The sequence below is a fragment of the Pseudomonas sp. NPDC089422 genome, assembly GCF_044749405.1.
GTDB lineage: Bacteria > Pseudomonadota > Gammaproteobacteria > Pseudomonadales > Pseudomonadaceae > Aquipseudomonas.
The window spans coordinates 508616-562625 of the sequence record NZ_JBIVHW010000001.1; the positions used below are offsets into that span (position 1 = coordinate 508616).

57 protein-coding genes (2 of these 57 cut by a window edge) are annotated in these 54010 nt (G+C 63.6%); 31 read left to right on the forward strand and 26 right to left on the reverse strand.

Annotated elements, in window-relative coordinates:
• The 3 genes from pbpG to ACIPZ8_RS02325 all read right to left on the reverse strand — a co-directional run.
• Positions 1-623 carry the 5' portion of a D-alanyl-D-alanine endopeptidase gene (gene pbpG / locus ACIPZ8_RS02315; protein ID WP_400719384.1) on the reverse strand. It extends 304 nt beyond the left edge of the window, so only the first 623 of its 927 coding nucleotides appear in the window; it begins with the start codon at positions 621-623; the stop codon falls past the left edge of the window.
• A 242-nt stretch (positions 624-865) separates the two neighbouring features.
• Positions 866-1048: a hypothetical protein gene (locus ACIPZ8_RS02320; RefSeq protein WP_152956113.1), complete on the reverse strand. Its 183-nt coding sequence runs from the start codon at positions 1046-1048 to the stop codon at positions 866-868.
• Between the two features lie 94 nt (positions 1049-1142).
• Entirely contained in the window at positions 1143-1484 is a 342-nt protein-coding gene (locus ACIPZ8_RS02325; protein WP_400719385.1) for a hypothetical protein, read from the reverse strand.
• Positions 1485-1645: 161 nt separating this feature from the next.
• On the opposite strand from ACIPZ8_RS02325, the gene ACIPZ8_RS02330 reads away from it, so the two are divergent.
• Positions 1646-2479 carry a shikimate 5-dehydrogenase gene (locus tag ACIPZ8_RS02330; protein ID WP_400719386.1) on the forward strand — a complete coding sequence of 278 codons (834 nt, stop codon included), beginning with the start codon at positions 1646-1648 and terminating at the stop codon, positions 2477-2479.
• A gap of 9 nt (positions 2480-2488) precedes the next feature.
• Here ACIPZ8_RS02330 and ACIPZ8_RS02335 read toward each other — a convergent pair whose 3' ends face one another.
• The 3 genes from ACIPZ8_RS02335 to ACIPZ8_RS02345 form a co-directional block, all read right to left on the reverse strand.
• Entirely contained in the window at positions 2489-2731 is a 243-nt protein-coding gene (locus tag ACIPZ8_RS02335) for a hypothetical protein (RefSeq protein WP_400719387.1), read from the reverse strand.
• A gap of 96 nt (positions 2732-2827) precedes the next feature.
• Positions 2828-3355, reverse strand: a complete 528-nt coding sequence (gene gloA / locus ACIPZ8_RS02340; RefSeq protein ID WP_054883228.1) for a lactoylglutathione lyase — start codon at positions 3353-3355, stop codon at positions 2828-2830.
• Positions 3356-3583: 228 nt separating this feature from the next.
• Positions 3584-3943, reverse strand: coding sequence for a histone-like nucleoid-structuring protein, MvaT/MvaU family (locus ACIPZ8_RS02345; RefSeq protein ID WP_400719388.1), 360 nt, complete (start codon positions 3941-3943; stop codon positions 3584-3586).
• Positions 3944-4301: 358 nt separating this feature from the next.
• On the opposite strand from ACIPZ8_RS02345, the gene ACIPZ8_RS02350 reads away from it, so the two are divergent.
• Both ACIPZ8_RS02350 and cobF read left to right on the forward strand, forming a co-directional pair.
• Positions 4302-5591, forward strand: a complete 1290-nt coding sequence (locus tag ACIPZ8_RS02350) for an OprD family porin (protein ID WP_400719389.1) — start codon at positions 4302-4304, stop codon at positions 5589-5591.
• 21 nt (positions 5592-5612) lie between these two features.
• Positions 5613-6362 carry a precorrin-6A synthase (deacetylating) gene (gene cobF / locus ACIPZ8_RS02355; protein WP_400719390.1) on the forward strand — a complete coding sequence of 250 codons (750 nt, stop codon included), beginning with the start codon at positions 5613-5615 and terminating at the stop codon, positions 6360-6362.
• 119 nt (positions 6363-6481) lie between these two features.
• Here the strand turns inward: cobF and ACIPZ8_RS02360 are convergent, their stop codons facing one another.
• Positions 6482-6832, reverse strand: a complete 351-nt coding sequence (locus ACIPZ8_RS02360) for a response regulator (RefSeq protein ID WP_400719391.1) — start codon at positions 6830-6832, stop codon at positions 6482-6484.
• Positions 6833-7085: 253 nt separating this feature from the next.
• Between ACIPZ8_RS02360 and ACIPZ8_RS02365 the strand changes: the two genes are divergently transcribed.
• The 5 genes from ACIPZ8_RS02365 to ACIPZ8_RS02385 are packed head-to-tail and all read left to right on the forward strand — an operon-like array spanning position 7086 to position 13585.
• Positions 7086-10553 carry a response regulator gene (locus ACIPZ8_RS02365; RefSeq protein WP_400719392.1) on the forward strand — a complete coding sequence of 1156 codons (3468 nt, stop codon included), beginning with the start codon at positions 7086-7088 and terminating at the stop codon, positions 10551-10553.
• Entirely contained in the window at positions 10550-11371 is an 822-nt protein-coding gene (locus ACIPZ8_RS02370) for a CheR family methyltransferase (RefSeq protein WP_400719393.1), read from the forward strand. Before ACIPZ8_RS02365 ends, ACIPZ8_RS02370 begins: the two co-directional genes overlap by 4 nt.
• Positions 11368-11943, forward strand: coding sequence for a chemotaxis protein CheB (locus ACIPZ8_RS02375; protein ID WP_400719394.1), 576 nt, complete (start codon positions 11368-11370; stop codon positions 11941-11943). The genes ACIPZ8_RS02370 and ACIPZ8_RS02375 overlap by 4 nt, the downstream gene beginning before the upstream one ends.
• Complete coding sequence (locus ACIPZ8_RS02380; protein WP_400719395.1) at positions 11937-13163, forward strand: ATP-binding protein; 1227 nt, start codon at positions 11937-11939, stop codon at positions 13161-13163. The genes ACIPZ8_RS02375 and ACIPZ8_RS02380 overlap by 7 nt, the downstream gene beginning before the upstream one ends.
• Positions 13164-13207: 44 nt before the next feature.
• Positions 13208-13585 (forward strand): response regulator, encoded by a 378-nt coding sequence (locus tag ACIPZ8_RS02385; protein WP_023629509.1) that lies wholly within the window; start codon positions 13208-13210, stop codon positions 13583-13585.
• A gap of 48 nt (positions 13586-13633) precedes the next feature.
• Here ACIPZ8_RS02385 and ACIPZ8_RS02390 read toward each other — a convergent pair whose 3' ends face one another.
• The 3 genes from ACIPZ8_RS02390 to ACIPZ8_RS02400 are packed head-to-tail and all read right to left on the reverse strand — an operon-like array spanning position 13634 to position 16273.
• On the reverse strand, positions 13634-14215 hold the full coding sequence (locus tag ACIPZ8_RS02390; RefSeq protein ID WP_400719396.1) for a TetR/AcrR family transcriptional regulator: 582 nt from the start codon (positions 14213-14215) through the stop codon (positions 13634-13636).
• Between the two features lie 12 nt (positions 14216-14227).
• The gene (locus ACIPZ8_RS02395; RefSeq protein ID WP_400719397.1) at positions 14228-15076 is read right to left on the reverse strand and encodes a 3-hydroxybutyryl-CoA dehydrogenase; all 849 of its coding nucleotides are present in this window, start codon (positions 15074-15076) and stop codon (positions 14228-14230) included.
• A gap of 12 nt (positions 15077-15088) precedes the next feature.
• Entirely contained in the window at positions 15089-16273 is a 1185-nt protein-coding gene (locus ACIPZ8_RS02400; protein WP_103447928.1) for an acetyl-CoA C-acyltransferase family protein, read from the reverse strand.
• A gap of 168 nt (positions 16274-16441) precedes the next feature.
• On the opposite strand from ACIPZ8_RS02400, the gene ACIPZ8_RS02405 reads away from it, so the two are divergent.
• Positions 16442-17488 (forward strand): AraC family transcriptional regulator ligand-binding domain-containing protein, encoded by a 1047-nt coding sequence (locus tag ACIPZ8_RS02405; protein WP_400719398.1) that lies wholly within the window; start codon positions 16442-16444, stop codon positions 17486-17488.
• Here ACIPZ8_RS02405 and ACIPZ8_RS02410 read toward each other — a convergent pair.
• From ACIPZ8_RS02410 to ACIPZ8_RS02430, 5 genes are all read right to left on the reverse strand, one after another.
• Complete coding sequence (locus ACIPZ8_RS02410; protein ID WP_400719739.1) at positions 17457-18908, reverse strand: catalase; 1452 nt, start codon at positions 18906-18908, stop codon at positions 17457-17459. The genes ACIPZ8_RS02405 and ACIPZ8_RS02410 overlap by 32 nt on opposite strands.
• Positions 18909-19115: 207 nt before the next feature.
• Positions 19116-19658 (reverse strand): WYL domain-containing protein, encoded by a 543-nt coding sequence (locus ACIPZ8_RS02415; RefSeq protein WP_400719741.1) that lies wholly within the window; start codon positions 19656-19658, stop codon positions 19116-19118.
• A 108-nt stretch (positions 19659-19766) separates the two neighbouring features.
• Positions 19767-20204 (reverse strand): PaaI family thioesterase, encoded by a 438-nt coding sequence (locus ACIPZ8_RS02420; RefSeq protein WP_400719399.1) that lies wholly within the window; start codon positions 20202-20204, stop codon positions 19767-19769.
• 18 nt (positions 20205-20222) lie between these two features.
• A complete protein-coding gene (locus ACIPZ8_RS02425; protein ID WP_400719400.1) occupies positions 20223-20660 on the reverse strand; it encodes a hypothetical protein in 438 nt (145 codons plus the stop codon).
• Positions 20661-20797: 137 nt separating this feature from the next.
• Positions 20798-21706 (reverse strand): LysR family transcriptional regulator, encoded by a 909-nt coding sequence (locus ACIPZ8_RS02430; RefSeq protein WP_400719401.1) that lies wholly within the window; start codon positions 21704-21706, stop codon positions 20798-20800.
• 178 nt (positions 21707-21884) lie between these two features.
• Here ACIPZ8_RS02430 and ACIPZ8_RS02435 point away from each other — a divergent pair, with 178 nt between their 5' ends.
• Genes ACIPZ8_RS02435 through ACIPZ8_RS02445 form a run of 3 tightly spaced genes read left to right on the forward strand, consistent with a single transcriptional unit; the run spans position 21885 to position 25483 of the window.
• A complete protein-coding gene (locus tag ACIPZ8_RS02435) occupies positions 21885-23189 on the forward strand; it encodes an MFS transporter (protein ID WP_400719402.1) in 1305 nt (434 codons plus the stop codon).
• Positions 23190-23219: 30 nt separating this feature from the next.
• Positions 23220-24461 (forward strand): Zn-dependent hydrolase, encoded by a 1242-nt coding sequence (locus ACIPZ8_RS02440; protein ID WP_400719403.1) that lies wholly within the window; start codon positions 23220-23222, stop codon positions 24459-24461.
• Positions 24461-25483 carry a histone deacetylase family protein gene (locus ACIPZ8_RS02445; RefSeq protein WP_400719404.1) on the forward strand — a complete coding sequence of 341 codons (1023 nt, stop codon included), beginning with the start codon at positions 24461-24463 and terminating at the stop codon, positions 25481-25483. The genes ACIPZ8_RS02440 and ACIPZ8_RS02445 overlap by 1 nt, the downstream gene beginning before the upstream one ends.
• Before the next feature lie 92 nt (positions 25484-25575).
• Here ACIPZ8_RS02445 and ACIPZ8_RS02450 read toward each other — a convergent pair whose 3' ends face one another.
• Positions 25576-26346: an RHS repeat-associated core domain-containing protein gene (locus ACIPZ8_RS02450; protein WP_400719405.1), complete on the reverse strand. Its 771-nt coding sequence runs from the start codon at positions 26344-26346 to the stop codon at positions 25576-25578.
• Positions 26347-26874: 528 nt separating this feature from the next.
• On the opposite strand from ACIPZ8_RS02450, the gene ACIPZ8_RS02455 reads away from it, so the two are divergent.
• Positions 26875-27078, forward strand: a complete 204-nt coding sequence (locus ACIPZ8_RS02455) for a hypothetical protein (protein ID WP_400719406.1) — start codon at positions 26875-26877, stop codon at positions 27076-27078.
• 334 nt (positions 27079-27412) lie between these two features.
• Here the strand turns inward: ACIPZ8_RS02455 and ACIPZ8_RS02460 are convergent, their stop codons facing one another.
• On the reverse strand, positions 27413-28837 hold the full coding sequence (locus tag ACIPZ8_RS02460; protein ID WP_400719407.1) for a PLP-dependent aminotransferase family protein: 1425 nt from the start codon (positions 28835-28837) through the stop codon (positions 27413-27415).
• Between the two features lie 325 nt (positions 28838-29162).
• Between ACIPZ8_RS02460 and ACIPZ8_RS02465 the strand changes: the two genes are divergently transcribed.
• A complete protein-coding gene (locus tag ACIPZ8_RS02465) occupies positions 29163-30572 on the forward strand; it encodes an amino acid permease (protein WP_400719408.1) in 1410 nt (469 codons plus the stop codon).
• 3 nt (positions 30573-30575) lie between these two features.
• On the opposite strand, the gene ACIPZ8_RS02470 is transcribed toward ACIPZ8_RS02465, so the two are convergent.
• The gene (locus ACIPZ8_RS02470) at positions 30576-30755 is read right to left on the reverse strand and encodes a hypothetical protein (RefSeq protein WP_400719742.1); all 180 of its coding nucleotides are present in this window, start codon (positions 30753-30755) and stop codon (positions 30576-30578) included.
• A 97-nt stretch (positions 30756-30852) separates the two neighbouring features.
• Here ACIPZ8_RS02470 and tam point away from each other — a divergent pair, with 97 nt between their 5' ends.
• Positions 30853-31629, forward strand: coding sequence for a trans-aconitate 2-methyltransferase (tam, locus tag ACIPZ8_RS02475; protein WP_400719409.1), 777 nt, complete (start codon positions 30853-30855; stop codon positions 31627-31629).
• Here tam and ACIPZ8_RS02480 read toward each other — a convergent pair.
• Together ACIPZ8_RS02480 and ACIPZ8_RS02485 are read right to left on the reverse strand one after the other, a co-directional pair.
• Positions 31626-31991: a DUF2784 domain-containing protein gene (locus tag ACIPZ8_RS02480; RefSeq protein ID WP_400719410.1), complete on the reverse strand. Its 366-nt coding sequence runs from the start codon at positions 31989-31991 to the stop codon at positions 31626-31628. The genes tam and ACIPZ8_RS02480 overlap by 4 nt on opposite strands.
• Positions 31992-32086: 95 nt before the next feature.
• Positions 32087-32956, reverse strand: a complete 870-nt coding sequence (locus ACIPZ8_RS02485) for a LysR substrate-binding domain-containing protein (RefSeq protein ID WP_400719411.1) — start codon at positions 32954-32956, stop codon at positions 32087-32089.
• A 243-nt stretch (positions 32957-33199) separates the two neighbouring features.
• On the opposite strand from ACIPZ8_RS02485, the gene ACIPZ8_RS02490 reads away from it, so the two are divergent.
• From ACIPZ8_RS02490 to ACIPZ8_RS02505, 4 genes are all read left to right on the forward strand, one after another.
• Positions 33200-34516: an MFS transporter gene (locus ACIPZ8_RS02490; protein WP_400719412.1), complete on the forward strand. Its 1317-nt coding sequence runs from the start codon at positions 33200-33202 to the stop codon at positions 34514-34516.
• Between the two features lie 114 nt (positions 34517-34630).
• Positions 34631-35341, forward strand: coding sequence for a YebC/PmpR family DNA-binding transcriptional regulator (locus tag ACIPZ8_RS02495; RefSeq protein WP_325977279.1), 711 nt, complete (start codon positions 34631-34633; stop codon positions 35339-35341).
• Positions 35342-35459: 118 nt separating this feature from the next.
• On the forward strand, positions 35460-36404 hold the full coding sequence (locus ACIPZ8_RS02500; protein WP_400719413.1) for a LysR family transcriptional regulator: 945 nt from the start codon (positions 35460-35462) through the stop codon (positions 36402-36404).
• A gap of 81 nt (positions 36405-36485) precedes the next feature.
• Positions 36486-37898, forward strand: coding sequence for a DOPA decarboxylase (locus ACIPZ8_RS02505; RefSeq protein ID WP_400719414.1), 1413 nt, complete (start codon positions 36486-36488; stop codon positions 37896-37898).
• A 35-nt stretch (positions 37899-37933) separates the two neighbouring features.
• Here ACIPZ8_RS02505 and ACIPZ8_RS02510 read toward each other — a convergent pair whose 3' ends face one another.
• Positions 37934-39307 carry an MFS transporter gene (locus ACIPZ8_RS02510; RefSeq protein WP_294334673.1) on the reverse strand — a complete coding sequence of 458 codons (1374 nt, stop codon included), beginning with the start codon at positions 39305-39307 and terminating at the stop codon, positions 37934-37936.
• 479 nt (positions 39308-39786) lie between these two features.
• On the opposite strand from ACIPZ8_RS02510, the gene quiC reads away from it, so the two are divergent.
• The 6 genes from quiC (at position 39787) to ACIPZ8_RS02540 (ending at position 44225) form a co-directional block, all read left to right on the forward strand.
• A complete protein-coding gene (quiC, locus tag ACIPZ8_RS02515; RefSeq protein WP_400719415.1) occupies positions 39787-41694 on the forward strand; it encodes a 3-dehydroshikimate dehydratase QuiC in 1908 nt (635 codons plus the stop codon).
• A gap of 282 nt (positions 41695-41976) precedes the next feature.
• Positions 41977-42210, forward strand: coding sequence for a dihydrofolate reductase family protein (locus tag ACIPZ8_RS02520; protein ID WP_400719744.1), 234 nt, complete (start codon positions 41977-41979; stop codon positions 42208-42210).
• A gap of 3 nt (positions 42211-42213) precedes the next feature.
• The gene (locus ACIPZ8_RS02525; protein WP_400719416.1) at positions 42214-42756 is read left to right on the forward strand and encodes a chalcone isomerase family protein; all 543 of its coding nucleotides are present in this window, start codon (positions 42214-42216) and stop codon (positions 42754-42756) included.
• A gap of 3 nt (positions 42757-42759) precedes the next feature.
• Positions 42760-43293, forward strand: coding sequence for a DUF3833 domain-containing protein (locus ACIPZ8_RS02530; protein WP_400719417.1), 534 nt, complete (start codon positions 42760-42762; stop codon positions 43291-43293).
• Complete coding sequence (locus ACIPZ8_RS02535; protein WP_400719418.1) at positions 43290-43454, forward strand: DUF2256 domain-containing protein; 165 nt, start codon at positions 43290-43292, stop codon at positions 43452-43454. Before ACIPZ8_RS02530 ends, ACIPZ8_RS02535 begins: the two co-directional genes overlap by 4 nt.
• A gap of 99 nt (positions 43455-43553) precedes the next feature.
• Positions 43554-44225, forward strand: a complete 672-nt coding sequence (locus tag ACIPZ8_RS02540) for a TetR/AcrR family transcriptional regulator (protein WP_400719419.1) — start codon at positions 43554-43556, stop codon at positions 44223-44225.
• A gap of 6 nt (positions 44226-44231) precedes the next feature.
• Here ACIPZ8_RS02540 and ACIPZ8_RS02545 read toward each other — a convergent pair whose 3' ends face one another.
• Positions 44232-45239 (reverse strand): GlxA family transcriptional regulator, encoded by a 1008-nt coding sequence (locus ACIPZ8_RS02545; protein WP_400719420.1) that lies wholly within the window; start codon positions 45237-45239, stop codon positions 44232-44234.
• 139 nt (positions 45240-45378) lie between these two features.
• On the opposite strand from ACIPZ8_RS02545, the gene ACIPZ8_RS02550 reads away from it, so the two are divergent.
• The gene (locus tag ACIPZ8_RS02550) at positions 45379-45909 is read left to right on the forward strand and encodes an FAD/FMN-containing dehydrogenase (RefSeq protein WP_400719421.1); all 531 of its coding nucleotides are present in this window, start codon (positions 45379-45381) and stop codon (positions 45907-45909) included.
• Here the strand turns inward: ACIPZ8_RS02550 and ACIPZ8_RS02555 are convergent.
• Complete coding sequence (locus tag ACIPZ8_RS02555; protein ID WP_400719422.1) at positions 45897-46715, reverse strand: HDOD domain-containing protein; 819 nt, start codon at positions 46713-46715, stop codon at positions 45897-45899. The genes ACIPZ8_RS02550 and ACIPZ8_RS02555 overlap by 13 nt on opposite strands.
• A gap of 145 nt (positions 46716-46860) precedes the next feature.
• On the opposite strand from ACIPZ8_RS02555, the gene ACIPZ8_RS02560 reads away from it, so the two are divergent.
• A complete protein-coding gene (locus ACIPZ8_RS02560) occupies positions 46861-47073 on the forward strand; it encodes a PLDc N-terminal domain-containing protein (RefSeq protein WP_400719423.1) in 213 nt (70 codons plus the stop codon).
• A 42-nt stretch (positions 47074-47115) separates the two neighbouring features.
• Here ACIPZ8_RS02560 and ACIPZ8_RS02565 read toward each other — a convergent pair whose 3' ends face one another.
• Positions 47116-47442 (reverse strand): hypothetical protein, encoded by a 327-nt coding sequence (locus tag ACIPZ8_RS02565; RefSeq protein WP_400719424.1) that lies wholly within the window; start codon positions 47440-47442, stop codon positions 47116-47118.
• Positions 47443-47644: 202 nt separating this feature from the next.
• On the opposite strand from ACIPZ8_RS02565, the gene ACIPZ8_RS02570 reads away from it, so the two are divergent.
• The 3 genes from ACIPZ8_RS02570 (at position 47645) to ACIPZ8_RS02580 (ending at position 50834) form a co-directional block, all read left to right on the forward strand.
• On the forward strand, positions 47645-48052 hold the full coding sequence (locus ACIPZ8_RS02570) for a RidA family protein (RefSeq protein ID WP_400719425.1): 408 nt from the start codon (positions 47645-47647) through the stop codon (positions 48050-48052).
• Between the two features lie 57 nt (positions 48053-48109).
• The gene (locus ACIPZ8_RS02575) at positions 48110-48604 is read left to right on the forward strand and encodes a GNAT family N-acetyltransferase (RefSeq protein ID WP_400719426.1); all 495 of its coding nucleotides are present in this window, start codon (positions 48110-48112) and stop codon (positions 48602-48604) included.
• A gap of 139 nt (positions 48605-48743) precedes the next feature.
• Positions 48744-50834 carry an EAL domain-containing protein gene (locus ACIPZ8_RS02580; RefSeq protein WP_400719427.1) on the forward strand — a complete coding sequence of 697 codons (2091 nt, stop codon included), beginning with the start codon at positions 48744-48746 and terminating at the stop codon, positions 50832-50834.
• A 41-nt stretch (positions 50835-50875) separates the two neighbouring features.
• Here the strand turns inward: ACIPZ8_RS02580 and ACIPZ8_RS02585 are convergent, their stop codons facing one another.
• Positions 50876-51700 (reverse strand): aldo/keto reductase, encoded by an 825-nt coding sequence (locus ACIPZ8_RS02585; protein ID WP_400719428.1) that lies wholly within the window; start codon positions 51698-51700, stop codon positions 50876-50878.
• 224 nt (positions 51701-51924) lie between these two features.
• Between ACIPZ8_RS02585 and ACIPZ8_RS02590 the strand changes: the two genes are divergently transcribed.
• Entirely contained in the window at positions 51925-52803 is an 879-nt protein-coding gene (locus ACIPZ8_RS02590) for a DMT family transporter (RefSeq protein ID WP_294334652.1), read from the forward strand.
• Positions 52804-52844: 41 nt separating this feature from the next.
• On the opposite strand, the gene ACIPZ8_RS02595 is transcribed toward ACIPZ8_RS02590, so the two are convergent.
• On the reverse strand, positions 52845-54010 hold the 3' portion of the coding sequence (locus ACIPZ8_RS02595; RefSeq protein WP_400719429.1) for an aldehyde dehydrogenase family protein. It continues 286 nt past the right edge of the window; the window shows 1166 of its 1452 coding nt (coding positions 287-1452); its start codon lies off the right edge, out of view — the gene reads right to left on this strand; it ends in the stop codon at positions 52845-52847.

Consider the following 54010-nt stretch of genomic DNA (forward strand, 5'->3'; position numbering starts at 1 on the left):
CGGAAGGCCACGGTCTTCTCGCGGGTGGTCGACAGCTCGCTCAGCATCGGGTACTTGCGCGATGCCATCAGCAACTTGGCGAGGTCGTGCGCGGTAGAGACGTTCTGCGTCGACAGGCCGGTCGGCTCGACATAGCGGGTGTGCGCCATGCCCAGGCTGCGGGCCTTGGCGTTCATCGCCTTGATGAAGGCCGGGTAGCCGCCTGGATAATGGTTGGCCAGGGTGGTGGCGGCGCGGTTTTCCGATGACATCAGGGTGATCAGCAGGGTTTCCCGGCGGTTCAGCTCGCTCCCCAGGCGCACGCGCGAATACACGCCTTTCATGTCCGGGTTGTTGGCGATGGTCATGGTGAGCATCTCATCCATGGGCAGCTTGGCATCCAGCACGACCATCGCCGTCATCAGTTTGGTCACCGAGGCAATGGGCACCACACGGTCGGCGTGGCTCGAATACAGTTCCTGATTGGTGTTCAGGTCGATCAGCAGGGCGCTGCCAGACGCCAGGTGCAGCTTGGACGGGTCGCGTTGGACCTGGGCCGGGGGTTGTGCAGCAGCGGTCGACGGAAGGGTCGCAGTACCTGTGAGCAACAGCAGCAGGCTGAGGATGGACAGGGATGTTTTCACGTTGAGGCTCACTAAAAGTTGGTATGTCGTTGGCTGTGCAAGGGTTTTCCCCCAAAAAACCGGTGCATTGTGGAGTATGGCCGAAGTGCTGTCGATTGCTCGTTAAGCCACCCACACGAAATGAAAAAAGCTTCATGCTGTATCGGTTTTCCTGGCTCCGTTCGTCGGTTCGCCCAGGCAAAAAAAGACCCGCCATCGGGCGGGTCAGAAGAGGCGTAGGGAGCAACGCACAACAAATTCGGTCAAGCGATCAGGCAATCGGCCTGCAGTTGTTCAGCCAGGGCCTGGGCCGAGGCGCGGGTAGCCAACGGGCCGCTGACGGCCTCGCCATTGCTCACCAGGTACCAGCAGGCCAGCAGGCCTTGCTCGCGCAGGGTGACGGGGACGGCAGTGCCGACGACTGACATGATCTGAATAGTGGCCATGGGGACCTCCTGTGAAACATGGCCCTACCTTACGCAGCAGCCGACAACGTTTGAAATCAACACGCTCAATAGTGCTCATCAGTTTTATCAACGGTCACCAGCGTGGCGGGCCGTAATACACCGGAGGCGGGCCGTAGTAGGGGCGGTAGGCCGGTGGCGGCGGTGCCGGCACGTAGTACGGCTGGTAGTACACCGGTTGGGGCGGGGCCTGCACATAGACGGGCGGTGGCCCATAGTAGGCGGGCTGGCGTTCCACGTAGACCGTGCGGTCGTGGCCGCCATACACCGTCGCCCCGACCACGGCCCCGACCACGGCGGCGCCGAGCAGTGGGCCGGGACCATACCAGCCATGGCCACCGCCGCCATGGGCAGAGGCCTGCCCGCTGACGGCCAGGGCACCGACCAGCAGGGCGATTCCGGGGAGATGACGGTTCATGAGACTTCCTCGCAAGGTAACCCCGCGCTTGGGGCCTTACTACTATGACTCCGGTCTCTGTAAGCCGAGCACAGGGAAACGGTAAAGGTTGTGTAAGGGACGACCAGTGGTTGGGTCTGGTACGCTGCACAAACGTTTCAGTTATGAAAAAGGAGCAGGTTATGGCGACAACTCCCAGCAGAGACACCGTGCTGTGCATTTCCTTGGCCGGGCGGCCTGGCACCTTCGGCGTGCGTTTTCATAATCACCTCTACCAGCAGCTCGGGCTGGACTACTACTACAAGGCCATGACCACCGACGACCTGCCGGCAGCTGTCGCCGGCATACGCGCGCTGGGCATTCGCGGTTGTGGCGTGTCGATGCCGTACAAGGAAGCCTGCATGGCGCTGGTCGATGAAATCGATCCGTCGGCGGCGGCGATCGAGTCGGTCAATACCCTGGTCAACCATGCTGGCCATCTGAAGGCCTACAACACCGATTATCTTGCCGTGCGGCAACTGCTCGCGGAGCACCAGGTCGACCCTGCCACCGCGTTTGCCTTGCGCGGCAGTGGCGGCATGGCCAAGGCTGTGGCCAGTGCCCTGCGCGATGCAGGGTTCGGCGAAGGCATCATCGTCGCCCGCAACGAGCAGGCCGGGCGGCAGTTGGCGGATGTCTGCGGGTATCGCTGGGTGGCCGAGCTGGGCGACCTGTGCCCGCCGATGCTGGTGAACGTGACCCCCATTGGCATGGCTGGCGGGCCGGAGGCCGATGAGCTGGCCTTCAGCGAGAATGCCATTGCGGCGGCCGAGCGGGTGTTCGACGTGGTGGCGATGCCGGCACGCACGCCGTTGATCCAGCGGGCCGAGGCGCTGGGCAAGCCGGTGATCACCGGGCTGGAGGTGATCGCACTGCAGGCTTTGGAGCAGTTTGTGCTTTACACTGGGGTGCGACCAACCCGTGAGCAGGTTGAAGCGGCGGTAGCGTATGCCCGCGCCGCTCCTGCAACAAAATGAACGTACTGGTCAGAAGGCTTTGTACCCCTTGTCCAGCTGCTCATCCACCAATGCCCGGCCATGGGCCAGCGACACATGCTGTGCATTCTCAAGGTCCGAGAAGAATTTCATCGGCATCGACATGCGCTTGCTGGTGTGCCCCTGTGGATCGGTGATCAGGCATCCGGCGGCATAGGGCAGGGGGGAGTCGGGGTGGGGCATCACGCTGGCGGTGATGGTGTGGTCGCGGTATTCACAGTGAAGAGATTGCATCGTCCTTACCTCGCTGTGGCATGTGAAGCAGTTACCTTCATATACCACAGCAAGGGGCCAGGAGTTCCCGGCCCGACGAGCGCGAGCTGACGGCGATCAGCCCTTCAGTTCGGTGGGCTGGATCACTTCCACCCAGTAACCGTCCGGGTCCTTGACGAAGGCCAGGTGGTTCATGCGGCCATCTTGCAGGCGCTTCTGGAACGGGACGTCGAGGGCTTCGAAACGGGCGCAGGCCTCGCGCACGTCCGGCACCGAAATGCAGATGTGGCCAAAGCCGCGCGGGTCGGTGTTGCCGTTGTGGTAGGCGAATTCCGGGTCGTTTTCGGTGCCGTGGTTGTGGGTCAGTTCCAGCACGCCCGGGATCGACTTCATCCACTGGTGGCGCGCGGTGTCGTCGGCAGGGATCTGCGCCGGGTCGACCAGGGCCAGGAAGTACAGGCTGAAGGCAGCTTCGGGGAAGTCACGCTTGTCGACCAGGCGGAAGCCCAGCACACGGGTGTAGAAGTCCAGCGATTTCTCGATGTCCTTGACCCGCAGCATGGTGTGGTTGAAGACGAACTGGGCGGTGGCAGCGTCTGGCTGCGCGGTGACGCCAGGCAGGGTTTGCAGATCGTGCAGGCTCATGGGTACTCCAGAGACGGGGCTGGCAACCAGGTGCCAGCGAAACAGACAGGGGGCCATGATACGGCAGTGAAGCGTTTGCGCAAATGAAAGCGCCCTGCTCGGGAGGAGCAGGGCGCCGGAATTAGAGGCCCGCATGTGCGGGCGCGTGATGGGGTCGCTAGTCCTTTAGCTGTCTCGATACTGCTGCAGCCGTTGTGAAAAAAATGTGAAGTGGGTGTTGACGTTTCATCAGCGAACCCAGCTCTCCACGGTAGCGGCCCCATACTGTTCTTTCCACGCCTTGAGGCCGCGGTGGTTGCCGCCTTTGGTCTCGATCAGCTCGCCGGTATGCGGGTTTTCGTAGACTTTCACCACGCGCGGGCGGCGCTGCTGTTTCGGTGCACTGGCAACGCCACGGGTAACCGCCTTCGGGTCGAGGATGGCGATGATATCGCGCAGACTTTTGTCATAGCTTTTCATCAGGCCGACTAGTTTCTGCTCGAATTCGATTTCGCGTTTGAGGCCGGCATCCTTTTTCAGCGCCTCCAGTTGCGCCATCTGTTCCTGGAGCGCTTTTTCGGCAGCACGAAACTCTGCAAGTCTGGACACTGTAATCACTCCTGTACGTCTTCCGTGGCAGGGCGTGACGAACATTGATAAGGACTAAACGCCAGCCACGCGGGTGGGTAAAACTGTTCGCTGACATCGAGTGTAGACACTTGCGGGACTTCGGTAAACCGCAAACTTTTTATAAGTAATCGGGAACTTTCCAAGTTTTCCGCGCGTTAGTTCAGGCGGTTTTTCGATGCGTCTTCCAAGGGTTCTAGACCATGGTCCAATAGCTTGCGGCAGAGCGGTTGGGCGATCATTTCAGATGATGGTCGACGCATGTTCGGCCGCGACGCATTCGCGTGGCGCAGGTGCGTCACGATTAGTTTTTTCGCCTTTCTTGTGGATGTTCCCTCGCATGTTTTCCCCCCTTCCTCTCGCCCCCGGGCGCCGTGTTGCCGGCCTGTTCCTCTTGTGTGCCGGCGCGCAGGCTCAGGCCGCCGGTTTTCTTGATGACGCTAGTGCCAAGGTCGAAGCACGCAATGTCTATTTCAACCGGGATTTTCGTGACGGCCACAGCAGTTCCAGCCAGGGTGCGTCAAAACGCGAAGAGTGGGCGCAAGGCTTCATTCTGAATGTGCAGTCGGGTTATACCCAAGGACCGGTCGGTTTTGGCGTGGATGCACTGGGCATGTTAGGGATCAAGCTCGATTCCAGCCCGGCCGACAGTAACAGTGGTTTGCTGCCATCTTCTGGCCACGACCCGCGGCACTCCGCCGACCAATACGCGAAGATGGGCCTGGCGGCCAAGGTCAAGGTGTCCAACACGGTGCTGAAGTACGGCTCGATGATGCCAGACGTGCCGCTGCTGAAATACAACGATGGTCGCTTGCTGCCGACCCTGTTTCACGGTGCGATGCTGACCTCCGAAGAAGTGCGCGACCTGAAGTTCACCCTGGCCCGCCTGAACAAGTACACCGCGCGTGATTCCACCGATCGCCAGGATATTCGCGTGCATTGCAAGAACAAGCGCTATGCCTGCGATATCGAAGCCGACCACTTTGACCTGGCCGGCCTGGACTACCGTTTCAATGACCGGCTCAGTGCCCAGTATCAGGTTGCCAAGCTGGAAAACATCTACCGCCAGCATTTCCTTGGGCTGGTCGCCAGCCAACCGCTCGCCGTCGGCAGCCTGTCGGCAGACCTGCGGCTGATCAAGAGCGATGACATCGGCAACGCCCGCGCCGGTGAGATCGACCACCGTGCCTTCAGCGGCATGCTCGGGTACAGCCTGGGTGGACACAAGATCAGTGCCGGCTGGCAGCGCATGTACGGCGAAAGCGCGATGCCGTACCTCGATGGCAGCAACCCGTACCTGGTCAACTACGCCCAGGTCAACGACTTTGCCGCCGCCCAGGAGCGCTCCTGGCAGCTGCGTTACGACTATGACTTCAAAGCCCTCGGCGTGCCCGGCCTGAGCTTCTTCACCCGCTACATCAACGGCGACCACATCAAGGTCCCGGGCAGCAATGCAGAAGGCAAGGAATGGGAGCGCGACACCGAGCTCAAGTACCAGGTGCAGAGCGGCACCTTCAAGGATGTCAGCGTGCGCCTGCGTAACTCTACCTACCGCAGCAACTATGAGAAGTGGGCACGGGACATGGATGAGACGCGGGTCATCGTCAGCTATAACTTCTCTATCTTCTGAGTCGAGGTATCGGGCGGTGCCATGAAAGACGTTCTGTTGATCGGCATCGGCCCGGGCGACCCGCGGCAGATCACCGTCGAGGCGGTCGAGGCACTGCGGCGTGCCAGTGTGTTCTTCATGCTCGACAAAGGTGCCGGCAAGGGTGAACTGGTGCGCTTGCGCAAGGCGATCCTCGAGCGCTACCGGCCCGAGGGTGGCTACCGCCTGGTGCAGGTTGCGGATCCGCAGCGCGATAGCGACGCTGCGGATTATGCCGGCGCGGTTCACGACTGGCACCGCCAGCGCGCCGCGCTTTATGCCCGGTTGATCAGCGAAGAGATGGGCGCCGAGGATATCGGCGCCTTTTTGCTATGGGGCGAGCCGGGCCTCTACGACAGCACCTTGCGCATACTTGACCTGGTCCGCGAACGCGGTGTGGCGCTGCGTCTGCAGGTGATTCCCGGTATCAGCAGTGTGCAGGCCCTGGCGGCGCGGCATCAGATCCCGCTCAATCGCATTGGTGAGCCGCTGACCGTGTTGCCAGGGCGGCGCCTGGCCGAGCAGGGGCAGGTGGACAATGTGGTGGTGATGCTTGATGGGCAGTGCGCGTTCGCCACGCTGGAAGATCCGGCGTTGGTGATCTACTGGGGGGCTTACCTGGGCACCGAGGATGAAGTGCTGATCGCCGGGCCCTTGCAGGCGGTGAAGGCGCGGATTGTCGAGGTGCGCGAGCGGGAGCGGGTACGCATGGGGTGGATCATGGATACCTACCTGTTGCGGCGGGAGCTGTGAGGTGGGTTGCCTGTACCAGCCTCTTCACGGCTAAAGCCGCACACAGGAATATCACAGGCCTCGAGTCTTGCACCGTATCTGTGGGAGCGGCTTCAGCCGCGAAGCAGGCGCCGCCGAGTTCAAGGGGTACCCAGAATCTCCACCACCTTGTCGCGCAACTGGTCGATGCTGAACGGCTTGCCAATCATGTGCATGCCCGCCGGCACATGGAAACTTTCGGCATAACCACTGGCAAACAGCACCGGCAGCAACGGCCGCACCGCACGGGTCTTGGCCGCCAACTCTTCACCGCGCATGTCCGGCAGGCCCACGTCGGTCACCAGCAGGGCCAGTGGCTGGCTGGTATCCTCGATCACTCTCAGCGCTGCCGAGGCATTTTCTGCCTCGAGGGTGCTGTAGCCCAATTCGTCGAGCACTTCGACCATCAGCATACGTACGATGTCGTCGTCTTCGACTACCAGAAGGTGCATGGCGGGTTTCCTGTTGAAAAAGTCATGTCCCTACTCTGTGCGCCAGGCAGTGACAGAAGTTCCCGAGGATACCGACTGTGGCACGTCGATGGAACGATTCTCACACGCAGCCTTCAAATACTGGCTAAATGCCCTGCCGAAGCCGCCCAAGCGGGTTAGACTCGTTTGTTGACCGGTGAGCGCAGCGGCAGAAAACAACAGGCTTCGGCCGCCACACTTTTTCAATGGACCTTTTTCGCGCGGGCGTTTTCAGATGATTCAAGCAGCCTCGATGGACCAGCAAAGCTTTCGCAAGCTGTTGAGCCGAAATATCGGCCTGCCCCTGGCAGTGGGCCTGCTCGGCGCCGTGGCCTTCGTCGCGGTGATCAACTACCTGCTTTCGGCCATGCAGTGGGTCGAGCACACCGATCGGGTGATCGGCAATGCCAACGAAACGGTCAAGCTGTCGATCGACATGGAAACTGGCATGCGCGGTTTTCTGATCACCGGTGACGAACGCTTCCTCGACCCCTACGAGGTGGCCAAGCCGCGCATCCTCGGTAGCTTGCAGAGCCTGCGCGGCATGGTCGAGGACAACCCGCAACAGGTCGACCGCATCGATCGGCTGATTGCCTTGCAGAACGCCTGGAACGCCTTCGCCGGCGAAATGATCAGCCAGCGTCGCAGCGGTGGCGACTACCGAGCTTCGGTTGGCAATGGCCGCGGCAAGCGCATCACCGACGAGATCCGCAAGGAGTTCGACGGCCTTATCGGCACCGAACAGCAGCTGCGCATGGCGCGCACCGAGAAGGTCAGCACGGTGACCGTCGCCGCCATTTCCGCCTTCGTGTTGTTGATCGTCGGCCTCAGCGCCTTGCTCGCCTTCCTCGGCCGTCGCGATCTGTTGGCCCTGTCTGGCAGCTACTCGGAAAACCTGCAGGCTCAGCAGCGCGCCGCCGAACGCCTGGAGCATCAGGCCTGGCTGCGCAATGGCCAGACCCAGTTGGCCGAGCAGGTGTTGGGCCAGCTGACCTTGCCGATGCTCGGCGACAACATTCTGCGCTTCTTCGCCAGCTACCTGGGCAGCGTGGTCGGTGCGCTCTATGTGCGCGACGAACATGGCCGCCTGGTACGCGTGGCCAGCTACGGCCTGGCAGCCGATGAGCAGGCTCGCCAGCAGGTGCTGGGTGACCACGACGGCCTGCTGGCCCAGGCCGTGCGCGAAGGGCGCCTGCTGCGCCTGGACGACCTGCCAGAGGATTACTACCACCTCAGCTCGGGCCTGGGCCGCGGCATGCCGCGCAGTGCGCTGCTGATGCCATCCCGTGATGACGGCCAGATCAACGGGGTGATCGAACTGGGCTTCCTGCGCCCGCTGCAGGCGCGCGACGACGAGCTGATGCAGCGGGTCGGCGAGAACCTCGGCATTTCCATCGAAAGCGCCCGTTACCGCCAGCGCCTGCAGGAAGTACTGGCCGAGACCCAGCAGCTCAACGAAGAACTGCAGGTCCAGCAGGAAGAGCTCAAGACCGCCAACGAAGAGCTCGAAGAGCAATCGCGGGTGCTCAAGGAGTCCCAGGCCCACCTGGAAACCCAGCAGGCCGAGCTTGAGCAGACCAATGAGCAGCTGTCCGAGCGTACCGAGGCTCTGGACCGCAAGAACGACGAGCTCAGCCAGGCCCAGGAAGAACTGCAGGCCCGCGCCGACGACCTGCAGCGCTCGAGCAAGTACAAGTCCGAGTTTCTCGCCAACATGTCCCACGAGCTGCGCACGCCGCTCAACAGCTCGTTGATCCTGGCCAAGCTGCTGGCCGAGAACGGCGAAGGCAACCTCAGCGCCGAGCAGGTCAAGTTCGCCGAGTCCATCTACTCCGCCGGCAACGACCTGCTGAACCTGATCAACGACATCCTCGACATCGCCAAGGTCGAGGCCGGCAAGCTCGAAGTGCGCCCCGAAAGCACTCAGCTGGAGCGCCTGGTCGAAGGCTTGCGTGGCATGTTCCTGCCATTGGCCGAGCACAAGGGCCTGGGCTTCGAGGTCACGGTCGAAGCGCAGGTACCGGCCACCTTGTTCACCGACCGCCAGCGCCTGGAACAGATCCTCAAGAACCTGTTGTCCAACGCCATCAAGTTCACCGAGCGGGGCCAGGTCAGCCTGAACATCGGCTACCAGGCCGGCAGTGGCATCATCTTCTCGGTGCGCGACAGCGGCATCGGCATTGCCGCCGACCAGCAGCAGGCGATCTTCGGCGCCTTCCATCAGGTCGACGGCACCAGTAACCGCCGCTACGGCGGTACCGGCCTGGGGCTGTCGATCTCGCGCGACCTGGCGCATCTGCTGGGCGGGCAGATCAGCGTCGACAGCAGCCCTGGCAAAGGCAGTGTGTTCAGCCTGAGCCTGCCCGAGCGCTATGAGGCACAAGGCGAAGAAATCGAAGCCCTGAGCCTGCGCCCGACCGTCGACAGCCTGCCACCGGCACCCAAGGCCGTCGCGCCGGCCGCGGTCAAGCGCCCGGTGCCGGCGTTCGCCGACGACCGCGAGCGGGCGCCGTTCGGCAACCGTTGCATCCTGGTGATCGAGGACGAACCGAACTTCGCCCGCATCCTCTTCGACCTGGCCCACGAGCTGGGCTACAGCTGCCTGGTGGCCCAGGGTGCCGACGAGGGCTTTGAACTGGCCGTGCAGTACGTACCCGATGCGATCCTGCTGGACATGCGCCTGCCTGACCACTCCGGCCTGACCGTGCTGCAGCGCCTGAAGGAGCAGGCCAGCACCCGGCACATCCCGGTGCACATCATCTCGGTGGAGGACCGCGTCGAGGCAGCGATGCACATGGGCGCGGTGGGCTACGCGGTCAAGCCGACCAGCCGGGAAGAGCTCAAGGACGTCTTTGCCCGCCTGGAAGCCAAGCTGACCCAGAAGCTCAAGCACATCCTGCTGGTGGAGGACGACGACCTGCAGCGCGAGAGCATCGCCCGCCTGATCGGCGACGACGATGTCGAGATCACCGCCGTGGCCATGGCCCAGGATGCCCTGGCGCTGCTGCGCGAGAACATCTACGACTGCATGATCATCGACCTCAAGCTGCCCGACATGCTCGGCAACGAGCTGCTCAAGCGCATGACGGCCGAGGATATCCGTTCGTTCCCGCCGGTGATCGTCTACACCGGGCGCAACCTCACCCGCGAAGAAGAGGCCGACCTGCTCAAGTATTCGCGCTCGATCATCATCAAGGGCGCGCGCTCGCCCGAGCGCCTGCTCGACGAAGTGACGCTGTTCCTGCACAAAGTGGAATCGCAGCTGTCCCATGAACGCCAGCGCATGCTCAAGACCGCGCGCAGCCGCGACAAGGTGTTCGAGGGCCGCAAGGTGCTGCTGGTGGACGACGATGTGCGCAACATCTTCGCCCTCACCAGCGCCCTGGAGCACAAGGGCGCCATCGTCGAGATCGGCCGCAACGGGCGCGAAGCCATCGAGCGCCTTGAACAGCACGACGACATCGACCTGGTGCTGATGGACGTGATGATGCCGGAGATGGACGGCTTCGAGGCCACCCGCCTGATCCGCCAGCAGCCGCGCTGGCGCAAGCTGCCGATCATCGCCGTCACCGCCAAGGCGATGAAGGACGACCAGCAGCGTTGCCTGCAGGCCGGCGCCAATGATTACCTGGCCAAACCGATCGACCTGGACCGCCTGTTCTCGTTGATCCGCGTGTGGCTGCCGCAACTGGAGCGAATTTGACTAGCGAGCGCAACACCGACATCGAAATCCGGCTGCTGATCGAGGCGATCTACCTCAAGTACAGCTACGATTTTCGCAACTACTCCGGCGCTTCGATCAAGCGCCGGATCCTCCATGCACTGCGCCAGTTCGACTGCCTCACGGTGTCGGCACTGCAGGAGCGGGTGCTGCACGACCCGGGCATGTTCATGCAGCTGCTGCAGTACCTGACGATCCCGGTCAGCGAGATGTTCCGCGACCCCGGCCACTTCCTCGCCCTGCGCCAGGAGGTGGTGCCGCTGCTGCGCACCTGGCCTTCGATCAAGGTGTGGATTGCCGGCTGCAGCACCGGGGAAGAGGTGTACTCGATGGCCATTCTGCTGCGCGAAGAGGGCCTGCTGGAACGCACCATCATCTACGCCACCGACATCAACCCGCATTCGCTGGACCGTGCCAAGCAGGGTATCTACTCGATGCAGAGCATGCGCGAGTATGAAGAAAACTACCGCCTGGCGGGCGGGCGCCGCGACTTTGCCGAGTACTACACCGCGGCCTATGGCAACGCCATCATGGACAGCAGCCTGCGTGACAACGTGACCTTCGCCGACCACAGCCTGGCCACCGACAGTGTGTTTTCCGAAACCCAGCTGGTGTCGTGCCGCAATGTGCTGATCTACTTCAACAAGGCGCTGCAGGACCGCGCGCTCGGGCTGTTCCACGAGTCGCTGTGCCACCGTGGTTTTCTGGTACTGGGCAGCAAGGAGTCGGTGGACTTCTCAGCCTACAGCGAGTGCTTCGAGCCGCTGGTCAAGCCCGAACGGATCTACCGCAAATCATGAACGGCGTACGCGCGGTGGTCATCGGCGCCTCGGCGGGCGGCGTCACGGCACTGTTCACGGTGCTCGGGGCGCTGCCGGCCAGTTTTGCCATTCCGGTACTGTGCGTGCTGCACCTGCCGGACGACCGCCACAGCCAGCTGGCCGAGGTGCTGCAACGGCGCTTGCAGCGGCCGGTGCGCCAGGCCTGTGACAAGGAAGCCATTGCCCCGGGGCAGATCTACGTGGCCGGGCCGGGTTATCACCTGTCGGTGGAAGCCGATTTCAGCCTGTCGCTCAGCCAGGAGGAACCGGTGCATTTCTCGCGCCCGGCCATCGATTTTCTGTTCACCTCGGCGGCCGATGCCTATGGCCCCGGGTTGCTCGGCGTGCTGCTCACCGGGGCCAACGAGGATGGCGCCGAAGGCCTTGCCTACATCAAGAACAGCGGCGGCCGGACCATCGTCCAGGACCCCCGCGACGCACAGGTGGCGTTGATGCCGCAGGCCGCTCTGGCCCGGCACGACCCTGACCTTATCCTTTCTCTGAGCGGTATCGGGCAGTTGCTCGCTACCCTGGAACCCAGCGCATGCTAAGCCACACCACTGCCAAACTGCTGATCGTCGACGACCTGCCGGAAAACCTGCTGGCTCTGGCCGCCCTGATCCAGGGCGAAGACCGCGAGGTGCACCAGGCGCAGTCGGCGGAAGCGGCCTTGTCGCTGTTGCTCGAGCACGAGTTCGCCCTGGCCATTCTCGACGTGCAGATGCCGGGCATGAACGGCTTCGAGCTGGCCGAGCTGATGCGCGGCACGGAAAAGACCCGCAACATCCCGATCGTCTTCGTCACCGCTGCCGGGCGTGAAATGAACTATGCCTTCAAGGGCTACGAGAGCGGCGCGGTGGACTTCCTGCACAAGCCCCTCGACACCCTGGCGGTGAAGAGCAAGGTGTCGGTGTTCGTCGACCTGTACCGCCAGCGCAAGGTGCTCGACCGGCAGCTGCAGGCGCTCGAGCGCAGCCGCCAGGAGCAGGAAATGCTGCTGGCCCAGTTGCAGGTGGCGCGTGGCGAGCTTGAGCACGCGGTGCGCATGCGCGACGACTTCATGTCGATCGTTGCCCACGAAGTGCGCACGCCGCTCAATGGCCTGATCCTGGAAACCCAGTTGCGCAAGATGCACCTGGCCCGCAGCAACCTCGACGCGTTCAGCGCCGACAAGCTGCAGACCATGGTCGAGCGTGACGAGCGCCAGATCAACAGCCTGATCCGCCTGATCGAAGACATGCTCGATGTGTCGCGCATTCGCACCGGCAAGCTGTCGCTGCGGCCGAAGGCGTTCGACCTGGGGCAGCTGGTGGCAGGCCTGGTGGAGAACTTCGCCGCTCAGGCCACCGCCCTGGACACGCACATCGAACTGCAGCGTTGCGACGCCTTGCAGGGCCTGTGGGACGAATTCCGTATTGAGCAAGTCCTGGCCAATCTGTTGTCCAATGCATTGCGCTACGGCGAGCACAAACCGGTGCACGTGCGGGTATTCGCCCAGGACGACATGGCCTGGGTACAGGTGCAGGACCACGGGATCGGCATCAGCGCCAGTAACCAGCAGCGCATTTTCCAGCAGTTCGAACGGGTTGCCACCCAGCAGGCCAGTGCTGGGCTTGGGCTGGGGCTGTACATCTCGGAACAGATCGTCCAGGCGCACGGTGGGCGGATACAGGTCGAGAGCGAGGTGGGGCAGGGCGCGACCTTCAGCTTGGTGCTGCCTCTGGCAGGGGTTAGCGAACAAAACGACCAGCTGCGGGCAACCTCCGCGTAAGCCTGGGGTCAGATGGCCAACTGTATGAATTTCAAGGCGTTGTCATGAGTGAAGATGCACAAGATGTGGTGCTGGTGGTCGAGGATGAACCGGCGATCCGGATGATCCTGCGCGACTACCTGGCGGGTGAGGGCTACCACGTGCTGGTGGCCGAGGACGGTGAGCAGGCTTTCGCCATTCTGGCGAGCAAGCCGCACCTGGACCTGATGGTGACCGACTTCCGCTTGCCCGGTGGCATTTCCGGGGTGGAGATCGCCGAGCCTGCGGTGAAGTTGCGGCCGGACCTGAAGGTGATTTTCATCAGTGGCTACCCGGCGGAGATCCTCGAGTCCGGCAGCCCGATCGCGCGCAAGGCGCCGATCCTGGCCAAGCCGTTCGACCTCGACACCCTGCACGAGCAGATCCAGGCGCTGCTGCGTTAACCTGCACCGGCCTCTTCGCGGGTAAACCCGCGAAGAGGCCGGTCCTGTTTAAACCAAGGTCCGCTCGATCCCGCCAACCAGCAGGCTCTCCATCAACCCCAGCCCCTGTTCCTCGGGCAAGTCCTTGAGCATCCCCGGCAGCTGGTTCAGCAATGTCGCCACCACATGCGCGGTCGCCACCAACGCCTCACCCTGCAACGTCGCCCGTGGCGCAATCAGGCGCAGCAACCCCGCCTCGTAACGCTTGCGCAGCAACCCCAGGCGCGCCTGCTGTTCCTCGCTCAGGCAGCACAGGTCCCGCTCGGCCAGGCGAAACTGCATGGGCCGCTCGGCATGCAACTGCCAGTGCGCGGCAATCAGGCAGCCCATCGCCGAAGCCCCTCGGGCCATGGCCCGGCGCCCTTGCTCCAAGGTAGCCTGCAGTTCCTCGTACAGCTCCTCGATCAGGTCGAACAGCAGATCCTGCTTGCTGGGAAAATGGTGATACAGGGAACCGGCGGTCAGGCCCACATGCGCCGCCAGCTCGCGCATGCTGACCTGGCCAAAGCCCTTTTCGGCGAACAGCGCCATGGCCCGGTCGCGTCGCTCCTCGAAGTTGGCACAGCGCATGGCGGCATTGACCGGGGGCATGGCGTGCGCTCCTCAGTAGGTGAAGAAGCCGCGGCCGGTCTTGCGCCCCAGCCATCCGGCCGCGACCATTTCCTTGAGCAGCGGGGCAGGGCGGTATTTGCTGTCGTTGAAGCCTTCATGGAAGGCCTCGATGATCGCCAGCAAGGTATCCAGGCCAATCAGGTCGGCCAGGGCCAGTGGGCCGATCGGCTGGTTGCAGCCCAGGCGCATGCCGGTGTCGATGTCCTCAGCACTGGCCAGGCCTTCCTGGCGCACGAAGATCGCTTCGTTGATCATCGGCACCAGGATGCGGTTGACCACGAAGCCCGGGCGGTTGCCGGCGGTGATCGGCGTCTTGCCAAGCTTCTCGGTGACCACCAGTGCCTGGGCATAGGTACTGTCGCTGGTCTGCAGGCCGCGGATGATCTCGACCAGGGCCATCATCGGCACCGGGTTGAAGAAGTGCACGCCGATGAAGCGCTCAGGATGCTCGATGCTGGCGGCCAGCTGGGTCACCGACAGCGACGAGGTGTTGGTGGCGATCAGGCAGTCGGCGGCTACGTTGGCTGCCACCTGCTGCAGGATGCGCTGCTTGAGCTGCAGGTTCTCGGTGGCCGCCTCGATCACCAGCTGCGCACTGCTCAGCTGGGCATAGTCGGTGCTGGTGCGGATGCGGGTTTTCGCCGCCTCGGCGCGTTCGGCGTCGAGGGTGCCCTTGCTGACCTGGCGCTCCAGGTTCTTGTTCAGGGTGGCCACGCCACGCGCCAGCGCGGCGTCGGCAACGTCCACCAGCAGGACCTGGTAGCCGGCCACCGCGCACACCTGGGCGATACCGTTGCCCATGGTGCCGGCGCCAATCACGGCAATCTGTTCAATCGTCATGGTTCAGTTCCCTCAGACGCGCTCGAAGACCACGGCAATGCCCTGGCCGCCGCCGATGCACATGGTGGCCAGCGCATAGCGGCCCTGGATGCGTTGCAGTTCGTGGATGGCCTTGGTGGCGATGATCGCCCCGGTGGCGCCGACCGGGTGGCCGAGGGAAATGCCCGAGCCGTTCGGGTTGACCTTCTCCGGGTCGAAGCCGAGCTCGCGGGCCACGGCACAGGCCTGGGCGGCGAAGGCTTCGTTGGACTCGATCACGTCCAGGTCGCTGACGTTCAGGCCTGCCTTTTCCAGCACCTTGCGGGTCGCCGGGATCGGGCCCAGACCCATCAGCTCCGGCTCGACACCGGCGTGGGCATAGGCCACCAGGCGCGCCAGCGGCTTCAGGCCCAGGCGGCGTACGGCATCACCGGTGGCCAGCACCAGGCCGGCAGCGCCATCGTTGATACCGCTGGCGTTGCCGGCGGTGACGGTGCCGTCCTTCTTGAACACGGTTTTCATGCCGGCCAGTTGCTCGGCAGTGACATCGGCGCGCACATGCTCGTCGACGGCGAACTGCACGGTGCCTTTACGGGTTTTCAGCTCCAGCGGCACGATCTGGCTGTCGAAGCGGCCTTCGGCCTGGGCGCGGGCGGCGCGGCGCTGGCTGGTCAGGGCCAGTTCGTCCTGCATTTCGCGGCTGATGCCGTGTTTGGCAGCGACGTTTTCCGCAGTGATGCCCATGTGGAAATGTTCGAACGGGTCCTGCAATACGCCGACGGTGTAGTCGATGCCTTGCAGATCGCCCATGCGTGCGCCCCAGCGTGCCTGCGGCAGCAGGTACGGGCCACGGCTCATGGACTCGGCACCGGCGGCCAGGGCCACGTCGGCGTCACCCAGCAGCAGGCACTGGGCGGCCGAGACGATGGCCTGCAGGCCCGAACCGCACAGGCGGTTGACGTTGAAGGCCGGGGTTTCCTTGGGGATGCCGGCGTTCATCGCCGCTACTCGCGACAGGTAGGCGTCGCGTGGCTCGGTAGGGATGACGGTGGCCATCACCATGTGGCCGATCTGCTCGGCGGGCACGCCCGAGCGCTCGATGGCGGCGCGGGTCACGGCGGTGGCCAGGTCGGCCAGTGGCAGGTCCTTGAGGGAGCCACCGAAACCACCAATGGCGGTACGGACGGCACTGACGACGTAGATTTCTGCGCTGCTCATAGAGGCTCCGATTGCGAAGGCATGGCGGGAACGGGCCAGGCTCTGCGAGAATGGCCGGCGATCCCGAGGTGGGTTCGAGTCTAGGCAAAGGCTCTGTTGCAGCCTATGCCGGATCTGTTCAGTCAACCTGGCATTTTTTGCCACTCAGCATAGACAGCGAATTCCGCCATGCGCGATAGCGATTCGGTCGCGGTGTACTTTCTCAATGCCATGCTGCATGCCTTGCGCGACCGGCCTGAAGTGCTGGAGGCGCGGCTGCGTGGGGTGGGCATCGACCCGGCCGTGCTCGGCCAACCCCAGGCACGGGTGCCGGCCAAGGCCTTCGCCCGCTTGTGGCTGGAGCTGATCGCATTGCTGGACGACGAGTTCTTCCGCCTCGACAGCCATGGCATGCCGCTGGGCAGCTTTGCCCTGATCTGCCGTGGCCTGATTCAGGAACCCAACCTGGAGAAGGCCCTGCGCCAGTGCATGAGCAGTTTCGCCCTGTTCCTGCGTGACCTGCGCGGCAGCCTCACGATACGCGGCGGGCGCGCAGTGATCAGCGTGCAGTCGGCGATCGCCGACCCGCTGACCCGGGTGTATGCCGAGGAAACCTACCTGGTGCTGATGATCGGCCTGCTGTGCTGGCTGGCCGGGCGGCGCATTGCCATCGACCGCACGGAGCTGGCGGTGGCGCGCCCGGCCCAGGACGATGACGCGCTGCTGTGGGGGCCGGACCTGCGCCTGGGCAGCGGGCGCACCGAGGTCGAGTTCGACAGTGCCTGGCTGCGCCTGCCGGTGGTGCAGGACCTGGCGGGCCTGAAGACCTTCCTGCGCAGCGCGCCGCAGGGCCTGGTGATCCGCTTTCGCAATCAGAACGGGCTGGTGGCCGAGGTATATCGCCATTTGCGCGCACGCCGCTATGGGCAATGGCCGACGCTTGCGGCCATGGCTGAACAGCAGGGCATCAGTGCCAGCACCTTCCGCCGCCAGCTGGAGCGCGAGGGGCGCTCGTACCAGCAGATCAAGGATGAAGTGCGCCGGGCGATGGCCTTCGAGCGCTTGCGCGAAGGCACCTTGAGCATTGCCGAAATTGCCGAGCAGGCCGGCTTCCAGGAGCCCAGTGCGTTTCACCGGGCGTTCAAGAAATGGACCGGGCAGAGTCCAGGCAGCTATCGGGCCAGGCTGGCCGGGCTCGCAAACTTCAATCCCGCAGGTCGGCAGCCAGAGCCTTGACCCGCTGCAGGTCACCTTGCGCAATTCTTGCAACTCTCGTCCCGTAATCGGCATCGGCTTTGTACAGGAACGACAGGATGATGTGCTTGCTCTGCTCATCGGCGACCGCCAGCGACTGACCAAAACTGTTGACCAGGTCGCGCTGCTCGCTTTTCGAGTAGGCGCGGTAAAGGTCACCGGCCTGCTTGAAGTTCTGTTCCCGGGTGATGCCCCGTTGCTGGGTGCTGCCGCTCAAGGCCAGTTCACTGAAGCGTGCCGAGTCGGTAGTGCTGCGCGGATGCAGGCGGCTGGGCTGGTAGTTGACCATGCCACGGGTGCGGTTGGGGTTGAGTGCACCATCCTGGTTGCCATTGTTGACCGCCGCCCGCGGCTGGTTGATCGGCAGGCTGCCGGCGTTGGCGCCGACCCGGTACATCTGTGTGTCGGCGTAGGAGAACAGCCGGCCCTGCAGCAAGCGGTCTTCGGAGGGCTCTATACCCTTGATCAGGTTGGACGGTGCCAGGGCGACCTGTTCGGTTTCCTGGAAGAAGTTGCCGACATTACGGTTGAGCACCATCTGCCCGACCCGACGCTCGGGCACACCCGGCCAGACCTTGGTGGCGTCCAGCGGGTCGAAGTCGAAGGCTGACAGCTGCTCAGGGCGCAGTGTCTGGATATAGAGGTCCCACTTGGGATAGTCGCCACGGGCGATGGCAGCGACCAGATCCTCGGTCATGTGACTGAAGCTTTTGCCCTGGATCTGCTCGACAGCCTTGGGGTCGAGGTTTTCCTGGCCTTGCAGGCTCTTCCAGCGGAATTTCACGTAGGTGGGTTCACCGTTGGCGTTGACGAACTTGTAGGCATGCACGCTGTTGCCATCCATGTGTCGATAGCTCTTTGGCGTGCCTTCGTTGGAGTACAGCAGGGTCAGGGTGCGGGTAGCCTCCGGCATGTGCGAGAACAGGTCGAAGCGCCGGGCGTCGTTGCCCAGATTGGTGCGCGGGTCGGGCTTGAAGGCGTGGACCATGTCGGGGAACTTGATGGCGTCGCGGATGAAGAACGTCGGAAAGTTGTTGCCGACCAGGTCCCAGTTGCCCGCAGTGGTGTAGAACCGGGTGGCGAAGCCTCGCGGGTCGCGCAGGGTTTCCGGTGAGTGCAGGCCATGCACAACCGACGAGAAGCGCACGAATACCGGGGTTTTTTCGCCTGGCGTGAACAGCGGCGCCGAAGTCAGCGCGGACAGGTCTTCGGACGCGGTGAACTCGCCATGAGCGCCGGTGCCGCGGGCGTGCACCACGCGTTCGGGGGTGCGTTCGCGGTCGAAGCGTTGCAGCTTCTGGATCAGCTGCACGTCCTGCAGCAAGGTCGGGCCATTGGCGCCGGCAGTCTGGGAGTGCTGGTTGTCGCCGACCGCTGCGCCGTTGTCGCGGGTCAGGGGCATGGCGAACAGCGCGGGGCTTGCAAGAACGGTTGCACACAGCAGCGTCAACGCAGGGCGATTGGAGCGGGTCGAAAGCATGGTCGTGGCACTCGCTAGATCAAGGGAGTGCCGATGCTAGTAATCCTGCAGGAGCCTCACCGTAAGGCGGCTCATCTCATGCTGTAGGACATGTCGTGTAGAAAGCCACTGGATTGATGTGCGGCAACTTCAATAACCATCGTCGTTCAACGCCAGGCTCTGGCGCAGCTGTTCGACCATCGACACGCGCAGTGTTTCCGGTGCCTTGACCCGGATCGAGCCGGCCTGTGACAGCAGCCAGCCCATCAGCGCACGGCTGTCTTCGACCGTTGCCGCGAGCATCGCACCGCCTTTGTCATGCGGAGCCAGGCGCATGTCCTCAGACAGCGGCTGGTCTTCCAGGCGACGGGCGAGGCCATCGTCGACCCAGGCCTGCAGTTCGATCCGTTGCGAAGGGGTGAGTAGATCCGGTTGCAGTTGCTGGGCCTCATCCAGGCTAAGGCCCGGCTGCCAGTACCAGCCGTAGGGCATGCCCTTGCTGTTGCAGTGCAGCGGGAACAGCGTCGTCAGTTCGTTGAGGTCGCGCTCGACCGTGCGCTTGCTGGTCTTGTGGCCAGCCTTGGCCAGTGCGGCCTGCAGCTGCGTGGAACTCATCCCGGGGTGGCGGTCGGGTAGCAGTTTCAGCAGCTGCCATTGGCGGGCGATGGTGTGGCGGGTCGGGTGGCTGGGCACGAGTGTTTCGTCCTTGAAGAACAGGCACTGGGCGTACCTGAGTAATGTCATATGGCTATTACTTGAGCATACTCCCTCAACGGATAGGATCCAAGTTTAGTAGCTAATTCAGATAGCGCCGTGCCGCGCCAGGTCAATCACCTTGTAACATGCGGTTGCGGTCGCCAAGGTCTTGCCCCTGGCATCCTTGAGCTCGCCTTTGGTGTAGCAGTACTTGCCGCATCGCCTGTACAGCTTGGCCACCCCGGTGATCTGCCCGGGTAGGGCAGGTCGCAGGAAAATCGTCGACATTTTCAGCGTCACAGCAACCTCATGCTGGTCCAGTAGTGCATAAATGGCCGGTCCCATGCAGTCATCGAGCATTGCCGTCAGCATCCCACCCTGGATCTTGCCCATGGGGTTGGTAAGTGAACTGGAAGCGTCGAACTCCACCGTAATTTCACGCGTGCGATGCTCATGCCTGAGCAGGTGCCAGCCTAGCAACCGGGCTGCGTTGGGGATGGGAATCAAACCGGCGACCGCTTGCCAGAACAGGTTCTCTTTCATGGTGCTGACTCCCTGCAATTACATATTGACCTTGGCCAGTACGCCGAACAGAAAACCCAGCCACGTGAGCACCGCTGTCAACCAGCCGAGCATGACCGGGGGAGAGGCATTGGTTCGGCGTTTTACCTGACTGCTCACTACGATGATCGGTGTGATGGCGAGCAGGCAGTAACCCTGCAGCAGCACCAGCAGATTCAGCGGAATGTGCAGACGATGGAGTTGCACAAGCATCACCAGCCCCGCGCAGGCAATGGCCAACCATCCCCAGCCGACCATGCGCAGGAAGGTCAGCAGCAAGAACTGCAACGAGGCGTCCAGAGCATGCCACGGCCGCTCTATTGCAGCGGCATGGTAGGGCAGGAACCGGGAGCGGCTGGCATAGATGAGGGCAAGCACAGCGATGATCAGCAATGCTGCCCCGTAACTTGCCAGGTGAAGCCAGATGAGCCATTGCATGGGTTCTGAACCTCTGGGTGCCTGGCGCGATGGTTACCCGCATCAGGCAGAGGGTCTACTGGCAGAAATGGCTGGTGGCGAAATGCTAGTTGGCCGAGCAGCCGCAATGATCCATTTGATCGAGCGGCTCACAAACGTCACAGCAGGCTCTGTTGCAGTGCCCCGATAAACACCTCTTCAGCCCGGCTCAACCGCTGTTCCCTGTTCCACAACAGGTGAATATCCACATCGGCAATCCCTTCCTCAGGCGCCAGCTTCCACAGCAGTCCCGCTGCGACATCGGGTGCAACCACATGCTCGGGCAGGCAGCCGATGCCAAATCCGGCAATTACCAGTCGGCGCACCTCCTCAAGGCTGGGCGACGACGCCACGATCCGCCCGGAAAACCCTTGCTGGTCGCGGAAAATGGTCAGCGGCGACAACATGCCGCCAATCTGGTCGCTGGTGAAGCTGACGAAATTCTCCCGCTGCAGATCGCCCTCGGCCTGGCCGAACAGGGCATGGTGCTTGCCGCAGAAAAACGCATAGCGCTGGCGCAGGAACAGGCGCTGTTCCAGCCGTGGCTGCGGCCGGCGGTTGAGGCTCAGGCCTGCGGTGGCGGTCTTTTCCTGCAAGGCGGCGACGATGTCCGAGCTACGCATCACGTCGATCTCCAGGTCCACGCGTGGGTGCTGGCGATGAAAGTCAGCCAGTAGATCATCGAACCGCTCGCTGACGATGCGGCTGATCATCAGCAAGCGCACCTTGCCCACCAGTTCGTCCGCCGGTTGTTCCAGTAACCCGCCGATCTGCGACATCTGCCCATACACCTCACCCGCCAACTGAAACAGTTGTTCGCCCATGTCGGTGAGCACGAAACGTGGCCCGCGGCGGGCGATCAACTGGCGGCCAAGCTGTTCCTCCAGACGTTTGAGCGCCTGGCTCACAGCCGGTTGGGTCAGGTGCAGGCGCGCGGCGGCGCGGCTGATGGACAACTCCTGGCCGATCACCCGAAAGGTGCGCAGCAGGTTCCAGTCGAGACGGTCGTTGAGCAGGCGGTCGGACATGGCTGGCTCGATGATAAGCAGGGCTAATAGTACGAATAATAAATAGAAAATTGACTAATCATAGCCCCGGGACGATAAATCGCAGTCATTGAGGCCAACACCGACCTAAAGGCCATGCGCCACCAGAGCGCCGCCGTGACCATTAACTCCTGCCAGAAAAACAAGCAAAGGAGCCCCCATGAAGCCCATCGCTTCGCCCCAGCCGCGCCGTGCCGCCGCCGCCGCGTTCATCGGTACCATGATCGAGTGGTACGACTTCTACATCTACGCCACCGCCGCCGCCCTGGTGTTCGGTGCCTTGTTCTTCCCCTCTGACGACAGTTTGTTCAGCACCATGGCCGCCTTCGGCACCTTCGCCGTGGGCTTCTTCGCCCGGCCACTGGGCGGCATCGTGTTCGGCCATGTGGGTGACCGCATCGGGCGCAAGAAATCGCTGGTCATCACCTTGCTGATGATGGGCATTGTCACCGTGTGCATCGGCCTGTTGCCGACCTATGCGCAGATCGGCGCCGCCGCGCCGGTGCTGCTGATCATCCTGCGGGTGATCCAGGGTATCGCCGTGGGAGGCGAGTGGGGCGGGGCGGTGTTGATGGCCGGTGAGCATGCGCCCAGGGGCCGGCGCAATTTCTTCGCCTCGTTCGCCCAATTGGGCAGCCCGGCGGGCCTGATCCTGTCGCTGCTGGCCTTTGGCGCGGTGACCCGCCTGCCGGAGCAAGACCTGATGAGCTGGGGCTGGCGCGTGCCGTTCCTGGCCAGTGCGCTGTTGCTGCTGGTGGGCCTGGCGATTCGCCTGGGGGTCAACGAGTCACCCGAATTCATTGCCAGCCGCGAGCAGGCGGCCAATGCCCAGCGCAAGGAGCAGGCACCGGTACTGGAAGTGCTGCGTACCGCCTGGCGCCCGCTGCTGCTGTGCATCGGTGCCAACACCCTGGGCATTGCCGGAGTCTATTTCACCAACACCTTCATGATCAGCTACACCACCCAGCAGCTTCACCTGGAGCGCTCGCTGATCCTCGAATGCCTGTTCTTTGTGGCGATCATCCAGTTCTGCGTGCAGCCGCTGGCCGCGTGGCTCTCGGAAAAGCTCGGCGCCACTCGCTTCCTGGCCCTGGTCGCATTGCTGGCGATGGCCTCGCCATACCCGATGTTCGTGCTGGTCAGCTCCGGCGAAGGCCCGCTGATCGTGCTCGGCATCGCCTTGGCGGCGGCCTGCATGGCCTCGTTCTACGCGGTGATCGCCGGCTACGTCAGCGGCATGTTCGAAACCCGCGTGCGCTACACCGCGATTTCCCTGGCCTACCAGGTGTGCGGCGCCATCGCTGGCGGCCTGACCCCCCTGATCGGCACCTGGCTGGCCCACACCTTCACAGGCCTTTGGTGGCCGATGGCGGTGTTCTACACCCTGATCGCCACCATTTCGCTGATCTGCGTGCTCGCCCTGGCACGCCAGTACGCCCGTAGCCAGCGCCTGGAACTGGCCTGATCGATCCATCTGATTGTGGAGTACCCGCACATGTTGAAAAGCAATGGCGAACGCCTGTGGGCGAGCCTGATGGCCATGGCCGAAGTCGGCGCCACCGCCCGTGGCGGCAGCTGCCGCCTGGCCCTGAGCGACGAGGACAAGGCTGGCCGTGAACTGTTCAGCCACTGGTGCCGCGAAGCTGGCCTGACGCTGAGCGTGGATGCCATCGGCAACCTGTTCGCCCGCCGCGCCGGCAGCGACCCGACGGCCGCCCCGGTGATGATGGGCAGCCACCTCGACACCCAACCTGAGGGCGGCCGTTTCGATGGCGTTTATGGTGTGCTGGCGGGCCTTGAGGTGGTGCGCCGCCTCAACGACCTGGACATCCAGACCCGCAAGCCGCTGGAAATCGCGGTGTGGACCAACGAGGAGGGCGCCCGCTTCACCCCGGCCATGTTTGGCTCGGCGGTGTTCACCGGCACCCTGGCGCTGGACCAGGCCCTGGCCATCCGTGACGCCGACGGCATCAGCGTCGCCGACGAGCTGCAGCGCACCGGCTACGCCGGCCAGCGCCCGTTGGGCGGCCAGGTCGATGCCTACTTCGAGGCGCATATCGAGCAAGGCCCGATCCTTGAAGACAACGCCAAGGCCATTGGTGTAGTTAGCGGTGGTCAGGCCATCCGCTGGCTGGACGTGACCGTCGAAGGCATGGCTGCCCATGCCGGCACCACACCGATGCCGCTGCGCAGGGACGCCCTGTACGGCGCGGCGCGTATGATCCAGGCGGTCGAGCAACTGGCGGCTGACTTTGCGCCAGAAGGCCTGACCACCGTGGGCGAACTGTCGATCGCCAAGTCCTCGCGCAACACCATCCCCGGCGTGCTGCGCTTTACCGTCGACCTGCGCCATCACCGTGACGAAGCCATCGAAGACATGGAGCGTGATCTGACCCTTAAGCTGCAGGCCATCGCCCACCAGCGCGGCCTGCAGGTGCGCATCGAGCGCCACTGGGTCAACCCGGCCACGCCGTTCGATGCCGACTGCGTGGCCGCCGTGCAGCAGGCGGTAGACGGCCTTGGCTATGCCCAGCAGTCCATCGTCAGTGGCGCCGGACACGATGCTATCCTGCTGGCCCGCTACTGCCCGACGGCGATGGTGTTCATCCCCTGCGTCGGCGGCCTGAGCCACAACGAAGCTGAAGACGTGCTGCCCGAGGATGCCCGCCAGGGCGTCGACGTACTGCTCAACGCCGTGCTGACCCGCGCCGGCCGAGTCGAACAAGGAGAAGCCTGATGCATTGCTACTTCCACCCCGAACAACTGCTGCACCACCCGCGCAGCTACTACTCGCGCGGCGCCATGCGCACCCCGCAGGAGGTCCCCGAACGTGCCCAGCGCCTGCTGCAGGCGGCCAAGGGCCTGGGCTTCGACATCCGCCAGCCCGCCGATGCCGGCCTCGCGCCGCTCAAGGCGGTGCATGGCGAGGCCTACCTGGCGTTCCTCGACGAGGCCCATGCGCGCTGGAAGGAAGTGCCCGAGGACTGGGGCGACGAGGTGATGTCGAACATCTTCGTGCGCGAGCCCAACGCCCTGCGCGGCATCCTCGCCCAGGCCGGGCGCTACCTGGCCGATGGCAGCTGCCCGGTGGGTGAGCACACCTGGCGTTCGGCATATTGGTCGGCGCAGAGCGCGGTTGCCGGGGCCCAGGCCATTCTCGATGGCGAGCCGGCAGCCTACGCGCTATGCCGGCCACCGGGGCACCATGCGCGGTTCGATGCGGCGGGTGGGTTCTGCTACATCAACAATGCTGCGGTGGCCGCCCAGGCCCTGCGTAGCCGCTACAGCCGGGTGGCGATTCTCGATACCGACATGCACCACGGGCAGGGGATTCAGGAGATCTTCTATGAACGTAGCGATGTTCTGTACGTGTCGACCCATGGTGACCCGACCAACTTCTACCCGGGTGTGGCCGGGTTCGAGGACGAGCGCGGCAGTGGTGCGGGGGAAGGGTACAACCTGAACTTGCCGATGGCACATGGGGCCAGCGAGGCGGACTTCATGGGGCAACTGGATATTGCACTGGCTGCGGTGCAGGACTTTGGGGCCGAGGTGCTGGTGTTGTCGCTCGGGTTCGATATCTACGAGCTGGATCCGCAGAGCAAGGTAGCGGTGACGACGGAAGGGTTCGCGGCGTTGGGTGAGCGGATTCGGGCGTTGCGGTTGCCTTGCGTGATTGTTCAGGAGGGGGGGTATCACCTGGAGAGTCTGGAGGCGAATGCGCAGGCCTTTTTTGTCAGCAGTGTCGATTGGCGATAAGGGCTGCACGCCGGCAGTTGAAGTGTCGCTGCCGGCGTCCCTGATAATGTTCGATAATATGGACAAGGATGTGTGCCCTTGCAGATATGCGGCTAACCATGCCTGACGTTTGCGCCTAAGCTTTCGAGATAGTCCCTGGCCGGCTTCAACTGTTCAACTGAAGGTTGGTAGTGTCCAGAGGTATTGGTTAGAGTGAAACTTTCTCCTGCTCTAATTATGTATCCTGCGCTGACAATTTCGCTTTGCCCACCGAGTGCTATCTGTCCAAGTCTGGCTATGCTGGCATGGCTTAGATCTCCATCTTCAAAGCGATAGCTGCCGATCAGAAAATTGTTGTCTCGAGTGAGTATGAATTTATTTTTTAAGTGCTCTGGCACTCTGTGCAAGCTCTCTATGCCTTTTGCTAATGTAATGTGGGCTTTTCCGGTAGTGATTAACTCTTCAGCATCCCACATCTCGCATTGCAGCTTTTCAGGTTCGAGGTTGTCTAGGGTTTTCCACATGCTGCTTATTGCTTTTCTAGGCTTCAGAGGTTTTTTGAACCTATTAACTGCTAAAATTTTAATGGCTGTAACCTTGAGCCGGGATTTGCCGCTAGGGTCTTGTGAGTTGATGGGGTCGTTGAGGCAGTAGGCATAGCAGTTCAAACCTCCGCGATTAAAAGGGCTTAGTGCGTCAGTACTGGTGAAGCGCATCAGTCGAGGGTTGTATAGTCGGTGTCCATTTCCGAGGGCGTAACATTCCATTGGAGTAGAATAAAGCTCGCCGTTGAATCCCAGTAATCCAGTTTGTAAGGTACTTGTTTTTCGATGGCCGTAAGGGGCGTAGGCCTGCCAACTAACTCCAGAAGACACTTCATTCATAGTCTACTTCCCACCGATTGCGCGTGATTGGACACACCTTCCACTATTGCCTATCTGCTTGATTCTGGATAGCTGGTAAAAATATCAGATGGGAGCAGTTACTTGATTTGTTGAGCCGTGGAGTCCAACCCGGCTCAGTGTGCCCTGGCCTTGGGAGTCACGAATCACGCCGTCGACTAGTTCGGTGAAGGGTGTCCTACGGTGGATTCAGATGCCTCCTACAAAATTGGAGTGGAGGTCCCTGGCCCTGGGAAATTACCCTACAGCTCCTGTCGACAGCCGTCTGATTGTTCCTGGGAAGTGCAGCCTCTAGGCTTTTCGGGTCGCTGAGGGTTCAGCGATCGGGTGTGGAAACCCGGCGATTGGTATGGTGACTGTTGTCATGACAGCTGTGCACGGGAGGCTTTCGGGCCTACCGGGTTCGCCATACGCCTGGTTTTCCACCCCGTTTGCAGCTGTCACCCCAATGAGTGGAAACGGACGGGTGACAGATCCCTATCTCGCGCAATCAGCGATGACATTGTGCCCATGGAATATGTACTGCTGAATGTCTCCAATTACCTGACGTTCGCCTACAGCGACAGTCGTCGGGCGCTTGAGCGTGTCGAGGATGAAGAGACTCGGCAGTTGTTGCTGCATGGGCTGCGGGCGATACAGATTGCCTGGGGCAGGCGGATGCGCTTGCTTCGGCGTTGGAGCGCAAGGGAGGACGGGGGATTGCATAAGGGCTGACAGGTGCTTGCCGCGGCATTTACAGCGCCTATGAGATCGAGCGCCGCCCGCGCGGCGCATCGCGGATAAATCCGCTCCTACATTTGTTGCAACGTGGCCATGCATGTGAGGCCATGGTTGTCAGCCTTGTTGGCATGACGGGATTTTAAGGTGGGCATTGATGCCGCCCCACATGACTTGAGACATGCATCAAGGCGGGCAACCATGGCCTGTCAGGTTCGGCACGTTGCAACAAATGTAGGAGCGGATTTATCCGCGATGCGCCGCGCGGGCGGCGCTCGATATCCCAGGCGCTGAATATGCCAAGGTGAACACCTCGGCCCCCCAAAAATCCCTAAATCCCACCCCGCCGCACATGCTTCACCAACACCTTCTCCAACAACTCCCACATCGCCGGATCCGTACTGAACGCCACATTGAACCGCATCCACCCGGTCGCCTTGGCATCCACCATGAACAACTGCCCAGGCCCGAGCATGATGCCTTTCTCCAACGCATCATCGAGCAACGCCGCGCTGTCCGGAATCGCCGGGTGGCGGGTCCAGATATACATCCCTTCATCCGACTCGATGAACAGTTCAAAGCCCAATCGATGCAGATGCCTGCCAACCTCCTGATGCGCCTCGGCCAGGCGCTGGCGCAGGCGCTTGAGGTGCTTGCGCCAGCGCCCGTCGATGATTGCGGCGTACACCACCCGCTCCATCACCTGCGAGGTGGTCAGCCCCGAGCGCATCTTCAGGTGCAGCAGCTTCTGCATCAGCTCCGGGTTGGCCAGCAGGTAGCCGACCCGCACGTTGGGCGAGATGCTCTTCGAATAACTGCCCACGTACACCACCTGCTGCAGGTGGTCGAGGCTGGCCAGGCACGGCTGCGGTTCGGCGACCATGTCGGCGTACAGGTTGTTTTCCACCAGCCGGAAGCCGTGCTGGCTGGCCAGCTGCAGCAGGCGGTGCAGTTGCGGCAGCGGGGTGCGTGAGCAGGTCGGGCTGTGCAGGTGCGGCTGGGTGAAAAAGGCAGTCGGGCGGTGGTGCGCCAGCAGCTGCTCGAGGTGATTGAGGTCATAACCGTTCGGCGTGCGCGGTACGCCGATCAGCGTTGCGCCCTGGGTGCGCAGGATACTCATCAGGTTGGGGTAACCCGGGTCGTCCACCAGCACCACGTCACCGGGGCGTACCAAGGTGCGCACGGCCAGGTCCAGGGCCTGGCTGGCGCCGTGGGTGAGCATCAGCTGAGCCGGGTTGCAGACGATCGACAGCTCCTGCTGCAGGTTCTGCGCGGTCAGTGCGCGCAGCTCCGGCAGGCCCATCGGGTCACCGTAGCCAGACAGCTCCAGCGGGCTGCCGGCCACCTGGCGCAAGCCACGGCGCAGGCCTTCTTCGTACATCCAGTCGTTGGGCAACCAGCCGCAGCCGGGCTTGTACGGCAGTTGGCGGGTTTCGAAGATCTGTTGCAGGTACCACTCGGAATTGAACGTCGGGCGGCCGCTCTCGGCCTCGCTGTGGTGGCTTTCCAGCAGCTCGTTCGCTGCACGATTGACGAAGAACCCCGCATTGCCCTTGCTCACCAGCAGCCCCTGGGCGACCAGGCGATCATACGCCTCGACCACGGTGAAGGTGCTCACCGAGTAGCTAGCTGCGAAGGCGCGGATCGATGGCACCTTGGCGCCCGGCTTGAGGGTCTGGTTGTCGATCAGCTCGCGCAGGCCGTCGATGATCTGGTTGACCAACGGCGTGGAAGAGTCTGGATGTAATTCGAACATTCGGGGCCTTCAAGAGTGCGGAACGCCAGGCGCAGCGGGGTGTATTGCATCGGCGGCCTGTACAGTGCAGTGCGAGATTCATGCCACTGTGCATGGCTCTCTACGTCGGACATTTTTACATTAGGTGTCAGATATCGCCACATAAAGCATGTTCAGTTCGCCCCAGGTGCCAACCCTGGGGCGCGTCAGCAGGCCGCCACGGAAGGCCTGCGTGTGTTTGCGCACACCATCCTGCCCGCATTAGCACTGATGTACAGGTGAAACCGAGAGCCATCGGGGTTTCACAGTTTTCCTTGGATAAAAAGAAGCACGGGGTACACAACTGATGGACGCAACATCCACAACCACCACCGCGAAAAGCGGGCACGAGAGCAAGCTCAGTGCCTCGCTCAAGTCGCGCCACCTGACGATGATGTCGATCGCCGGGGTTATCGGCGGCGCCTTGTTCGTCGGTTCCGGCAGCGTCATCCACAGCGCCGGCCCGGCCGCAGTGCTGGCCTACCTGGCCGGCGGCATCCTGGTGGTCCTGATCATGCGCATGCTGGGTGAAATGGCGACCTCTTCGCCTGACACCGGCTCGTTCTCCACCTACGCGGACCGCGCGATCGGCCGCTGGGCCGGTTTCACCATCGGCTGGCTGTACTGGTGGTACTGGGTCATCCTGATGGCCTGGGAAGCCTATGTGGCGGGCAAGATCCTGCATGGCTTCTTCCCCGACGTGAGCGTCAACGTGTTCGTGCTGGCCACGACCCTGTTGCTGATCACCGTCAACTTCTTCAACGTCAAGCACTACGGTGAGTTCGAATTCTGGTTCGCGCTGATCAAGGTGGTGGCGATTGTCTGCTTCCTGGTGGTCTGTACCGCTGCGGTAATGAACATCTGGCAGTTCGGTGAAGTGCGTGGCATGACTCACCTGACCGCCGAAGGCTTCATGCCCAACGGCATCACCACGGTCATTGGTGCGTTGCTCGGGGTGATGTTCGCCTTCCTCGGCGCCGAAATCGTCACCATCGCCGCTTCCGAAGCCAAGGACCCGGCCACCCAGATCGTCAAGGCCACCAACTCGGTGGTATGGCGTGTGTGCCTGTTCTACGTCGGCTCGATCTTCCTGATCGTCTGCCTGGTACCGTGGAACGACCCGCAACTGGGCGTTTCCGGCTATGGCGCCTACCGCCGTACCCTGGAGCTGCTGGGCGTGCCGCACGCCGAGCTGTTGATGAACTTCGTGGTGCTGACCTCGGTAAGCAGCTGCCTGATCTCGGGCCACTACACCGCCTCGCGCATGCTGTTCTCCCTGGCCCAGCGTGGCGATGCGCCGTCGTTCTTCAAGATCACCCGCGCCGGCACCGGTGTACCGGTGTACGCGATCATCGGCTCCTGCGCCGTGGCCGTGGTCTGCGCGCTGATCAACTTCAGCGAGACCCTGCGCCCGAAAGACGTGCTGGAAACCCTGATGAACACCACCGGCATGATCGCCCTGCTGGTGTACCTGGTGATTGCCTTCTCGCAGCTGCGCATGCGCCGCAAGCTGATTGCCGAAGGCAAGGAAGTGCGCCTGCAGATGTGGCTGTTCCCGTGGCTGACCTACCTGGTGATCGGCTTCATTATCGCTGCGCTGGTGACCATGGCCTTCATGCCTGACTACCAGATCCTGGTGATCTCCACCGGCATCGCCGCGGCGGTCGTGGTGGCCATGGGCGTGGTCCACCAGATCCGCTCTGGCAAGCAGCACTAAGCGTCATTCGCTGTTGGAAACGGCCGGCTCCCTCGGGGACCCGGCCGTTTCGCGTTGTTGCGGCGGGTGTTTTTCCTCGGGCATGTGGAACCGCTGGTTCATCCACGGCGAACCGAGCAGGGCGGCGGCGGCGATCAGGGCCAGGATGGCAAGGGCCAGGGATAGCTTCATCGGCATGCGCATGCAGTAGCTGACCTGAAGCATAGGCTGACAGTTCAGGTTCATGGGAAGCGGTACATGGCTTATGCTCAAGCCACTGCCCGCCAGAAAGGAGCCTTCCATGGCCTGGTCCGCCACCCAGTATTCCCTCTTCGAAGATGAACGCACCCGCGCCGTGCGCGACTTGCTGGCCGCCGTGCCGCCGCGGCCGGTGCGCCATGCCACCGACCTGGGCTGTGGCCCCGGCAACTCGACCGAAGTGCTGCTGCAGCGTTGCCCGGATGCCCAGGTGACGGCGCTGGACAGCGACAAGGACATGATCGACAAGGCCCGCGAGCGCAAGCGCCTGCACATTCCGCGGGTACGCTGCGAAATCGCTGACATCAGCGACTGGTCGGCGCCCGAGCCGCAAGACCTGATCCTGGCCAATGCCTCGCTGCAATGGGTGCCCGATCACGGCTCGCTGTATCCGCACCTGGTGCGCCAGCTGAGCGAGGGAGGCAGCCTGGCGGTGCAGACCCCGGACAACCTCGACGAGCCGGCCCATCGGCAGTTGCGCGAAATCGCCAGCCAGGGCCCGTGGGCGGACAAGTTCGCCGACTTCCACCTGCCGCCACGGCACAACGCAGCGTTCTACTACGACCTGCTCACGCCGTTGTGCGCGCGGGTGGATGTGTGGCGCACCACCTATCACCACCCGTTGGCGGGTGGTGCAGAGGCGGTGGTGGAGTGGTTCAAGGGCTCGGCGCTAAGGCCTTATCTGGCCAGGCTGGATGCGCAGGAGCAGGCGGACTTCCTGCAGATGTACCTGCAGGCCATGCAGCGTGACTACCCGCCAGCCACTGACGGCAAGGTGTTGCTGCCGTTTCCGCGGCTGTTTGTCGTCGCTACCCGCTAAGGGCGACGCCAGCGCCAGATGACAATGGCGTAGATGGCCAGGTTCAGCACCAGCACGACGCCGCCCAGCAGCAGCTGGATCTGCGGCGTCAGGCCGGCGGGGTAGATCAGCGGCCAGATGTAGTGTTCGACGAAGCCGCCGTGGTAACCCGCGTCACCGGCGGCCAGGCGCATGCGGTTTTCCCAGTCGGTGAGCGGGCATTGCAGGTGCAGGCCTTCCACCGCCAGGCCCCAGGCCAGGGCGGGGAGGTGCAGGAGCAGGGCGCGGCGCCACTTGAGCACCAGCAGGCCGCCGAACAGGACCAGCAGGATGAAGGCCAGGTGCAGCAGGACCAGGGTGTCGGCGCTCAGTCGGTAGAGCATGGTGGCGAGCGTCTGGAATTGGGTCTTGTCAGCATAGTCGTGTTGCCTGTACCGGCCTCATCGCGGGCTTGCCCGCGAAGAGGCCGGTACAGGCGCTACAGCTCTTCCTGCACCATCTGCAGGAAGGTGGCCACCACTCGCCGCGATCGCTGCTCGCTCAGGCACACCAGGGTCTCGGTCAGGTGCCGCTGGCAATCGACAATGGGCAACGCACACACACGCGCATCCGCACCAAACTCGGCCGCCGACACCACCCCCACACCAATCCCCACCACCACGGCTTCACGCGCCGCCTCGCGGCCTTCCACCTGGATCGCCGGGCGGATCCGCAAGCCTGCGCGCTGCATCTCTTCCTCCAGCGTCTGCCGCGTCACCGACCCCGGTTCGCGCAGCACCAGCGGTGTGTCGTCCAGGTCCGCCAGGGTGATCGAGCCGCGGCTGGCCCATGGGTGGTTGTGCGAGACGAACGCCACCATCGGGTCGCGGCGCAGCGGCACGCAGTACAGCCGCTCGTCATCGACGTCGCGCCCGAGCAGCGCCAGGTCGGCCTGGTAGCTGAACAGCCGTGCCAGCGACTCATCGGTGTTGCCGGTCTCGACCTTGACCTGGATGCCCGGGTAGCGCTGGCAGAAGCGCGCGATCTGAGGCAGCACGTGCACGGGCGCATCCACCGCCAGCACCAGGCTGCCGGTATGCAGGGCGCGTGAGTCCTGCAGCAGGTCATGGGCCTCGGCCTCGCAGGCGAACAGGCGCTGGCTGATGCCCAGCAGGCGCTCACCCAGGTCGGTCAGCTGCACCGAGCGCTTGTTGCGCTGGAACAGCAGCACGCCGAAGCGCTCCTCGAGCTTGCGCACCTGGTCGGACACCGCCGGCTGGGTCAGAAACAGCTTTTCCGCCGCACGGGTGAAGCTGCCGTGCACGGCTACTGCATGGAACGCCTTGAGTTGAGCGTGAGATACCGACATGCCGACTCCAGTAACAAGCTGAACTTATGTGTGAAATACGATAAATCGATTTTCTTTATCAGTCAGCAACTGTTTCCATACGTTTCAACCCGAGGTCGTCGCCACAAGCAGCGGCCGGGCCATGGCCCGCACACGGTGCCATCTGACCAGATGACGAGCCTTCGTCATGCAGTGCGCAACACAACAACAAGACAGGCGTTTTTTAACAATCTGCCGGCACACTTGAGCAAGAGGTCAGAGTCAATGAATCAATCACTAGCCGCGTTGAAACGCTGGCGCATCCAGATTTTTGCTATCACCTGGCTGGCCTACGCCGCCTTCTACTTCACCCGCAAAGCCTTCTCGGTGGCCAAGCTCGGCATCGCTGAAGACCCGACATTCATGCTCGACAAGGCCGCCATGGCCAACCTCGACGCTATCTACCTGGCCGCCTATGCCGTGGGCCAGTTCACCTGGGGCATGCTCGCCGACCGCTTTGGCCCGCGCGTGGTGGTACTGGGCGGGCTGTTGATTTCGGCAGCGGCCGCGGTGGTGATGGGCAGTTACGCGACCTTCCCGATCTTCGCCACCTGCATGCTGATCCAGGGCCTGGCGCAGTCCACCGGCTGGGCCGGGCTGTGCAAGAACATCGGCAGCTTCTTCCCGGCCTCACAGCGCGGGCGGGTGCTGGGGCTGTGGAGTTCGTGCTACGCCTTCGGCGGCCTGGTCGCTTCGCCGTTCGCCGGCTGGTGGGCCTATACCCTGGTCGGCACCTGGCATGCGGCGTTCTTCTCCAGTGCTGCGGTGGTGGCCGGCGTGGCCGTGCTGTTCTTCTTCCTGCAGCGCAACAAGCCGGAGGACGTCGGCCTGGCAGCGGTCGAGCCGGAGCCGCAGAGCATGGCCCCGGCCGGTAATCTGTGCAGCGTCTGGGCACCGTTGCGCGAGATCCTGCGCAACCGCACGGTGCTGACCCTGGGCATGGCGTACTTCCTGCTGAAGCCGGCGCGCTACGCCATCCTGCTGTGGGGCCCGGTGATCGTCTTCGAGCAGATGCCGTCGGTGGGCAAGGTTGGCGCGGCGATCATCCCGACCGCCTTCGAGCTGGCCGGGCTGCTGGGCCCGATCATCATCGGCCTGGCTTCTGACAAGCTGTTCGGCGCCCGGCGCATGCCGGCCTGCGTGATCAGCCTGATGCTGCTGACCGTGACCCTGGCAGCGTTCATGGGAGCCATGCACAGCGGCAGCATCGTGCTGGTGGTGGCCCTGCTGTTTGTCATGGGCCTGACCCTGTACGGGCCGGACTCGATGATCAGCGGCGCGGCGGCCATCGACTTCGGCACGGCCAAGGCTGGCGCCACGGCGGCAGGCTTCGTCAATGGCTGTGGCTCGGTGGGGGCGGTGCTCGGCGGTCTGCTGCCTGGCTACTTCGACAGCGTCACGGTGTTCATCGTGTTTGCCGGCTGCGCGCTGTTCTCGGCCCTGGTGCTGCTGCCGCACTGGAACAGCCGCCCGGCCAGTGCGCCCCAGGCCGAAGACGTGGCACCCAACACCAACATGGCGATCAAGCCCCTGCGCAGCTGAAGGAAAGCCCCAAGGCTGAGATTACTTGTCGATCCACTGCCCGAGGGCGTATAAACTGCTCCCACTTTTGGCCGGTCGCTTCCTGAACCGGCCGTTGAAACAAAGAGAGTCGACATGGGCGCACAGTGGAAAGCCAAACATAGAGAAACAGCTGCCAATGCCAAGGGCAAGATCATGGGCAAGCTGGCCAAGGAAATCCAGATCGCTGCCAAGTCGGGCGCCGACCCGGACATGAACCCGCGCCTGCGCCTGGCCATCGTCCAGGCCAAGAAAGCCTCGATGACCCGTGAAACCCTGGAGCGTGCTATCAAGAAAGGCGCAGGCCTGGACGGCGAGGCCGTGCAGTACCATGCGGTCAGCTATGAAGGCTTCGCCCCGCACCAGGTGCCACTGATCGTCGAGTGCCTGACCGACAACGTCAACCGCACCGTGGCGCAGATCCGCGTGCTGTTCCGCAAGGGCCAGCTGGGCGCCAGCGGTTCGGTGACCTGGGACTTCAACCACGTCGGCCTGATCGAAGCCACCCCGGAAGGCGATGCCGACCCGGAAATGGCCGCCATCGAAGCCGGTGCCCAGGACTTCGAGGAAGGAGAAGAAGAGGGTTCGACCCTGTTCATCACCGACACCACCGACCTGGACGCCGTGCAGAAGGCGCTGCCTGAGCATGGTTTCACTGTGACTTCGGCGAAGATCGGCTACACCCCGAAGAACCCGGTGAGCGCTGCCAGCCTGAGCGCTGAAGCACTGGCCGAGGTGGAAGCGTTCCTCGAGGCGATCGACGAGAACGATGACGTGCAGAACGTCTACGTTGGCCTGACCGTCTAAACCGATTCGCAGGCAAGCCCGCTCCCACAGGGACCCTACAATGCCAATGCTTGTGGGGTCCCTGTGGGAGCGGGCTTGCCCGCGAATAGGCCAGTGAATCCTGCATAGGGGAGCCTGCATGAACCCCACCTTCGCCTCCCTCAGCCTTGCCCACCTGCGCACCCTCGACTGCCTCCTGCAGTTGAAGAACCTCAGCCACGCCGCCGACCGCCTGGGCGTCAGCCAATCGGCCCTGAGCCGCCAGCTGGCCCACCTGCGCGAAGCCTTCGACGACCCATTGCTGGTGCGCCAGGGCCGCGGTTATGTGCTCAGCGAACACGCCGAAGCCCTGGTCGAACCCCTGCGCCAGGTGCTCGAAGAACTCCAGGCCCTGCGCCAACCCGCCGCCTTCGACCCGGTCCGCTGTGAGCGGCGCTTCTGCCTGGCTGCCTCCGATTACGTGGCCGAGCACATGTTGCCGCTACTGGTGGCCGCACTGGAGCACGAAGCCCCTGGTGTGTCCATCGACTACCGCACCTGGCAGGCCGGGCAATACGCCTTGCTCGCCAGCGGCGAGATCGACCTGGCCACCACCTTGTTCGACGAGTCGCCACCCAACCTGCATGGTCGCCTGCTCGGCGAAGACCGCGCGGTGTGCCTGATGCGCCGGGATCATCCGCTGACCGCGCTGGACGTGCTTGGCCAGGACGATTACCTGGCCTGCAAGCACGTACGCATTTCCGGTGGTGGCGACAAGGACAGTTTCATCGACCGCCACCTGCGCGCCCAGGGTTTGCAGCGGCGGATCAGCCTGGAAGTGCCGTTCTTCTCGGCGACCGTGCAGGTGATCGGCAACAGCCAGGCGCTGGCCACGGTGCCCGAGCACATCGCCCGGCAGCTGTGCCGCCTGCATGGGCTGGCGTGGCGGCCGTTGGGGTTTGTCGAGCATACCCAGCGCTATTGGGTGGTGTGGCATCAGCGCTTGCAGGCCTCGGCCGAGCACCGCTGGTTGCGCAACCGGGTGTTCGAGCTGTGGCGGCAGTCGCAGTTCGGGGTGCAGGGCGGGGTTGCGGGTTTGCCATAGCAGGTATGCGCGAAGCGGGGTTATTCGCTTGGGCGCAGGCGCCTAGACTGGGGGCACTGGACAATCCTCAGGAGAGCGCGCGTGACCCCAGAACAATTCCGCCAGTACGGCCACCAGCTGATCGACCTGATCGCCGACTACCGCCAAACCGTGGGCGAGCGCCCGGTCATGGCCCAGGTCGAGCCTGGCTACCTCAAGGCCCAGCTGCCCCAAGGCGCCCCGCAGCAGGGCGAGCCGTTCGAGGCCATCCTCGACGACGTGAACCAACTGGTCATGCCTGGGCTGTCGCACTGGCAGCACCCGGACTTCTACGGCTACTTCCCGTCCAACGGCACTCTGTCGTCGGTGCTCGGCGATTTCCTCAGCACCGGCCTCGGCGTGCTCGGCCTGTCGTGGCAATCCAGCCCGGCGCTGAGCGAGCTGGAGGAAACCACCCTCGACTGGCTGCGCCAGTTGCTCGGCCTGTCGGCCCAGTGGAGCGGGGTGATCCAGGACACCGCGTCCACCAGCACCCTGGTGGCACTGATCAGCGCCCGTGAGCGTGCCACCGACTACGCGCTGGTACGCGGCGGCCTGCAGGCCGAGGCCAAGCCGTTGATCGTTTATGTCAGCGCCCATGCCCACAGCTCGGTGGACAAGGCCGCCCTGCTGGCCGGCTTTGGCCGCGCCAACATCCGCCTGATCGCCACCGACGAGCAGTTCGCCATGCGCCCGCAGGCGCTGCAGGCGGCCATCGAGCAGGACCTGGCGGCCGGCAACCAGCCCTGCGCCGTGGTCGCCACCACCGGCACCACTACTACCACCGCCCTCGACCCGCTGCGCCCGATCGGCGAAATCGCCCAGGCCAACGGGTTGTGGCTGCATGTCGACTCGGCCATGGCCGGTTCGGCGATGATCCTGCCGGAATGCCGCTGGATGTGGGACGGCATCGAGCTGGCCGATTCTGTCGTGGTCAATGCACACAAATGGCTGGGCGTGGCGTTCGATTGCTCGATCTACTACGTGCGTGATCCGCAGCACTTGATCCGGGTGATGAGCACCAACCCGAGCTACCTGCAGTCGGCGGTGGATGGCGAGGTGAAGAACCTGCGTGACTGGGGGATCCCGCTGGGTCGCCGGTTCCGTGCGCTGAAGTTGTGGTTCATGTTGCGCAGCGAAGGGGTCGAAGCGTTGCAGCAGCGCTTGCGTCGGGACCTGGAGAATGCGCGTTGGCTGGCGGAGCAGGTGAGTGCTGCCGCCGAGTGGGACGTGCTGGCGCCGGTGCAACTGCAGACCTTGTGCATTCGCCATCGGCCAGCGGGGCTGGAGGGGGAGGCGCTGGATGCACATACCAGGGCTTGGGCTGAGCGGTTGAACGCGTCCGGGGTGGCGTATGTGACGCCGGCGACGCTGGAAGGGCGGTGGATGGTGCGGGTGTCGGTGGGGGCCTTGCCGACCGAGCGGGAGCATGTCGAGAAGCTTTGGGCGAACCTGCAGGAAGTGGTCAAAGGTTGAAGATGTTGGGGCTGCAAAGCAGCCCCAGCAATCTATCAGTTGCTCACCGCCTGAAAGCTACCCTTGCGGCTGGCCTCGAAGGCTTCTTTTTCCATCGGCTTGGCATCCGGATTACCCAGATCTTCCATCGCCATCCGGTGGGTCTCCGGCGCGATGTAGGCCGCCAGTGCACACACGCAGGTGATGAAGAACGCCAGGCCACCGATCACCAGCGGAATGTTCTCCGAACCCGGTGGCGCCACCAGGGCGAACAGCGCCGGCAGCATGGCGGTGAGCATGGTGCCGATGTTCTGCGCGATGGCCATGGCCGATACGCGGTAGCGGGTGTGGAACAGCTCCGGGTAGAAGCTTGGGAACACCGCGTTGTAGCCCTGGTAGACCATGCCCCACATCACGATCGAGGCAGCGAAGGCCAGTGGCACGTTCTGGATGCTGATCGCATACAGGTAGACGAAAGCCAGCAGGCCAGAGCCCAGGCAGCCAGCGATCATGGTCGGGCGACGGCCGATCTTGTCGGACAGGTTGCCCACGAACGGGATCACCAGTACCGCGACAATGTTGCCCACTACCGGGATCCACAGGTACACGCTCTTGTCGAAGCCGATGCCGTAGGCCGGTTGCACCGCATAGGCCGCGCCGAAGATGGTGGCAACCACCGGGATCACGTTCATCAGGGCCATGAACATCACCAGCACCATGTGCTTCCAGCTGTGGCGGAAGGCTTCGCTGATCGGCGACTTGGCGACCTTGTCCTGCTTCTCTTCCTTCACGAACGCCGGGGTTTCGTGCACTTCCTTGCGGATGATGAAGCCCGCGATCAGGACGAAGGCGCTCATCAGGAACGGAATGCGCCAGCCCCAGTCATTGAAGGCGTCGCTCGGCATGAAGTACGCCAGTGGCAGGAACACCGCCGCTGCCAGCACCTGGCCGGCCTGCACGCCCTGCAGGGTGAAGCTGGCGTAGTAACCCCGCCGCCCGAACGGGGCGTGCTCCATGATCATCGAACTTGCGCCGGAGATTTCGCCGGCCACGGCAAAGCCCTGGACCAGGCGCAGCACCACCAGCAAGGCCGGGGCCAGCAGGCCGATGTCGTGGTAGGTCGGCAGCAGGCCCACGGCCATGGTCGACAGGCCCATCAGGAACATGCACAGCAGCAATACGTTCTTGCGCCCACGGGTGTCACCCCAGTGGCCCAGCACGAAGGCGCCGATCGGGCGGGCCAGGTAGCCTACGCCGTAAGTCGCCAGCGAGGCGATGATGGCCATTTTCGGGTCAGTATTGGGGAAGAAGATCTGCGGGAAGATCAGCGCCGCAGCCTGGGCATAGATGAAGAAATCGTAGTATTCGAGTGCCGAGCCAATCCATCCGCTGGCGGTCGCTTTCTTGGCTTGAGAGCTTGAGTGAGCCATCGTTGTCTCCGTTGTTCTTGTAGGTCGCCGCACGGCTGGCGTTGCCCGGGGGGCGGCCAGAGGGGTGCGATCGCTTGTCGGGAGTAGGGCGAGCGTTATAGCGCTGACGATCGCAGGCGGTGTCTGCAAAGGGAGGACGAACGAGCAGGTGCGGATCGCAAGGCGATGGAGGTGTGCATAGGTCGGTACCCGGTTTATTGAACTTATTATGTCGTGACGTTGGGCTTGTCTGCGCAGGTGCTGCCGAACGACCGTCTGGGCAGCAGAGGGCGGTCGGTATGCCTGCGTCTGGGTTCATGTTTGCCTAGGGTTGGCAGTGAATCAATTCGTCGAAATCGGTTTTGTGCGGTAATCGAACGCAAAACTAACCATTCCGTACAAACAGATTGCCGGGCCGACTTTACCTGCGAATAATCAACAGTGCCAGGAACCCAACGGGGTTTCGGCCCGTTGTCCGTCCAATAACAAGGAACTTCCTCATGCAGCGTTCGATAGCCACCGTGTCCTTGAGCGGCACCCTGCCGGAAAAGCTCGAAGCCATCGCCGCCGCCGGTTTCGACGGCGTCGAGATCTTCGAGAACGACCTGTTGTACTACGCCGGTAGCCCCCGTGAAGTGCGGCAGATGTGCGCCGACCTCGGCATCGCCATCACCCTGTTCCAGCCGTTCCGCGATTTCGAAGGCTGCCGCCGCGACCGCCTGCAGAAGAACCTCGACCGCGCCGAGCGCAAGTTCGACCTGATGCAAGAGCTGGGCACCGACCTGGTGCTGGTGTGCAGCAACGTCCAGGCCGACGCCCTGGGCGATGAACAGATCCTGGTGGACGACCTGCGCCTGCTCGGCGAGCACGCCGGCAAGCGCGGCCTGCGCATCGGCTACGAAGCCCTGGCCTGGGGCCGCCACGTCAATACCTACCAGCAAGTCTGGAATCTGGTGCGCCAGGCAGACCACCCGGCGCTGGGGGTGATCCTCGACAGCTTCCACACCCTCTCGCTCAAGGGCGACCCGGCGGCGATCCGCGACATCCCCGGCGACAAGATCTTCTTCGTGCAGATGGCCGACGCGCCGATCCTGAACATGGACGTGCTGGAGTGGAGCCGCCACTTCCGTAACTTCCCGGGGCAGGGCGAAATGGACCTGGCCGGCTTCCTCGCGCCGATCCTCGCCACTGGCTACCGCGGCCCGCTGTCGCTGGAAATCTTCAACGACGGCTTCCGTGCCGCACCGCCACGGCAGAACGCCGCCGATGGCCTGCGCTCGCTGCTGTACCTCGAAGAGCAGACCCGCCTGCGCCTGGAGCAGGAAGGCACCGCCATCGAACCGGGCGTGCTGTTCACCCCGCCGGCCGCCAGCGCCTACGACGGCGTGGAGTTCCTCGAATTCGCCGTCGACGAAGCCGTCGGCGCGCGCCTGGGCGGCTGGCTCAAGCGCCTGGGCTTTGCCGAAGCCGGCAAGCACCGCAGCAAGGACGTGCGCCTGCTGCGCCAGAACGACATCAACATCGTGCTCAACGCCGAGCCGTATTCCTTCGGCCACAACTTCTTCGAGGCCCACGGTCCGTCGCTGTGTGCCACCGCCCTGCGGGTGAAGGACGAGCATGCTGCGCTGCAACGCGCCACCGACTTCCGTGGCCAGCCATTCCGCGGCCTGGTCGGCCCCAACGAATGCGAAGTGCCTGCCGTGCGTGCGCCGGACGGCAGCCTGATCTACCTGGTGGAGCAGGGCAAGGAAGGGCCGTCGCTGTACGACACCGACTTCCGTCTCGACCCGGCCGCCAGCGCCACCGGTGGCCTGCAGCGCATCGACCACATGGCCCTGGCGCTGCCGGCCGAGTCGCTGGACAGCTGGGTGCTGTTCTACAAGAGCCTGTTCGACTTTGCCGCCGACGACGAAGTGGTGCTGCCCGACCCGTACGGCCTGGTCAAGAGCCGCGCCTTGCGCAGCCAGTGCGGCAGCCTGCGTTTGCCGCTGAACATTTCGGAAAACCGCAACACCGCCATCGCCCATGCGCTGTCCAGCTACCGTGGCTCGGGTGTGCATCACATTGCCTTCGATTGTGCTGACATCTTCAGCGAAGTGGCGCGGGCGAAGGAGTCCGGGGTGCCGTTGCTGGAAATCCCCCTGAACTACTACGACGACCTCGCGGCGCGCTTCGATTTCAACGACGAGTTCCTAAGCGAACTGGCGTACTACAACGTGCTGTATGACCGTGATGCACAGGGTGGCGAGCTGTTCCACGTGTACACCGAACCGTTCGAGGAACGCTTCTTCTTCGAGATCATCCAGCGCAAGGGCGGCTATGCCGGGTACGGCGCGGCGAACGTGGCGGTGCGCCTGGCGGCGATGGCCAAGCGCCGCAGCGGGGCGGCGCGCAAGCCAGTGTTGTGATTGTGAGGTGCCTGTCGTGAGTGTGCATCAGGGCCGCCAGGTGCCCGTCGACAGGCTTGCACTACCGGCCATAACCCTGAACCAAGCTGCGTAACCCTCTCATCTATGCTCATGAGGCTCTTATCTCCGAAGCAAGAGGGCAATCATGAGCACGGTATTCGTCAACATCGGCCTCAGCCTTGACGGCTACATGGCCCCGGAAGGCATGGACATCGCGCACTGTGAAGAACCCGCGGAACGACGTTCCACTTCTGCAGCGAGGGGCCGGCGAAAGCCCTGGAGCTGGCCAGGGCGGTTGCAGGCGGCCGTGACATCCGCATCTACGGTGGCGCGGACGTGATCCAGCAGTATTTGCGCATGGATGCCATCGACGAACTGGAAATTGCCTTGTCCCCGGTGCTCTTCGGTAGCGGTAGACGCCTGTTCGACAACCTGCATGAGCCCGTGGCCAAGTTTCGAGTCGAAAAAGCATTTCATACGCCAGATGCCACGCATCTGCGCTATGTGCGAGCGTGAGGGATGTCGAGCCTGACTATCCGCCTGTTCGCGCTGGCCGCCCTGCTGACGATGGCACTGCCCGCAAGTGCGGATTGGCGCGCATCACTGCCTGCCGCGCAGGTGGCGGGCAGTGGCGATTTCACCTGGTTCGGCCTGCGCCTTTACACTGCCCGCCTGTGGCGCGCCAGTGCCTCGTGGAGCTGGGACGAGCCATTTGCCCTCGAACTGATCTACCACCGGTCGCTGTCACGGAACACGCTGGTGCAGGCCAGCATCGATGAAATACAACGGCTGGCGAAGCGCCCATTGTCCACCGACACTGTCGAACGCTGGTCAGCCGCCATGGCTGAAGCCTTCGTGGACGTGCGCCCGGGCATGAACATCACTGGCCTGTATCTACCCGGCCAGGGTTGCCGTTTCTACGTCGATGGCCACCTCAGCCTGGAAGTGACGGACCCGGCCTTCGCCCGTGCATTCTTTGCCATCTGGCTGGACCCCCGGGCCCGCGATGCGCAGCTGCGCGATCACCTGCTGGGGTTGGCCGGGAGCGACCGAGGAGGTTGAGGCATGTACAAGGCACTGCTGTTGATCACCTGCCTGCTGCTGGGCAGTTGCAAGGTCGGGGTCGAACACTACGCCCAGGAGCAGCCGCGCCTCGATCTGGTGGCGTTCTTCTCCCAACCGGTGCAGGCCTGGGGCATGTTCCAGAAGCGCTCGGGCGAGGTGGTCAAGCGCTTCCATGTGCGTATCGACAGCCGCCGCGAAGGTGAGCGACTGATCCTCGACGAGCACTTCGTTTACAGCGACGGTACCCGCCAGCAGCGAACCTGGACCCTCACCCCCGACGGCCCCAACCGCTGGCGCGGCACGGCAGGCGATGTGATCGGCGAGGCCACTGGCGTCATGGCCGGCAACGCCCTGCAATGGCGCTACCAATTGGACCTGCCGGTCGATGGCCGGCACTGGACCATGGACATGGATGACTGGATGTACCTGATGGACCAGGACACCCTGATCAACCGCACACGCATGAGCAAGCTGGGCGTGGAAGTCGGGCAGATCACCTTGTTCTTCCGCCGCATGCCGCAAGGCTCACCATGAACAAGGGTGAGCTGCCCAGCAAGGTCTGTGTCGTCTGCGGCTTGCCGTTCACCTGGCGCAAGCGCTGGGCGCGCTGTTGGGATGAGGTGCGCTACTGCTCCGAGCGCTGCCGCCGCGCAGCGAAACGCCGCGAGCCGCGGGCATCTTCTGGTGCGAGGTGAACAAGCGCGCTGAGTCAGCCTAAACCAAAAGCCTGCTTCCCAGCCCCTCGCCACTCACGGATAATCCCCCAAATCCCAAAAAATACACCGTGAGCCGCCATGAGCAACCCCGTAGCCCCCCTCAGCCCGCCTGAACCCTCGGCTACGCGCCAACCGCGCAAGAACAACCCCGAGAAAACCCGCGAGGACATCCTCCAGGCCGCCATCAACGAGTTCGTCCAGCAGGGCCTGGCCGGCGCGCGCGTCGACGCCATCGCCGAGCGCACGGCCACTTCCAAGCGCATGATCTACTACTACTTCGGCAGCAAGGAGCAGCTGTACGTCGAGTGCCTGGTCAAGCTTTATGGCGACATCCGCAAGACCGAGCAGAGCCTGGACCTGGAGTCGCTGCCGGCCGAGCAGGCGATCCGCCGGCTGTCCGAGTTCACCTTCGACCACCACGACCGCAATGTTGACTTCGTGCGCATGGTCTGTACCGAGAACATCCATTACGGCGAATACGTCAAGAAGTCCCCGGCCATTCGCGAAATGAGCAGCCTGGTGCTGCAGGCATTGGGCAGCACCCTGGCGCGTGGCGTGAAAGAGGGCGTGTTCCGCCCCGGCATCGAGGTCATCGACCTGCACATGCTGATGAGCTCGTTCTGCTTCTACCGGGTGTCCAACCGCCACACCTTCGGCGACATCTTCCAGATCGACCTGGCCGACGAGCAGGTCAAGCAGCGCCACCGGCAGATGATCTGCGACGTGGTGCTCAGCTACATCCGCGCCTGATCCCGCTTACTCGCCCAGCCGTTGCTCGCGTGACGGCGGGTAGCCGAAGTAGGCGGCATAGCATTTGCTGAAGTGCGACACCGAGACGAAACCGCACGCCACTGCCACCTCCATCACCGACAGGTCGGAGTACTGCAGCAGGCGTCGGCTCTTGGTGATGCGCAGTTCCATGTAGTAGCGCCGCGGCGAAGTGCCGAGCTGGGCCTGGAACAGGCGGTCGATCTGCCGGCGCGAGCGGCCGCTGTAGGCCGCCAGCTGGTCGAGGCTCAGGGTCTCTTCGAGGTTGTTTTCCATCAGCTCGACAATGGTGCGCAGGTGCAGGCTCATGGATTTTTTCGCCCCTGGGCCGACCTGGCGGTAGCGGGCGCCGGAGAACGACAGGATTTCTTCCACGCCCTCGGCCAGGCCGTCGCCGTACAGGCGGCGCACCAGGCCAAGCATCAGCTCCATGGCGCCGTTGGGGCTGGCGGCGCTGAGGCGGTCGCGGTCGAGGGTGAAACTGGCCGGGGTGATGCGGGTTTGCGGGCTGCGCTCGGACAGGCTGGCGCGCTGTTCGGGGTGGATGCTGCAGCCGTAGTCGTCGAGCACGCCGGCCCGGCCGAGGAACCAGGCGCCGTTCCACAGCCCGCCCAGGGCCATGCCGTGGGCAGCGCAGTCGTCCAGCAGACGGTCGAGTTCGGGGTATTTCAGCGGCGTGCGCAGGCCACCGCAGACGATCAACAGGTCGAGCTCCTTGAGTTCGCTGGCCGACAGTTCGCTGGCGACCAGTTCCAGGCCCAGGTCGCTCAGCACCCGGTCACCCTTGAGTGACAGCGGGGTAAAGCGGAAGCTGTCGGCGCGCAGCAGGTTGGCGGTGACCAGCACGTCCATGGCCACGGTGAAGCTGGCCATCGAGAAGTGCTCGAGCAGGATGAAGTCGACGCGGTAGGGTGCCTCGGGGCTACCGGCGCTGGCCTTGAGCCGCAGCATGTTGCTGGTGCTGGTCTTCTTGCTGAACTGACGTGGGGTGGGCACTCTGGACTCCGCTTCCTGGCTGGCCAACAGAGTGTGGCGGGAGCGTGCGGGAAAGACAATCTCCGGCGGGCGTGTGTCGTATTGCAGGTCGTGTTGAGGCAAGTGGGCTATGCTGGCGATCCTGTTCTGGAGAACCTCGATGAAATACGCCATCGCATTACTGTTCGGTCTGCTGCCGTTGCTGGCCAATGCCCTGGAGGCAGGCGAGCGGTTGGCACCCTGGACGTTGCTTGACCAGTACGACCAGCCTTACAGCCTGAACGCCGACACACACATACTACTGGTGGCTCGCGACATGGATGGCGCCAAGCTGGTCAAGGCCGCCCTGGCCGATACCCCCAAGGGCTATCTGGAGGCGCGTGATGCGGTGTTCGTCGCCGATATCCAGCGTATGCCGGCGCTGGTCAGCAAACTGTTCGCCATTCCGGCGATGCGCGATTACAGCTACCGGGTGATGCTCGACCGCGAAGGCCGCGTGGCCAGCCGCTATCCGGGGCAGGCAGGGCAGGTGTTGTGGTTGCAGTTGAAGGATGGGGTGTTGGTGAGCCAACAGGCATTTGCCGATGCCGCTGCACTCAAGGCTGCCTTGGAGCGCAGCGCGGCCCATCGCCGGCAAGCGCGGCTCCCACAGGAGCCAGCGCATACCTCAAGCTTTGCTCAGGCCAGGTAGTCGGCGAAGGCCTTGTCCTGCTCCAGCACGAATGGCAGCTTTTCAAACAGCAAGTCGAGGTCGACCTCTTCGAACAGCGGGCCACCGAGGGCATCGCGTGCCTCGTCCGTCGGCCCGCCGTGCTGTTCCAGCGCGTCGAAGATTTCCATCGCCTGGGCGATGACCCGCGCATAAGGCTGGCCGTCGGGTGCCAGGTGCGGTTGTGCCTGGTAACGAATGGCCGCCTGCAGGGTCTGCGGCAGGTTCCAGCGCTTGGCCAGTGCGGCGCCGACTTCCGGGTAGCCGAAACCCAGTTGCTGGGTTTCGCTGGCTGCGCGGTTGGTGGTACCACTGGCACCTTTGATACGTGCGGCGTATTCCGGCGCGCCGGTCTGGATCAGCAGCTCGCCGATGTCGTGCATCACCCCGCAAGTGAAGGCCACTTCACCGTCGAGCCCGGCCTGGCGGGCGAGCAGGCGGCTGATGCTGGCAACCTGGAAGCTGCGCCCCCAGAACACCTTGAGGTTGAAGCCCGGCGCCGACTTGAACGCCCCGGTCACCGCTGAAGCCAGCACCAGCGTGCGTAGCACGTTGAAGCCCAGGCGCATGGCCGCATCCTCGATGCTGGCCGACTCGCGGGCGCCCTTGAAGCGCGCCGAGTTGGCCAGGCGCAAAACCTTGGCGGCGATCACCGGGTCGCGCTCGATGCTGCGCGCGACCTTTTCGAGGCTTTCGTGGGGATTGTCGAACTGCTGGACCAGCTCCAGGGCCACCTGGGGAATGCTGGGGAGAGTGTGCAACTGCGCAAACAGCGTATTGATATCCATGGCAAGACGCTCTTCGTCCGGTGGGACTTTATACGATAGGCAATATTTCGCTGTCTGCCCGTTTGCTGTGCTCACCGCCAACATCCGACTGAACCCTCAGCACTGGCAGCAACCCAACCCCGTACATGCCAACGGGAGAGTGCTCATGGAAACCGGAACGATCTGGATCATTGTCGCGGCCTTGGTCGTGTTGCTGGAGATCTTCGCCATCTGGCACATCATCGGTAGCGAACGGCGCGCAGAGCGCAAGATGCTGTGGATCGTGTTCGTGGTCTACGCACCGTTGCCGGGGTTGCTGTTCTGGGCCTGGCGCGGGCCGCGGGCGGTGAAGGGCAGGGCAGTGCTGGAAGAGAAGTGAGGGCGGCGGTATCAGGCGCGGGGGCGCCTGATACCGGTGGCTTCAGTCCGGCTTGATGCCAATCTTGATCTCCGGGTCAAGGCCGCTCACTAACAGGCTGCCGGCGAAGCTGACCGTGTCCTGTACCTCAAGCGCCTTGAACGCGTCGCGGATACGGGTACGGATCGCCTTGCCGGCCTCTTTGCGTTTTTCTTCCGCGGTGCCTGGGGACAGGACCAGTTCACCGTTCAGGGTCGTTTCGATCTTGCCGGATTTTTTCCAGCCCATCTCTTCGCGCAGGTGGGTACGCGCTGCTGCGGCGTCACCTTCGTGATCATTACTGACAGGGCTGATGGTGTAGGCGAGTTGGAACGCGTAAGGCTTGCTCATGGCTTTTCCTTCAGTGAAGCGGCGCTGCGCCGCGGTTCTGGCCTCCGTGCCGGGAGCTGCAATCTAACGAACTGAGCGGCTTAAGCCTACATACGCGGTGTTGGGCTTCTGTACTTCAATTGAGAAATTTCCTACAAGCGCTTGACCTCTACCTAACTCGAGCCAACAGACTCGGACGCTCATTCACACGAAGGAGCGTTCCATGACCCGCGCATTCCAGCTGTCCAATCCACAAGGCTTGTACGACCCCAGCGCCAATGCCTATTCCCATGTTGCCGAGGTAACCGCCGGTAGCCGCCTGCTGTTTATCGCCGGGCAGGGTGGGGAGTATGCCGATGGGCAGCTTTCGCCCGAATTTGCAGGGCAGGCCCGCCAGGCGCTGTCTAATTTGCAGACTGCGCTGGCTTTGAAAGGGGCGGATTTGGCACAGGTGTTCAAGCTGACGTTGCTGATTGTCGATCACAGTGAGGAACGCCTGGCGCAGTGGGTGGCTGAGGCGGATCGGGCCTGGGGAGGGCACATGAAGCCGACCTGCACGCTGATACCGGTGCCGCGCCTGGCTCTGGATGGAATGCTGGTGGAGGTAGAGGCTGTGGCGGCTATTGCATGAGCCTGGACCGGCCCTACAAAAGCCTTAGAATGACCTTTTCCCCGAGCCCACCCAGCCATGCTGCCCATCGAACTCCTGCCCACCACCCCCGACCAGGCCGAACTGATCCGTAACCTCTATCAGTTCTATGCCTACGAGTCCTCCGACTGGGAGCAGGAAGATGTCGAGGTGGACGGCCGTTTCTACATCCACGAAGAGCACCTGCAACGCTACTGGCAGTCCCCAGGCTGGAGCGCCAGCCTGGTGCTGGTGGACGGTTTCATCGCCGGCTTCGTGCTGGTCGAACGCAGTGAGTTGCCCGGCATCGAGGCGTTGGAACTGGCCGACCTGTTCATCCTCAAGCGCTATCGGCGCCAAGGCATCGGCCGCGCCGTGGCCAATGAATTCCTCGCCAGCCCGGGTGACTGGCTGCTGCGCTGCTACGCTCCGGACCCGATCGCCGTGGCGTTCTGCAAGGCGGTGGTGGCCGACCTGCATCGGCCCGTGCAACAGATCTTCCCCGACGATGAGCCGGACCTGCTCACCTATCAAGTGACCTCCACTCGCCACTGACCGCCTGTCGATGCAGCAAAATTTTGTGATCCACTTCACAAAATCCACTCGCAAGGCATAATGCCAGCAGTGTTTTTCAAGACCCGGCCGCGCTGGCCCGGGGTTCCTTTCGCACACGTCGCAGGTTCAGGTAAATTTCATGTCGCTAGTCGCAAGCCCCGACATCATGTACCGGCTGTTGATCCAGAGCGTGGTGGACTATGCCATCTACCTGCTCACCCCCGACGGTATTGTCGCCAACTGGAACCCCGGCGCCCAGCGGGCCAAGGGCTACCGCGCCGAGGAAATCGTCGGCCAGCATTACTCGCTGTTCTACAGCGAAGACGAGCGCGCCGCCGGCCTGCCCGAGCAGAATCTGGAGCAGGCGCGCAGCACCGGTCGCTTCGAAGAGATCGGCTCGCGCCTGCGCAAGGACGGCTCGGCGTTTCATGCCCATGTCGTGATCGACGCGGTTCGCGATGACAACGGCCAACTGGTCGGCTTCGCCAAGGTCACCCGCGACATTTCCGAGCGCCGCCAGCAGGAGCTGGAGCTGTTGCAGGCCAAGGAGCTGGCCGAGCAGTACAGCCAGGAAATGGCCAACCTGTCGCAGTTCCTCGACTCGGTGATCGCCAACATCCCCGCCAGCGTCATCGTCCAGGACCTGGAAAGCCAGCGCATCCTGCTCGCCAACCAGCAGGCCGAGCGCCTGTTCGGTGGGGGCGGCAAGCCGATGATCGGCCATACGCCGGGAGAGTGCCTGGCACCGGCCGCGGCCGATTACCTGGAAACCCAGCTCAGCCGAGGCGCACGCAGCAGCAAAGGCTTTGCCGCCGAAACTCGGGTCGACACCGCCTGTGGCCCGCGCACCCTGCGCAGCCGCGCGCTGCTCAGCCAGAAATGCGAAGGCCAGGCGGATTACGTGCTGTTCGTGGCTGAAGACGCCACCGAAGAGCTCGCCGCTCACGCGCAGATCCACCACATGGCGCACCACGACGCGCTCACCGGGCTGCCCAACCGCACCTTGTTCCACGAGCGTCTCAAACAGGCCCTGGTGCGCGGTCACGAGAACGAGAAGCTCACCGCTGCGCTGTGCCTGGACCTGGACAACTTCAAGAACATCAACGATTCCCTCGGCCATGCCTTTGGTGACAAGCTGCTGCGCGCGCTCGGCAAGCGCCTGCGCCGCGAGCTGCGCGAGCACGACACCCTGGCTCGGCTGGGTGGCGACGAATTCGCCGTGGTGCTGACCCACCTGGACAGCCGCGAAGCCGCCTGCAATACCGCCAGGCGCCTGATCGAGGCCATCAGCCCGCCGTTCCAGATCGAGGGCAACCAGTTCTCGGTGGGGGTCAGCATCGGTATCGCCATCGCCCCCGACGACAACGACCAGGCCGAACAGTTGCTCGGTTACGCCGACATGGCCCTGTACGAGGCCAAGCGCAATGGCCGCAACCGTTACGAGTGCTTCCACCTTGAGCTGGATGTCGCCGCCCGCCAGCGCCGCCTGGTCGAGACCGACCTGCGCACCGCCTTGCACCTGGGGCAGCTGCACCTGCACTACCAGCCGGTGGTGGATCAACAGACCAGCAGCGTGACCGGCTACGAAGCGCTGCTGCGCTGGGAGCACCCGACCCGGGGCATGGTCATGCCCATGGACTTCATCCCCATCGCCGAGGAGACCGGGCTGATCCACGAGCTCGGCACCCGTGCGCTGAACCTGGCGTGCCAGGAGGCGGCCAGCTGGGGGACCGAGCAGACCGTGTCGGTGAACCTGTCGCCGGTGCAGTTCAAGAACGCCAACCTGGTCCACACCGTGACCCTGGCCCTGGCCGACTCGGGGCTGGCGCCGCAGCGCCTGGAGCTGGAGATCACCGAGTCGGTGCTGCTCGGCAACAGCGAAGAGAACGTGCGCATCCTGCGGGCGCTGAAGGAGCTGGGCGTGTCGATCTCGCTGGATGACTTTGGTACGGGCTATTCGTCGCTGGGCTATTTGCGCTCGTTCCCGTTCGACCGGATCAAGATCGACAAGTCGTTCGTGCATGACATGTGCGACAGCCGCGAGGCGATGTCGATCATCCGTGCGATTACCGAGCTGTCCAACAGCCTGATGATCAAGACCACGGCCGAAGGGGTGGAGTCGGAGGAGCAGATGCAGCGGCTGCGGGCGGAAGGGTGCTCGCACTTCCAGGGCTATCTGTATGGGCGGCCGGCGCCGGCCAGCGAGCGCCTGAAGCAGGTTTGCGTGTAGCCGTTCGAGGGCCCTGGGGGCCGCAATGCGGCCCCCGGTTCTCAGTTATTCCAGTCGGGCGCAAAGTCCGGGCTGACCACCCGCTGATCCTTCGGCAACCCGGCAATCAGCGCCCGGTCGGCATCATCCAGGCGCACCTCCAGCGCCGCCAGGTTGGCCAGCTGGTTCTCCCGGCTGCTGGCCTTGGGAATCACCGCCACCCCGTCCTGGTCCAGCAACCACTTCAACGCCACCTGGCTCGGCAGCACGTCATGCTTGCGCGCAATCTCGCGAATCACCGCCTGTTCCGCCGCACGGCCCCGGGCCAACGGGGTATAGGCGGTCAGCAGCATGTCATGCTGACGGGCGTAGTCGAGCAGCGGTTGCTGGTTGAGCAGCACGTGGTACTCGACCTGGATCGCCGACAGCGGCGCGCCGAGCGCTTCGATCGCTCGGCGCAGCAGGCCGAGCGGGAAGTTGGCCACGCCGATGCTGCGCGCCTTGCCCTCATCGCGCAGGGCCACCAGGGTTTCGATGCTGCGGGCCAGGTCCCAGTCCTTGCCGGGCCAGTGGATGTGGAACAGGTCGACCTGTTCGGTGCCCAGCGCGCGCAGGCTGTCCTCCAGCGACTGGCGCATGGTCTTGGGCTCCAGGCGGTCCCACCAGACCTTGGTGGTCAGGTGGATCTGCTCGCGGGGCACGCTGCTGTCACGCAGGGCCTGGCCGACGGCAGCCTCGTTGTCGTAGGCGGTGGCCGTGTCGATGTGCCGGTAACCCAGCTCCAGCGCCTGGTGCACGGCACGGGTGCAGGCGCCGCCGGTCATCGGCCAGGTGCCCAGGCCGATGCAGGGCAGGTCGAGGCCGTTGCGGGTGGTGAGCCGTTGCATGAAAACTCCTTGTTCGAGGTCGAGGTCCGGCATCGATGGTGCGCGCTTTGCCGAGCACGGACCATGCAGCCGGGGCGGAAAGTGGTCGATCAGCGAACGGAATGGCAAGCGTGCCATGCAAAGCCTGGAAATGAACTTCCTCAAGTCGTCGTATCTCTTCTAGAATCCCTCCTGTCGCAGCTTCCCCTGGCGCAGCATGTAGCCGCGCCGCCGTCGAGAACGCCATGAGTTCCAGCACACCGCTGTCCGGAGTCAACCAACCCCTGCGTGGCATCGCCCTGGTGGTGGTGGCGACGTTCCTGTTCGCCAGTCACGATGCCTTGTCCAAGTTCCTCGGTGGGCTGTACCCGATCGTCATGGTGGTGTGGGCCCGCTACGTGGTGCACACGCTGCTGATGGCCGGGATCTTCCTGCCCAAGTCGGGCCTCAATGTGCTGCGCACCCGTCGCCCGGTGTTGCAGACCTTGCGTGCGCTGAGCCTGTTGAGTACCAGCCTGCTGTTCACCACCGGCCTGCAATACCTGCCGCTGGCCGAGGCAACGTCGGTCAACTTCCTCGCTCCGGTGCTGGTCACCGCGCTTTCGGCGCCCTTGCTCAAGGAGCGAGTGACGCCTGGGCAGTGGGTGGCGGTGGTGCTGGGCTTCATCGGTGTGCTGGTGGTGGTGCACCCCGGTGGCGCGATGTTTACCCCGGCGATCCTCTATCCGTTCGGTTCGGCACTGGGCTTCTGTTTCTATCAGCTGCTCACGCGCATCCTGGCGGCCTACGACAGCCCGACCACCAGCAACTTCTACGCCGGGCTGTGCAACACCCTGGTGATGAGTGCGCTGGTGCCGTTCTTCTGGGAAGTGCCACGCTGGGAGCATGCGTTGCTGATGCTGGCCCTGGGCGGCTTCGGCATGAGCGCGCACCTGCTGCTGACCCAGGCCTTCCGCCATGCCGCGCCGGCGCTGCTGGCGCCGTTCAGCTATTGCCAGATCGTGTTTGCCGGGTTGCTGGGCCTGCTGATCTACGGCCAGGTGCCCGACAGTGCGAGCCTGCTGGGTATCGCCATCATCTGCCTGAGTGGCCTGGGCGCTGCGTGGATGCAGCGCAAGAAGTGAAGGCGTGCCGGCGCGTCCATCGCTGGGGGAGCGCACGCCTGTCAGGCCAACTGGTAAGTCGTCTTCACCCGGGTAAAGAACTGCCGCGCATGGGTGCCTTGTTCCCGCGACCCCAGGCTCGAAGCCCCATTGCCACCAAACGGCACGTGGTAATCCACCCCCGCCGTCGGCAGGTTGACCATCACCATGCCCGCCGAGCTGTTGCGCTTGAAGTGCTCGGCATGGCGCAGCGAGGTGGTGACGATCCCCGCCGACAACCCGAACGCCGTATCTTCGGCAGCGGCAAAGGCTTCGTCATAGTCCCGCACCTTGAGCACGCTCAGCACCGGCCCGAAGATCTCTTCGCGGTAGATGCGCATGTCCGGCGTCACCTCGGTGAACAGCGCCGGGGTGAACAGATACGCCCCCGCAGCGTTCTCCACCACCTCGCCACCGCACACCAGTTTCGCCCCCTGTTCACGGCCGCTGGCCACGTACGCCAGGTTCTGCTCCAGCTGCCGGCCATCGACTACCGGACCGATGTCGGTACTGGCCTGCAGCGCGTCACCTACCGTCAGCGCACGGGTACGTTCGGCCAGGCGTGCGACGAAGGCATCGTGGATGCCCTCGGTGACGATCACCCGCGAGCTCGCCGTGCAACGCTGCCCGGTGCTGAAGAACGAACCGTTCAGCGCCACGTCCACGGCCTGTTCCAGGTCAGCATCGTCGAGCACGATCAGCGGGTTCTTGCCGCCCATTTCCAGTTGCACTTTCTTCATGCCTTCCGCCGCCAGCCGGGCAATCTGCCGGCCGGTGCTTTCCGAGCCGGTGAAGCTGATGCCATCGATCAGCGGCGAGCGGATGATGGTGTCGCCGACGCTGCGCCCCGGCCCGATCAGCAGGTTGAACACACCCGCCGGCAGGCCGGCGCGGGAAATGATCTCGGCCAGGGCCCAGGCTGAGGAGGGCACCAGTTCGGCGGGCTTGAACACCACGCAGTTGCCGAAGCACAGCGCCGGGGCGATTTTCCATGCGGGGATGGCGATCGGGAAGTTCCACGGCGCAATGATGCCGACCACGCCCAACGGCTGGGTGAACACATCGATGCCCACGTCCTGGCGCACCGACTGATACTTCTCGCCCTCGGCGCGCAGCGCCTCCTGGGCGTAGAACTTGAACGAGCGCCCGGCGCGGTCCACTTCACCCAATGCCTCGCGGACGATCTTGC

Coding starts and splice junctions, on each gene's coding strand:
- ACIPZ8_RS02375 (WP_400719394.1), top strand. CDS start 11,368: ATGAACGGCGTACGCGCGGTGGTCATCGGCGCCTCGGCGGGCGGCGTC.
- ACIPZ8_RS02570 (WP_400719425.1), top strand. CDS start 47,645: ATGACCCGCGCATTCCAGCTGTCCAATCCACAAGGCTTGTACGACCCC.
- ACIPZ8_RS02585 (WP_400719428.1), bottom strand. CDS start 51,700: ATGCAACGGCTCACCACCCGCAACGGCCTCGACCTGCCCTGCATCGGC.
- ACIPZ8_RS02495 (WP_325977279.1), top strand. CDS start 34,631: ATGGGCGCACAGTGGAAAGCCAAACATAGAGAAACAGCTGCCAATGCC.
- ACIPZ8_RS02535 (WP_400719418.1), top strand. CDS start 43,290: ATGAACAAGGGTGAGCTGCCCAGCAAGGTCTGTGTCGTCTGCGGCTTG.
- ACIPZ8_RS02405 (WP_400719398.1), top strand. CDS start 16,442: ATGCGCGATAGCGATTCGGTCGCGGTGTACTTTCTCAATGCCATGCTG.
- ACIPZ8_RS02550 (WP_400719421.1), top strand. CDS start 45,379: ATGAAATACGCCATCGCATTACTGTTCGGTCTGCTGCCGTTGCTGGCC.
- ACIPZ8_RS02525 (WP_400719416.1), top strand. CDS start 42,214: ATGTCGAGCCTGACTATCCGCCTGTTCGCGCTGGCCGCCCTGCTGACG.
- ACIPZ8_RS02490 (WP_400719412.1), top strand. CDS start 33,200: ATGAATCAATCACTAGCCGCGTTGAAACGCTGGCGCATCCAGATTTTT.
- gloA (WP_054883228.1), bottom strand. CDS start 3,355: ATGAGCCTGCACGATCTGCAAACCCTGCCTGGCGTCACCGCGCAGCCA.
- cobF (WP_400719390.1), top strand. CDS start 5,613: ATGAAAGACGTTCTGTTGATCGGCATCGGCCCGGGCGACCCGCGGCAG.
- ACIPZ8_RS02565 (WP_400719424.1), bottom strand. CDS start 47,442: ATGAGCAAGCCTTACGCGTTCCAACTCGCCTACACCATCAGCCCTGTC.
- ACIPZ8_RS02320 (WP_152956113.1), bottom strand. CDS start 1,048: ATGGCCACTATTCAGATCATGTCAGTCGTCGGCACTGCCGTCCCCGTC.
- ACIPZ8_RS02330 (WP_400719386.1), top strand. CDS start 1,646: ATGGCGACAACTCCCAGCAGAGACACCGTGCTGTGCATTTCCTTGGCC.
- ACIPZ8_RS02380 (WP_400719395.1), top strand. CDS start 11,937: ATGCTAAGCCACACCACTGCCAAACTGCTGATCGTCGACGACCTGCCG.
- ACIPZ8_RS02500 (WP_400719413.1), top strand. CDS start 35,460: ATGAACCCCACCTTCGCCTCCCTCAGCCTTGCCCACCTGCGCACCCTC.
- ACIPZ8_RS02540 (WP_400719419.1), top strand. CDS start 43,554: ATGAGCAACCCCGTAGCCCCCCTCAGCCCGCCTGAACCCTCGGCTACG.
- ACIPZ8_RS02440 (WP_400719403.1), top strand. CDS start 23,220: ATGTTGAAAAGCAATGGCGAACGCCTGTGGGCGAGCCTGATGGCCATG.
- ACIPZ8_RS02385 (WP_023629509.1), top strand. CDS start 13,208: ATGAGTGAAGATGCACAAGATGTGGTGCTGGTGGTCGAGGATGAACCG.
- ACIPZ8_RS02590 (WP_294334652.1), top strand. CDS start 51,925: ATGAGTTCCAGCACACCGCTGTCCGGAGTCAACCAACCCCTGCGTGGC.
- ACIPZ8_RS02480 (WP_400719410.1), bottom strand. CDS start 31,991: ATGCTCTACCGACTGAGCGCCGACACCCTGGTCCTGCTGCACCTGGCC.
- ACIPZ8_RS02335 (WP_400719387.1), bottom strand. CDS start 2,731: ATGCAATCTCTTCACTGTGAATACCGCGACCACACCATCACCGCCAGC.
- ACIPZ8_RS02450 (WP_400719405.1), bottom strand. CDS start 26,346: ATGAATGAAGTGTCTTCTGGAGTTAGTTGGCAGGCCTACGCCCCTTAC.
- ACIPZ8_RS02465 (WP_400719408.1), top strand. CDS start 29,163: ATGGACGCAACATCCACAACCACCACCGCGAAAAGCGGGCACGAGAGC.
- ACIPZ8_RS02410 (WP_400719739.1), bottom strand. CDS start 18,908: ATGCCCCTGACCCGCGACAACGGCGCAGCGGTCGGCGACAACCAGCAC.
- ACIPZ8_RS02350 (WP_400719389.1), top strand. CDS start 4,302: ATGTTTTCCCCCCTTCCTCTCGCCCCCGGGCGCCGTGTTGCCGGCCTG.
- ACIPZ8_RS02445 (WP_400719404.1), top strand. CDS start 24,461: ATGCATTGCTACTTCCACCCCGAACAACTGCTGCACCACCCGCGCAGC.
- ACIPZ8_RS02420 (WP_400719399.1), bottom strand. CDS start 20,204: ATGAAAGAGAACCTGTTCTGGCAAGCGGTCGCCGGTTTGATTCCCATC.
- ACIPZ8_RS02325 (WP_400719385.1), bottom strand. CDS start 1,484: ATGAACCGTCATCTCCCCGGAATCGCCCTGCTGGTCGGTGCCCTGGCC.
- ACIPZ8_RS02430 (WP_400719401.1), bottom strand. CDS start 21,706: ATGTCCGACCGCCTGCTCAACGACCGTCTCGACTGGAACCTGCTGCGC.
- ACIPZ8_RS02530 (WP_400719417.1), top strand. CDS start 42,760: ATGTACAAGGCACTGCTGTTGATCACCTGCCTGCTGCTGGGCAGTTGC.
- ACIPZ8_RS02485 (WP_400719411.1), bottom strand. CDS start 32,956: ATGTCGGTATCTCACGCTCAACTCAAGGCGTTCCATGCAGTAGCCGTG.
- tam (WP_400719409.1), top strand. CDS start 30,853: ATGGCCTGGTCCGCCACCCAGTATTCCCTCTTCGAAGATGAACGCACC.
- ACIPZ8_RS02580 (WP_400719427.1), top strand. CDS start 48,744: ATGTCGCTAGTCGCAAGCCCCGACATCATGTACCGGCTGTTGATCCAG.
- quiC (WP_400719415.1), top strand. CDS start 39,787: ATGCAGCGTTCGATAGCCACCGTGTCCTTGAGCGGCACCCTGCCGGAA.
- ACIPZ8_RS02575 (WP_400719426.1), top strand. CDS start 48,110: ATGCTGCCCATCGAACTCCTGCCCACCACCCCCGACCAGGCCGAACTG.
- ACIPZ8_RS02455 (WP_400719406.1), top strand. CDS start 26,875: ATGGAATATGTACTGCTGAATGTCTCCAATTACCTGACGTTCGCCTAC.
- ACIPZ8_RS02390 (WP_400719396.1), bottom strand. CDS start 14,215: ATGCCCCCGGTCAATGCCGCCATGCGCTGTGCCAACTTCGAGGAGCGA.
- ACIPZ8_RS02560 (WP_400719423.1), top strand. CDS start 46,861: ATGGAAACCGGAACGATCTGGATCATTGTCGCGGCCTTGGTCGTGTTG.
- ACIPZ8_RS02470 (WP_400719742.1), bottom strand. CDS start 30,755: ATGCGCATGCCGATGAAGCTATCCCTGGCCCTTGCCATCCTGGCCCTG.
- ACIPZ8_RS02360 (WP_400719391.1), bottom strand. CDS start 6,832: ATGCACCTTCTGGTAGTCGAAGACGACGACATCGTACGTATGCTGATG.
- ACIPZ8_RS02395 (WP_400719397.1), bottom strand. CDS start 15,076: ATGACGATTGAACAGATTGCCGTGATTGGCGCCGGCACCATGGGCAAC.
- ACIPZ8_RS02435 (WP_400719402.1), top strand. CDS start 21,885: ATGAAGCCCATCGCTTCGCCCCAGCCGCGCCGTGCCGCCGCCGCCGCG.
- ACIPZ8_RS02425 (WP_400719400.1), bottom strand. CDS start 20,660: ATGCAATGGCTCATCTGGCTTCACCTGGCAAGTTACGGGGCAGCATTG.
- ACIPZ8_RS02555 (WP_400719422.1), bottom strand. CDS start 46,715: ATGGATATCAATACGCTGTTTGCGCAGTTGCACACTCTCCCCAGCATT.
- ACIPZ8_RS02460 (WP_400719407.1), bottom strand. CDS start 28,837: ATGTTCGAATTACATCCAGACTCTTCCACGCCGTTGGTCAACCAGATC.
- ACIPZ8_RS02510 (WP_294334673.1), bottom strand. CDS start 39,307: ATGGCTCACTCAAGCTCTCAAGCCAAGAAAGCGACCGCCAGCGGATGG.
- ACIPZ8_RS02365 (WP_400719392.1), top strand. CDS start 7,086: ATGATTCAAGCAGCCTCGATGGACCAGCAAAGCTTTCGCAAGCTGTTG.
- ACIPZ8_RS02400 (WP_103447928.1), bottom strand. CDS start 16,273: ATGAGCAGCGCAGAAATCTACGTCGTCAGTGCCGTCCGTACCGCCATT.